A 57671-nucleotide genomic window follows, 5' to 3' on the forward strand; every position below is an offset into this window, starting at 1 on the left:
TCCGGCGGTCCGTCCGCTGCCGGAGGCGCCGCTTCCCCTCCTGGAAGCGTCTCCTGCCGCGGTGTCGCCCCCTTTGGAGCGAGAGCCTGTGCGACTGCCGCGCTTACCCTTCTCCTCCGGCTCACCGGCAAACCGCGAAGCGTCCGCTTTCTTCTGTACGCGTACCTTCTCAATAATCGAGATCGTAAATTTCTTTACGTTCTCCATAAATTTCTCGCTAGTCGCTTCTCCCTTGGAAATTTGGTACAATCGGCGTTCCCACTGACCTGTCATTTCGGGAGAAGTTAACAGTTCTACTCCCGCATGTCTGATTAATTCGATGGCGGTGCGGCCCTTCTGCGTGACCGTGATCCGCTTGCCCTGCATCGTGATATATCCAACGCTTTTCAGCCGCTCGATCGTGGCGGCCCGGGTCGCCGGCGTTCCAAGCCCCGCATCCTTCATCGCTTCGCGGAGCTCATCATTCTCAAGCTGCTTGCCAGCGCTCTCCATAGCCTTGAGCAGCGTGCCTTCGGTATAAGGCTTCGGGGGCTGAGTGGCTTTCTCCTTCGCCTCTGCTTCCTTGCATAACACCGGCTTATCGCGGTCAACAGAGAACGGCTCACTGACCTCTTCCTCCGGGTCTTCCTCTTCATCCTTCTTCTTGCCGCGCTTTGGGGATTTGCTATCATCACCCGGCAAGCACACTTTCCAGCCCAAGGACAGCAGTTCCTTCACATTCGTCTTGAACAATTCCTTCTCAACTTCCGTCATTACCGTGTGCTGCTTGTATTCCGCCGCCGGATAGAAATGCGACAGAAAGCGGCGGACGACAAGGTCATAAATATTCCCCTCTTCCTTGCTAAGCGTTCCCGGCCTTCTTAACGTCGGCAGAATGGCATGGTGATCCTCCACACGAGTAGGATTGCAGACCGACTTGTTATTCACATGCACCAGCTTCTGGTTCCCGCCCTCGGCCAATTCCTTATAGTCTGTAGATTTCAGCATATGCAGCGTTTTGTGCATGCCTTCGATATTTTGTTCGGTGACATAATTGGAGTTCGTACGCGGGTATGTAATCAGCTTATGACGTTCGTATAAAGCCTGGGCCAAATCAAGCGTCTTCTTGGCCGAATAACCAAACTTTGCGTTCGCATCCCGTTGAAGCAGTGTCAGGTCATACAGCTTATAAGGATATTCCTTCGTCTCCTTAACCTCATATTCCACGACCTGGCCTTGCTTGCCGCGCACCTTATCCGCTAGAGACCGCGCCTTCTCCGCGTCTGTCAATCGATCTCCCTGCCAGGTTCCGATATAGCAACGCTCGTCCTGTTCAAATTCGGCTTTGATCTCGTAATACGTCAAGGAATCAAAGCTCTCGATTTCCTTCTGACGATCATAAATCAACGCGAGTACAGGCGTCTGCACCCGGCCGACCGAGAGCAGCGTATTATGCTTCGTCGTAAAGGCGCGCGAGGCATTCATGCCGACGAGCCAGTCGGCCTCACTTCTCGCCCGCGCCGCCTTCGTCAGATTCGCGAACTCTTCGCTGCTCCGCAGCTCGGCAAAGCCCTTGGCGATGCTCTCCGAGGTCAAGTCAGAGATCCATAGCCGCTTGACAGGCTGCATCAGCTTAAGCCGCTGCTGAATCAAAGCGAAGATATATTGTCCTTCGCGCCCGGCGTCACAGGCATTTACAACCGCATCACAACGCTTGGCCAGCTCGCCGATCGTCTTCAATTGATCCTTTGTCTTCGGATTCGGTACAATCTTGAATTGCTCTGGCATGATCGGCAGATCATAGAAATTCCATTTTTTATACTTATCATCATAAGCATCAGGCTCTGCCAAACCAAGCAAGTGTCCGATCGCCCAGGTAATGATATATTGCTCTCCTTCCAGATAAGAGCGATTATTCTTCGCCCGCGGTTCAATCACCGCAGCGATCGTTCGTCCCATATCGGGTTTCTCCGCAATTACGAGCGTTTTCATTGTTTCAAGCGCCCCTCTTTCCTAGCATTCCAGTTCCACAGATAAAAAGGGCCGCGCTCCGCGCAGCCCTGTAGCTAACCTCTATTATAGCATATTTTCACATATTTCGCTCCAAGTTTTCGGCTAACGATACTACAGATCGTTATTCCCTCAGGATTCGCGGCCTCTAAAATCTAGCGATACCCCAATCGTTATTAGCAGAAAATTCGGTCGTTAAGCCCTTCATTCATCGCAATAACGATACCCAGCTTCGTTAAAATTCCCAGCAGCGTATTTAAGCTAAAAATAGCGATACCACGTTTCGTTAGGTAAATGCGATGTTATCGTTAGTCAAACCTTCTCCTCAAGATAGGGTACCGTCCCCAGTCAGGAACTTATTGACCTCCCGCGCCGCCTCGCGGCCTTCCTGGATAGCCCACACGACCAGACTTTGCCCGCGGCGCATATCCCCGGCGGCAAACACCTTGTCAACATTCGTGTTATATTTGCCGTAACGCGCTTTGACATTGCTGCGGCGGTCTCTCTCAAGCCCCAGCTCATCGATCATCGTCGCCTCCGGTCCATCAAATCCGATAGCAACGAGCGCCAGCTGGGCCGGGAAGACCCGTTCCGTCCCGGGTACAGGCTTATAGGTTTTACGGCCTTCCTCATCGACTGTACGTTTGATTTGAACGGTGTGCAGCTCCTTCAAATTTCCTTGCTCATCGCCGACAAAGCGGGTAGTCATGATGGAAAATTCCCGCGGATCCTGCCCGTAAAGCGCTTTGGCCTCTTCCTGTGCATAATCAAGCGTATAGACATTCGGGAATTGCGGCCACGGATTGGCAAGCAGATCCCGCTCCAGCGGCGCCTTGGCATGCGTGCCAAATTGCGTGATGCTGCGGCAGCCATGGCGTAGAGCTGTAGCGACGCAGTCTGAGCCCGTGTCTCCACCGCCAATGACGATTATATCCTTGCCCGCCGCCGAGGTATATTGTCCATCCTGCAGCCCGGAGTCGAGGTAGCTCTTGATCGTGCCGTTCAGGAAAGGCATGGCGTAATGCACGCCCTGTAAATGGCTGCCTTCAATCTCGAACTTGCGCGGTTTCGTCGCCCCACCGCATAATACAACCGCATCATATTGATCTATCAGCTGCTGTGTCATAATATCCTTGCCAATTTCCGTATTCGTAACGAACTTCACGCCTTCGGCAGCGAGAAGATCAACGCGGCGCTGTACGATCTGCTTATCCAGCTTCATTGCGGGGATGCCGTACATCAATAGACCGCCAATCCGGTCCGCACGTTCATATACAGTCACTTCATGTCCTGCCTTGTTCAATTGCGCTGCGCAGGCCAGCCCTGCCGGACCTGAGCCAACAACCGCAACCTTATGACCCGTACGATAAGCCGGCGGCTCCGCTACAATCCAACCTTCCTCGAAGCCTTTGTCAACAATCGCTTGTTCAATCGTCTTGATCGTTACCGGCTGGCCAATCAGCCCTACTGTACAAGAACCTTCACAAGGAGCCGGACAGACCCGGCCTGTAAACTCCGGAAAATTATTCGTCTTGTGCAAGCGCTCCAGCGCTTCTCTCCACAAGCCGCGGTAGACGAGATGATTCCATTCCGGAATCAAGTTGTGCAGCGGACAGCCCGAGGTGCCGCCGATCATCTCGATCCCTGTATGACAATAGGGAGTTCCGCAATCCATACAGCGCGCTCCCTGTGTCTGCAATTCCTGTTCAGTCAGATGCTTGTGAAATTCCTGCCAATCATGAACCCGTTCCAGCGGACTGCGGTCCCCCGGTAGCTGACGGGTATACTCCATAAATCCAGTTGGTGTAGACATCTTATTTCCCCCATCCGTTGCCAACGAGAGCAGACAAGCCGGATCGACTGATCCGGCTTGTCTATGCAGCGCATTACGAAATGCAACCGCCAGCGAACCCTCCCGTTATCGTGTAACTTGATGTTAGCACCCCGGGGGAACGTTATTAATGGATTAATAAAATGATATTTTGCACTATTATGCAGACGTATGACGCCTGACATAGGTCAAAAACCGGTAATGATAAGGGTTCTTCTCATCACGAATTCCTTCGCTTTCCTGCTCCAGCTGGAACTCGGACCAATCGATCGCCGGGAAAAAAGTATCTCCGGCAATGTCCTCATCAATCTTCGTCACCAGCAAGCGGTCCGCGTAAGGAAGCAACAGTTGGAAAATCCCGGCCCCGCCAACTACCATTAACTCTTCGCCATCCGCCAGAGCCAACGCCTCTTCAACCGTATGTACGATCTCCGCACCTTCAGCGTGATAGGAGCGATCATTCGTCATAACGATATTACGACGGTTCGGCAACGGACGGCTGCGCATCGACTCCCAGGTTTTGCGCCCCATCAGTACGGTCTTCCCCGTCGTTTGTGCTTTGAAGAAGGCCATATCCGCCGGCAAACGCCATGGCAAATCATTATCCCGGCCAATCACGCCGTCCCTGGCCATCGCCCAAATAAATGTTATTCCCATATTTCGCATCCTCCTTTCCGGAATCCGTTCAACAAATAGCCGCTCTACAGGCAGGCCTATCATTAGCTAGCTTCTATACCGCAACAGTGGCTTTAATGCCAGGATGATGCTGGTAGCCAACAAATTCGAAATCCTCATAGACATAATCAAAGATAGAATCCGGCTTGCGCTTAATTACAAGCTGCGGCAAAGGATAAGGCTCCCGTTCCAATTGGGTCTTCACCTGTTCCAGATGGCTCTTGTAAATATGAACGTCTCCCCCCGACCAGATGAATTCGCCAACTTCCAGGCCGCATTGCTGGGCAACCATATGCGTAAGCAGTGAATAGCTGGCGATGTTAAATGGCAAACCGAGGAAAGTATCGACAGAGCGCATCGTCAGCATACAAGACAGCTTCCCGTCAGCTACATAGAACTGGAATACGAAGTGACAAGGCGGCAGCTTCATCTCATCGATTTCAGCTACATTCCAGGCGCTGACCAAGTGACGGCGCGAATCCGGATTGTTCTTGATCGACTCGATCACGTCTGCAATCTGGTCGATTCTTCTTCCGTCCGGAGTTGGCCAGGATCGCCATTGCGAGCCATAAACCGGGCCCAGATCACCGTTCTCATCCGCCCATTCGTCCCAAATGCGAACCCCGTTCTCTTTCAAATATCTAATGTTGGTGTCCCCGCTGAGGAACCAGAGCAGTTCATGTACTACCGATTTCAAATGAATCCGCTTCGTCGTTATCAGCGGGAATCCTGCGCTGAGATCAAAGCGCAACTGTCTGCCGAATACCGAATAAGTCCCCGTGCCTGTCCGATCTTCTTTTTCCGTCCCATGATCCATTACATCCTGTAGTAAATCCAAATAATTTCTCATTAAGCGCACACCTCAAATACTCGTTTTATAACATATCTTTTTTATTATAACAGACTGCAATTTTACATGTAGCAAAATTTGATCCTGCTCCGGCATTAAAATACGAGCTCAAAATCCGCTATGCTGATGAATTTCTATATCACAAGATAACCTGCCTTTAAATCCGTTTCAAACAACCTTGAATACCTCGTTGGAGGTTTTCTTATCAAAAGCGAATATGGCGGATTGTAATCAGCTTGCGATCAAGCGCCTTCCGGAAGCGGCTTCTCGCATCAGGCAGCAGCGTAACACCGCTAACCGCAGCAATCCGTTCGACCACCTCATCCGCTGTCAATCCATCGGTATCGACATGTTCAGCGAATATCTCTGCACCAAGACTGGCCAGACAGCGGTCTATCTGCTGGATCGGCCACGAGTTCGCCCTCTCCCCTCGTCCTTTAAGACGCTTAGCCAAGGTTTCCCTGGAAGCCAGCAAAGTCACATGACAAATATCCGCCCCGTCAGCCCGTAATCGTTCGACGATCTCGGCAAAATAGTCCCGATTCGTAATTGTCATCGGCACGATAACGGTTCCGCTATACGCCTCACTCAGATGCTTCAGCATGGCATAATTCATATCCCGCCACATCGGATAATCCTGAAAATCCCCTTTATGTATGGACCTCGGCAATTGCTTCCTGATGAAGTAGCCAACATGCTCTGGATCATACACGACAGAATCAGGAATTCGCCTTTGCAGCTCAAATGCCGCGGTCGTCTTGCCTGAGCCAAAGGCTCCATTAATCCAAATAATCATATACTCACCACCCGTCTGACTTGGACCTCTATAAAAAGACGAAGCCTGAGCGATAAAGGTTACTCCCCCAGGCCCAGGCATCTTGACTTCAATGAACTATTTTATTAGTGGAAAAATCCTGCAATCCCTGCTACCAGTACGATAATCGCAAAGATCATACGGTAGATAGCGAATACCTTCATCGGCTTCTTCTGCAAGTAGGAAATAAATTTCCTGATCACCGCCAGCGCAACGATAAAGGATACGACAAAGCCGATAATAAGGGAAGTAATCTCTGTCCCAGTCAGGCTTGTCAGTCCGCCGATCTTCACAATTTTCAGCAAGCTCATGCCAACCATAACCGGAATCGCCAGGAAGAACGAGAACTCCGCAGCTGCTACTGTAGACAGCCCTGCAACCCAGCCGCCAATGATCGTCGAAGCGGAACGGGACATCCCCGGGATGATCGCCAGACATTGGAAAGCGCCGATAATAATCGCTTGCTTGACCGTTACATTCAGTTCATCCCCGCCTATTCCCGGAGCACTGTTGTTCCGGAACCTGGATTCGGCATACATCATCCAAATCCCGCCGAAGAATAACGTAACAGCTACGACAACCGGTGTAAACAGGTACTTATCAGACAGGTCGTTCAGCAAAACACCAAATACACCGCCGGGAATACAGGCGATCGCCAGCATAAGCCAGAACCTGAACCCGGAACGTTCAAACCCCACTTTCTTGGGAAAAAAGTTCACCAGCGTGTCCTTGATTTTGGTCCAATACAGGACAACCACGGCCAGAATGGCCCCAAGCTGAATTACATAAGTATACATCTCTACAAAGGAAGGGGTTGTCCCCTCAAAACCTAACAGGTTCTCGAAGATGACGAGATGGCCTGTGGAGGAAACCGGCAAGAACTCGGTAATCCCTTCTACGATCCCTAAAATAATTGATTTCAAAAAGTTCAAAATATTGTCCATTTTCCTGCCTTATCTCCTTTTCAAAGCGTTCATTCTTATCTCCTTAAAATTTGGCCCGTTTCAACTTTACCAGTTCATTATATAAGAAATCAAGCACAGCTTGTTAAGTTTCAATCCATTGAAGCAAGCTAAACCGTTTGTTATTACTCCCTATTTATATGCACGCTTGTACTTAAAAATGTAGATTTGACTTATATATCACTATATCGTAATATTACGATATAACGAAATAGGTCGAGGTGAAATCCTTGTGGACAACAATTTTAAAGCTAATAACCAGGCCGCGGAAATATTGAAGGCCTTGGCCCATCCGGTTCGGCTCTGTATTATCCGGGGACTTATGGATAAACAGCGGTGTAATGTTTCTTATATGCAGGAATGCCTGGATCTGCCGCAATCGACGGTATCGCAGCATTTGCAGAAATTACGCAGCGCCGGGATCGTAGAGGCTGAGCGCAACGGACTGGAGATCCATTATCGAATTGTGGATGAGAAGATTAGAAAGCTGATTACAGCATTATTTGAGGAGGAACAAGCATGAGCAGAAAAGTATTAATCGTAGGTGGTGTCGCCGGGGGCGCGACCGCGGCAGCACGGCTGCGGAGACTGGATGAAGAAGCGCATATCGTCATGTTCGAGAGGGATGCCTACATCTCCTTCGCCAACTGCGGACTTCCCTATTATATTGGCGACTCCATCAAGGAGCGGTCCAAGCTGCTGGTGCAGACGCCGGAAGCCATGTACCGGCGCTTTAATATCGATATTCGTACCGAAAGCGAGGTTATGGAGCTTCGTCCGGACAACAAGACCGTACTTGTCCGCAGCAAGGAGCGCGGCGAATATGAGGAGAGCTATGATGCAGTGATCCTCTCCCCGGGCGCAAAGCCCATCCGCCCGGACCTGCCTGGCATCGAGAGCCCACGAATCCATACGCTGCGGAATATCCCGGATACGGATCGGATCAAAGCCCGTGTCGTCGAAGAGAAAGTGCAGTCGGCAATCGTCATCGGGGGCGGCTTCATCGGTGTAGAGATGGCTGAAAATCTGCGCGATATCGGTCTTGATGTTACTTTAATTGAAGGCGGACCGCAAATTTTAGCTCCCTTTGATTCTGAAATGTCGGCTGTGCTGGCCAAAGAGTTGGAAGAGCGTGGTGTGCGTCTGCTGATGTCGCAGACTGTAGCCTCATTCCGGGAGACAGACGATCGGATCCAGGTACAAACCGCTGACGGAAGCTCATTATCTGGCGAGATTGTCATTCTTGCCATTGGGGTTACCCCGGATACCGGCTTTTTGAAGAATAGCGGGCTGGAACTCGGACCGCGGGGCCATATCATCGTGAACGATCATCTGGAGACCAATCTGGATCAAGTGTATGCAGTAGGCGATGCGGTTGAAGTTGTCGATTTCGTTAATGGAAACAAGACAGCGATCCCGCTGGCAGGGCCGGCCAACAAGCAAGGGCGGATCGCTGCGGACAATGTGTATGGTCTTAAGACAACCTATAAAGGCTCACAGGGCACTTCCATTATCAAAGTATTTGGTTTAACTGGGGCAGCAACGGGCAATAACGAGAAAACCTTGCAGCGATTGGGATTACCCTACCACGTATCCTATGTTCATCCCAATTCCCATGCCGCTTACTATCCGGGAGCAACTCCGCTATCCTTAAAGCTGCTGTTTGATGATCAAGGCACTGTGCTTGGCGCTCAAGCCGTTGGTTATGATGGTGTTGACAAGCGGATCGATGATATTGCTACCGTGATTCGTTTTCACGGCAATGTTGCGGATCTAACCGAGTTGGAGCTGGCTTATGCGCCGCCGTACTCTTCCGCAAAAGACCCGGTAAATATGGCCGGCTACACCGCTGAGAATATTTTGAGCGGAAGAACACAAGTGTTCACGGCACAGCAGCTTGCACAGCGAGATACGGTAAATACCATCCTGGTCGACGTTCGTTCCGAGCTTGAGCATGCGAATGGGCATATTCCTGACTCCTTGAACATTCCAGTCGATGAGATGCGCAGCCGGCTTGATGAACTGGATGCATCCAAGGAGATCTGGGTGTACTGCCAAGTGGGATTAAGAGGGTACACGGCATCGCGGATTTTGCAGCAAAAAGGCTTCAAGGTGCGCAACCTGTCCGGCGGCTACAAAACCTATCAAATGGCAAACTATAAGCCCGGCGGAGCAGCTGCACCCCCTGCGGGGCAACCGGTTAATAAAGTAAACTTGCAGCAGGAACGCACTGCGGCCAAGGGACAGATCGCCTCCACGGCTGAACCAATGATTCAAGCTGCTGCTGAGCTGGACGCATGCGGATTATGCTGCCCCGGACCGCTCGTTCAGCTTAGGATGAAGATGGATGAGCTAAGCAGCGGCGACATCTTGCATGTTACGGCAACAGATGCCGGTTTCTACGAGGATGTTCAGGCCTGGGTCAAAATGTCCGGCAACCAGCTTAGACAAGTTAGCAAAAATCCGAACGGTACAATTGAAGCCTATGTAGAAAAAGGAGCTCCCTTGACTGAGGCGACCTCTATCGCTGCGGCGCAAGCAACCGCTGAAGGAAGTTCGATGATCGTCTTTAGCGGCGATCTGGATAAAGCGATCGCTTCTTTTATCATCGCTAATGGTGCGGCGGCCAGCGGCAAGAAAGTGACGATGTTCTTCACCTTCTGGGGACTGAATATCATCCGCAAGCCAGAGAAGGTTGCTGTCTCCAAAAATACGATCGGACGCATGTTCGGAGCGATGATGCCGCGCGGCAGCAAGAAGCTGTCCCTATCCAGAATGAACATGATGGGTATGGGCGCGAAGATGATCCGCTCGGTGATGAACAACAATAATGTCTCCTCCCTGGAAGAGCTGATTCAATCGGCGATCCGGCAAGGCGTGGAGATCGTCGCTTGCCAAATGTCGATGGACGTCATGGGCATCAAGCACGAGGAGCTGATCGACGGCGTTAAGGTCGCCGGAGTCGGCTACTATCTCGGCAAAGCCGATCAATCAGGCATTAATTTATTCATTTAAAATGAAGCAGAGGCTATCCTTCGTCACCATGACGAGAGATAGCCTCTCTATTTTATCCGAATACAATCCTATATCCGTCCGATCCTGCACATATATGTTCTTGAAGGTCATCCTATTACTATGTGTTGCTTCAATCGGACCCTTAATAATATTGGCCCCGTTCGCGCGTAATTGCTGCTCTAAAACATCAAATTGCTCATAATCAACATGAACAAATATATCCCAGGCCAGACCAGGTCCTTCCCCATCCGTTGGATAATCGCTTCGCCGCTGCTTGATTCGGAACGATATCGCCGGGTCTCAATACCATTGACGGGCGGCGATGAAATCTTTGACCGGAATAAAAATGCCGCTGATCTTACCCGCTACGCTGCTCATCTTGTATCCTCTTTTCCCTAGAGTCACATCCAAAGCTCGACGTTCATTTCACCGAAACATTATTTCTGCTCGCGCGTAATTATTCCAAAGGAGTTGAATCCGTTGAATTTTCTGATAGGGATAATATGTATCATAATCGGTGTACTCAATTTAGCGAAGCCGGAGTTCGCCTGGTATTTAAAAGAAGGCTGGAAAGTAGACGGAGATTCCGAACCCAGCGATACTTATCTAACGCTCACCCGGATCAGCGGTGGAGTAGCAATTTTCGTAGGTATCCTCGTCTTTTTTGTTGGAATAAGCTAGCGTTCGATTCCGCTCGCGCTATTTCTCATCAGGGTGGGCGAATGTCGTGTGCACTCTGGGTTATCATCCATAGACTATAGTTGAGAACCATTCCTGTAAGGAGGGTAGCTATGGATTATCAACAAATTTGCTGGAACTGCATGAATAAATATGTCGGCATCGCAACGAAAGACGGACAGAACTATGACGGCTTCATCGCCCATGTCGACAACGACTTCGTCACCCTCGCCATTCCAACCGATGAGGTCATGGCAGGGATGCCGGCAAACAAGCGACAGTTCGGTTTTCATCCCGGCTTCTTTCCGCGACGCCGCTTCTTCCGCAGGCGGATACCGTTTTATGCGATTAATGATCTATTTCTGCTTCCCTTCTTCCTGTAGGTCAACCGGCCGGCCTGCTTAAGGGGTATGGAATTTTCATATCCCTTCTTGTTATTTCAACGGCAAGGCGCACAGGCAAGCGATGGAGCCATTCTTCGCGTAAAAGCTCCCCTCACCGCTGGCAGCCGATTAACGCAGCGGCTTCTTCAAAGAGTATAATTCCTCCTCGATCGACACCAGCTTCTGCTCAACAGCCTGACGAGCATCGTCGATCGCCTTGTTATACACATAGGGAGCAAGCTCTTTGAGCATAAAATCGAGCAATTGCTCCGCAGCGATATCACCGATGCTCTCGGACCGTTCCATTTCAAAATATTCCTTCACACTCTCCACAATCTCTTGCTTTTGTTCCTTCGGCAGCTTAATAGGTATCATCGTATTTTGTCCTCCATACTGGTTTTATCTTGATGTGCTGAACTGATTTGCTACTGCTCTCACTCTTTCAATTAATGATGCATCAATTGAATGATTAATTTCTCTGCCTCCGTATAATTCCCCGCAGGTCCGAACACATAACCATCTATATTGTAACGTTCATTAATATCTTTGGACATAAACCAAATGAGATCAACAGATTTTGATACGTATACCGTACCTATCGTTTCAAGCTCTTTGTCAGGATGATGGGGATTCAAAAGGGTATAAAAATAGTAATCCCCGTTATACTCCAGCTTCACCTCATATTGCAGATCATGATCGACCGTCAGCTTCCCGATCAGTTTATCTTTTCCAGTCAGACTAGGGTAGGCCGTTCCCTCGATAGCGATCGTGGTATGCTGCTCAAACTTCTTATCCGTCGAATAAATCAGCGCAGGCAGCTCTTTATGAATTTTTGCGGGTCTCAAGTACATCATGAGAAGCATGGCGAGCACTATGATGCAACCGGATACGATTAACTTCCAAACTTTCATTTATCACATTCACCTGCCTGCAAACCTGGTGTTTATAAATCACAACTCAAATTTCTCTTTAATGGTCTTAGCCGCTTCATTTGCGCTGAGATTCGTATTGTTCATGCGAAAATAATTACTCTTTTGAATTTCTCCGGCGTAAGAATTCAATCTGTAATTCTCCATTGTGCTGATCAAGTCCTGCTCCGAGCGAGCAATATCTCTCTTTGTTGGTTTATGCTGCAGCCGATGCGGTGTCTTATTGCGCTCCAGTCGTTCCTCCAGCTCGGCCTCCAACTCAACATAATAAATCTCGGCTCCGCGAGCTTCGAACTTCTTGCTAAGTCGATCGATATATTCCCAATCGCCAGCAAGATCAAAAGCCCACACATAAGTAAAGATTAATCCCGGCAAATCGCTTTTGGACACCTCTTCAAAAATTTCTTCGCGGAACAAGTTCACCAGTCTTTTTCCCGTTTCGCTGCCATAGCTAAAAAAAGGCGTTACCAGTTCGATCGTCATATGGTTATGGAACAACCGCAGATCGGTTATTTTCTCAAGCTCCTGGCCAACCGTCATTTTGCCGACGGCTTGCGGCCCAAACAAAATGATCAGCTTCATCAGACACCCCACCTCCACATTATTCCAAGAAATATAACAAGATTGGAGGCTGCGGTCAACCATTTTTGCAGCATTCGCATAATAAAAAAGACCGGTGCTTGTGAACAAGAACCCGTCTTAGTCTGTATCTGACAGATTAATACTTTACATCGGCATATTCCGACTTCGTCTCCAACTGTCTCTTGGCGAACGGACATAACCCGAATAGCTTGATCTGATGGCGTCTGGCATAATCGGCCACATGGGACATCAAATCCTCCGCCAGCCCTTGTCCGCGATACTTATCATCCACGTACGTGTGATCGATAATATAGAGTGTCTCGCCGGATATGCTATAGGTCATTTCAGCAATAGTCTCCCCGTGAACCTCGATATAAAATTGATGCTCCTGCACATGGTGCTGAACCTTGCTCATGAATCTCACTCCTCCTCGATCTCGTTATCGGCTGGCCTGGTATGCCACTTGTAGGTCAGCGCTCCACTGGGACAAATATCAATATGAGCCGTAATCTTATCGGCTGAGGTGCCTGAAGTGTTCACCCATGGACGCTTCTTGAGATCAAATACCTCCGGCATCCCCTTCACACATATTCCGGAATGAATACATTTCTCCGCATCAAAATATACTTCGATTTCTTCTCCTTGGTACACTTTCTGACTCATGATGAACCCAACCTTCCTATTGAAAAATACCAGACTGCGGCCGTATTATAGTTCATAATATAATAGCTCTCAGTATAAATATAGTTACTTAATAAAGTATAGATGCATAAATTAAGTTTGTCTATGATTTGCATTATGGCAGCAGCTCGCATCGGCGCCCTTGCTACATGCCTGGAGAGCTTGCTTGCCCCTCCGTCTTCTCAACCCTGGCCCGGTTCATTACAACAATACCGATAATTACGAGCACAATCGCGGAGATCTTCAGCAGGTTAATAGGTTCTCCGAAGACAGCGATTCCAATCACTACCGACAAAGCCGTTCCTACTCCGCTCCAGGTCGCATAGGCGGTCGAGAGGGAAATATGCTTCAAGGAAAAGTTAAGCGATGTGAAGGAGATCAAATAACCTACGGCAACGCCGAGACTGGGTCCAAGCAAAGTGAACCCTTCCGATAACTTCAGCATCGTCGTGGCAAAACCTTCAAAGAGGATCGCCAACGTTAAATATAGAATACCGGACATATCCATGCCTCCCTTTACTTCGCTGCATTTAACAAGACAATGCCAGCGATGAGGATGCCCATACCGACCCAGGCTTGACGATTCATTTTCTCTTTGAATATCCACATTCCGGCCAGAACAGTCAGGACCGTTCCGATGCCGCTCCAGGTTGCATATACGAATCCTAATGGCAGAAACTTCAACGCTTGTGACATCAGCCAAAATGCCAGCCCGTATCCCGCAATGACACCGGTGATCGGAGCCCATTTGGCAAAGCCGTTCGACAGCTTCAGCATTGTCGCAGCGAAAACTTCCATTACAATCGCTAGACCTAGCATCAAGTAGCTCATAAGTCCTTCTCCTTATCGATGAATTCTAACAGAAAATGAATAACTCTTCGCCCTTCCTCCTGGCTGAGCGGGTCACTATTGAACAACCAGGAGTAGAGAAACCCGTCCGCAACCAAGCGAATGATCATACCAGCCTCGAACGAAAGCCCCTCCTTCACCATCTCGGTGCGGAACCTTTGATAGTCTTCATCCCAGAGCTGGATCAGCTCCATATTGGTGGCGATCGCCGCCAACATGCTGGAGCTTGCATTATAAGGGCCGCGGCCTTCTAATTGTCGCAGCGTTGCTAGCAAATATGACTTTGTATAGCTGCCCGTCTCCTCCAGCTCCTGCTGCAGCAATTCACGGAACTCGCGAATGGTCTCCTCATTTAATCCCTGGATCAGCTCATCCTTGCTCGAAAAATGATATAGCAGGCCGCCCTTGCTGACGCCCGCTCTAGCGGCCACCTCATCCAGAGTTAAACGGCTGATGCCCTGCTCCACTATAATTGCAGAAGCAGCTTCAAGCAGAAGCGAACGCTTCGATTTCGCCATGATCATAACCTCCATATCTGCTCTAGACGCACAATTTCACTATACCGTCCAGACGGTTTTATTTTAACAAAAAGAAACGGTCTATTCAATACTGCATACAGACCCGGTCCAAAATAACAGAAGAGCGAGCCTCACGGCCCGCCCTTACCCCATATCTTCACTCTCTGCCTCGATCGCTTCCTCATCTTCCTCACTCTCGCTGCGCACTCCGCCCGGGGGTTCAAGCACAAGCTTCACCTGCTTATTCACGCTGTCTTCCAAGACCGACTGTGAGACGACAAAGCCTTCTCCCTCAAAGGTAACATAAATATTCAGCACGGATAACAATTCCAGCGCATCGCGAAGCGAATGGCCCTTGAGATCGGGAATTTGGATATGGTCTACGGCCTCCGTCAGAAGATATATTTGCTGTCCCTTCACCAATAAGCTTCCCGGTTTCGGAAATTGCGAGACAAGCTCCTTCCCGTTCCCCAGTAAGGCATAAGGGATGTCCGTATCGCGAAGCTCGGTTAATGCCTGCTGTAAAGTTAGTTTGCTTAAATCGGGAGTCCTAAGCATTGCTGTTTTCTCGCCAAACCCATCGTCCCCAGGCTCTGTAATGGTCTTCCGCACGCCCATATACTGGAGCATCTGGTTCATAATTTTCTTGAATATCGGGGCTGCTGCCTTGCCCCCGCCCAGATCCGAGTCCATTGGTTCATCGATCAGAACCAGCATCACGACCTTAGGGTCATCGACCGGCGCATATCCGATAAAAGACACGACCTGCTTGGTATAATCGTATTGCCCCTTGAAAGGCTTAACGGCTGTACCCGTCTTGCCGGCAACGCGGTAGCCATCAATATAAGCTCGACGCCCGGTTCCGTATTCACTGTTAGATACAACCTGCTCCAGATATTCCCCGACCTCCTTGGCTTTGTCCGCGGAGATCACTTGACGAACAGGCTCTGGCTGAGTCTTGGTGACTTCTCCAGATTGGGGATCGGTGATCGATTTAATGATATGAGGCTTAAGCAGCATGCCCCCGTTGGCCACAGCGCCTACTGCTGCCAGCTGTTGCAGGGGTGTAACCATCAGTTTGCCATGCCCGTATGACATAGTGGCATATTCGGATGGCTGTTCCGGGCTTACTACACCCGCCGCTTCACCAGGCAGTTCGATGCCTGTCTTCTGCCCGAATCCGAAATGATCCACATACTGCTTCAATCGCTCTGGTCCGAGCATTTCATAGCCGAGCTTAACGAAGGCCACATTACTCGAGCGCATAACTCCTTCCAGATAGTCGATCTCCCCCCAGCCCAAACGCTTAATATCATGCAAGGTTTGACCTGGCACCCGGATGCTTCCCGACATATATCTGGCCTTCGGATCGAATAAATCCTCTTGTACCGCCCCTGCTAAGGTGACGATCTTGAAGGTCGAACCTGGCTCATACACCGACTTGATCGCATGATTGTAGAAATTGCCCAGATCATCCTCCAGCCAGTATTCATTCGGATTATAGGTAGGCAGATTTGCCATGCCCAATATTTCCATCGTCTTCGGATCTGCGGCAATTACGGTCATGCTAATCGGCTTCAGCTCATCGAAAGCTTCCTTCATCGCTTCTTCAATATAATATTGGATCGTATGGTCGATCGTCAGTTCGATATTCATGCCGTTTTTGGCTGGATTGAATATCTCATCCGCCCTTGTAACCGTAATTCCCCGGCCATCGCTTTTATATTCAAAAGAGCCGTCCTGCCCCTTTAATTCCTCGTCGTATAATGACTCCAGACCGGATATGGCAATCCCGTCACGATCCACATAACCCAGCACATGGGCAGCCAGACTCTTCCAAGGATAAAAACGTTTCTGCTCCTTGGTCAGGTAGATGCCTACATCATCCAGCCCATGCTTGTCCTTCAGCTTCCGGGCCAAGAGCTCGACTTGATCCCTCAGAGCCTGATCGATCCTGTAGCCTTCATAACGCACCTCGCGCTGTACATAGAAGCTGCCCTCTTTATTTTTCGCATTTACTAGCTTGATGAGGTCGGCTTTGTTCTTGCCAAGCGCCTCACTAAGACCTTCAGCCACTTCCTCCTGCAAGCCCAGACTATGAATCAGCTTCGGATTCACGGATACCGTATAAGCAGGGGCCATCATCGCCAGAACCTCGCCGTTGCGATCCGTAATCGTCCCCCGGGTTGCGTACAGGGTTTGCTTTCTGGACCATTGCTGCTCCGCATACGCCGTCCAGAATTCCGTCTCCATCACCTGTAACCAGAATACCCTTATCATCAATACGACAAAGAAAAAGGTGATACATCCGCCTATTACTAATGTCCGTAATCTTAATCTTCTAATCATGGGTAACCTCGCGATATAAGATTATTAGATAGAGTCTTGTTAGAATACATTATATTTCATAACATTCCAGAATCAAACAAGTTATTCATGTTTCATGAATTAAGAGTAGGCGACGGCATATTACAGATATAGTCAACATGTTGACTTATCATTATCAATGAGGTATTCTAATATAGTCAACATGGTTACTAATTTTTAAAGGAGCCTCTTATGGATATCAACCGCTTATTGCAGGAGCTGCATTTCATGCAGCAGAGCTATGCCACATTATTTTCGGTAGTTAATAAGGTCCAAATACGGGGAGATGAGACGCTGGAAATATTAACTTCGCGGCAGCATATGGCGCTGATTGCTATCGCCCACTTACCTGTCGTAGATACCACATTAATGAATATCGCCAAAAAGCTGGGTACCTCTAAGCAGACGGCGAACAAGCTAATTACAAGCTTAGCGAACAAGGGTTATGTTCAGACGGTACCAAACCCATCGGATAAACGCTCTATCAATGTTGAAATTACACCTAAAGGTAAACAAGCGTTAATTGCCTGCTCCGAGAGGTCCACTTACTTTCTGGCGGATATGTTCCATGACTTCACCTCAGACGAAATTGAATCCTTCTGGAGGTTATTGCAGAAATTATATCGCTTTGATGGTGAGGAACTGGATGGATTTGAGCAGAATGCGAATCTGGAAACCGATAAGACGGCCCCGTTGATTACAGCCGACGCTCTGGAAAGGGTGTTATCTGAATTCGCCAGACGGCGATATGGAGGAATGAATCATGAATAAAATCTATATGAATAGAACGCCTCAGCAAAAAGTAAAAGAAGCCGCGAATCAAATTAAGGAAAAAACGGATTATGCAAGCAGTAAAGTCCAAGAAGCTGCTTCAAAAACAAAAAATCTCATTCGGAAGAAACCCAGCAGCGTTGATTATTATGTATCTATCACCATCGCACTGCTGCTCATCGTCTCTTCATACTTAACCGCCGTCCATTGGCTGTTTTGGCTTGGCGCAGTAAGTATAACTTGCAGCATGCTTCAGCTTATTTTCAGCAAAAAAAAGGCAAGACCCTAATGGTCTTGCCTTAACAATAAGCTTAGGAGAAATCCTGCTATAGGATTTTGAGTTGATGAATGGTTAAAACCTTGCCTTAACGAGAAACCATATGAATTGGATGGCCTTCTACAAGTTCAGCCGTTTCCATAACGATCTCACCAAGGGTTGGGTGAGCATGAACTGTCAAAGAGATATCCTCAAGCGTTGCACCCATTTCAACCGCAAGACCAAGCTCAGCGATGAGGTTGGAAGCTTCGATGCCGACGATTTGTGCGCCCAGTACAACGTTGTTCTCTTCATTAGCTACAATCTTGATGAAGCCATCAGGAGCATTTACGGAAGTTGCACGTCCGTTAGCGGCAAACGGGAATTTGCCGGCTTTAACCTTGAAGCCTTTTTCCTTAGCTTCTTTTTCGGTGTAGCCCACGCTTGCGCATTCAGGATCCGAGAATACGACAGCCGGCATGCCTTTGTAGTCAATGACAGATGGCAAGCCAGAGATAGCTTCCGCAGCCACTTTACCTTCGTACGAAGCTTTATGAGCCAGTGCAAGACCCGGAACGATGTCGCCGATCGCGAATACTTTAGGATTGCTTACACTGCGACCTTGATGGTCTACTTTCACCATACCGCGATCCGTTAATTCGATGTTAGCCAGATCAAGACCAAGATCGCCATCGGTATTAGGACGACGGCCCACTGTGACAAGCAGGTAGTCTGCGGTAACTTCTTTGGCTTCACCATTCACAGAGTATTTAACCGTAACACTCTTATCCGTTTGCTCAGCACCTTCAGCCATAGCATTCGTTACAATTTCAATGCCTGTCTTCTCCATGCCCTTCGCCACGAGACGAGTCATATCCTTATCAAGGCCAGGAAGGATTGCATCCGTGCCTTCAATGATCGTTACCTTCGTACCGAACTTCGAGAACATTTGACCCAGCTCGGCACCGATAACGCCGCCGCCGATAACGACAAGGCTGCCAGGGATTTCTTGCAGGTTCAAAGCTTCTGTCGAGGACAGGATACGTCCGCCGAATGGGAATGGCTTCAATTCGATTGGACGGGAGCCTGTTGCCAGGATACAGTGCTTGAAGCGATAGCGCAAAGATTCATGATCGTTAAATGCGCGAGCTTCCGAATCATTGATAAACATGATTTCGCCTTTGAACACTTCGACCTTGTTGCCTTTGAGCAGACCCGTAACGCCTTGAGTCATTTTGTTAACAACGCTGTTCTTGAATTCCTGTGTCTTGGCGAAGTCTACGGTTACATTCTCAGCAGTTACACCAAATACGTCAGCATGCTTAGCGGACTCATAAGAGTGAGCAGCCGCGATCAGCGCTTTGGAAGGAATACAGCCGCGGTTCAAGCACACACCGCCGAGTTCCGATTTATCAGCGATGATGACCTTTTGGCCGAGCTGGGCGGCACGAATTGCCGCCACATATCCACCGGGACCAGCACCTACAACTAGTGTATCGATATCGATTGAAGCGTCTCCTACTACCATGTTGTTACACCTCCATAACAAGCAGCTCAGGGTTGCCAAGCAGTTGTTTGATGTAGTTCATAAAGTTTTGAGCTGTTGCACCGTCGATCAGACGATGGTCGAAGCTGAGAGACAGAGCCATTACCGGAGCAACAACGATCTCTCCGTTCTTGACAACCGGCTTCTCTGTAATACGGCCTGTACCCAGAATAGCAACTTCAGGGTAGTTGATGATTGGAGTGAAGAACATACCGCCGGCGGAGCCGATATTTGTGATCGAGATCGTGCTGCCCTTCATTTCCGCAGCGGACAATTTGCCTTCACGACCGCGAGTTGCCAGATCAGTAATAGCTTCAGCGATCATCCAGATGCTCTTGCGATCAGCTTCCTTGATTACAGGAACGATCAAGCCGTTGTCTGTATCGGTAGCAATACCGATGTCATAGTGTTTCTTATATACAATTTCATTGTTGGCTTCATCAATTGTAGCGTTCAGAGCCGGGAATTTACGGGAAGCTGCAACAAGTGCCTTCACGATAAATGGCAGGTAAGTAACCTTGATGCCCTTCTTCTCAGCTACTGGCTTCATACGTTTGCGGAATTCAACCAGATCCGTTACGTCCACTTCGTCCATAATTGTAACGTGCGGAGCTGTGTAAGCCGATTTAACCATCGCATTAGCGATCGCCTTACGAATCCCCTTGAATGGAACGCGTTCTTCTTCGCCAGCCGGAGTTGATACTGCCGCTGCTGCAGGGGCTGCCGCTTCGGCTGCTTGACCCGCATCTGCGGAAGCTGCTGGTGCTGCCGGAGCTGCGCCACCGTTCTTGAACGCTTCAACGTCTTCGCGAGTGATCTTGCCAGCTTTGCCTGTGCCCGTGACTTGCGTGATATCAATGCCTTGCTCACGAGCGAATTTGCGTACGCTTGGAGTTGCCAACACTTCACGGTTAGGTGCTGCCGGAGCTTCTGCTGCTGCCGGAGCTGCCGCAGGGGCTGGTGCTGCTTCAGCCGCTGGCGCCGGAGCTGGTGCCGCTTCTTCTTCAGCCGGAGTATCTTGCTCAGGAATATCGCCAGTTGCATCGATAATAGCAACCACTTGACCTACGCGGAAAATAGCGCCGTCCGTACCGAACACTTCTTGAACCGTTCCTTCTACCGGACAAGGAACTTCAACGACAGCCTTGTCGTTTTGTACTTCCATGATAATGTCTTCGTCAGTTACTTTGTCGCCAGGCTTGATGTGCATTTTAATAATTTCGCCTTCATGCAACCCTTCACCAAGCTCTGGGAACCGATATTCAAATTTTGCCACCTGGAGGACCTCCTATAACTTACGTTTTAATTAAAATTCGAGTACTTTATGAACACCTTCGATAATACGGGCAGGTGTTGGAAGCCATTGATCTTCGATTTGAGCGAACGGATATACAGTATCCGGAGCAGATACGCGAAGCACAGGAGCTTCCAAATGCAGAATAGCATGCTCATTGATTTGAGCGATGACTTCTGCAGCGATACCAGCGGATTTTTGAGCTTCCTGAACAATGATAACGCGGTTCGTCTTCTTCACAGAAGCAAGAATCGTATCGATATCGAGCGGTACCAAGGTACGCAGATCAATCACTTCAGCTTTGATGCCGTTCTTCTCAAGCTCTTCAGCAGCTTTAACCGCTGTATGAACCATCAAGCCATAAGAAAGAATCGTTACATCGGAGCCTTCACGAACTACATTAGCCTTGCCAAGCTCTACTGTGTATTCACCTTCAGGAACTTCATCACGGAACGCATGGTACAGGTTCAAATGCTCCATGAAGAAAACCGGATCATTGTCACGGATCGCCGAGATCAGCAAACCTTTGGCATCATAAGGATTCGAAGGAATGACCAATTTAATACCTGGAGTTTGTGCGATCAGGCCTTCAAGGGAGTCTGTGTGCAGCTCTGCTGCTTTTACCCCACCGCCAAAAGGAGTGCGGAACACGATCGGCGAATGATAACGGCCGCCGGAACGGTAACGCATACGTGCAGCTTGAACAAGAATTTGGTCAAGCGCTTCAAAGATAAAACCTACGAATTGAATCTCCGCGATCGGGCGGAAGCCTTGAACGCCAAGGCCTACCGCCATACCGCCGATAGCCGATTCAGCAAGCGGAGTATCGATCACACGCTGATCTCCGAATTCTTGCTGCAAACCTTCTGTTACACGGAATACGCCGCCGGCATGGCCAACGTCTTCGCCGAAAATAAGTACGTTTGGATCCCGTTTCATCTCTACGCGCATCGCATCGCGAATTGCTTCTTTCATATTCATTTGTGCCATTGCTTCATTTCCTCCTCACTAGAACTAGAACAACCAATCAGCTTTTATCCCTTGCGGGTAATATTAATTATTTTTGAAACTCAGCCTTCTGAGCTTCCAAATGTTTAGGAGTTGTCTCGAACATGCTGTCGATCAAGCCGGAAACTGTCATCTTCTCGGTTTGTTCAGCTTTCTTGATTTGCTCATTTACTTTAGCCTTAGCTTCATCCTTGACACGAGCTGTATCTTCATCAGTCCAAAGGCCCTTCTTCTCCAAATACTTAGCAAGACGAGCAATTGGATCTTTCTCGTTCCATTGCCCTTCTTCTTCCTTCGTACGATATTTGGAAGTATCGTCAGACAAGGAGTGCGGACGGAAACGGTAAGTAACGGCTTCGATCAGCGTTGCTCCCTCTCCATTGCGAGCGCGATCGGCAGCTTCACGTACAGCGCTAATTACAGCAAATACGTCCATACCGTCAACTTTGATACCGCGGATGCCTGCAGCAACCGCTTTGTGAGCGATCGACTTAGCTGCGGTTTGCTTAGCGAAAGGAGTTGTAATAGCATAGCCGTTATTTTGCACAAAGAAAATAACCGGAAGATTGAATACTCCAGCATAGTTCAGCGCTTCATAGAAGTCGCCTTCGGAAGAACCGCCGTCACCCGTATAAGTGATAGCTACATGCTTCTGCTGCTTCAATTTGAAGCCCATCGCAATACCCATTGCATGAAGCACTTGAGCACCGATGATGATTTGCGGCATTAATACATTTACGCCCTCAGGAATTTGTCCACCATGTTGATGTCCACGGGAATACAAAAAGGCTTGATAAAGAGGAAGTCCGTGCCATACAAGCTGCGGCATGTCGCGGTAGCCAGGGCAGACGAAATCTTCCTTCTCCAGTGCGAATTCACTACCTACCATTGTAGCTTCTTGACCGGAAACAGGCGCATAGAAGCCCAGGCGTCCTTGACGGCCCAGGTTTACTGCACGATCGTCCCAAGTACGGGTAAATACCATGCGATACATAAGTTCTTTCAATTGATCATCGGTTAAGTCAGGAGCTTTTGCTTTGTTTATAATTTCACCGTCAGGCGACAACACGGACAAAGCTTCGACGTCCTCCGTATATACTTCATAAGGAATCTTGCTCATTTTTTTCACCTCGACAAAAGATTTGAATATCATTGATCTCTGTTATAGAATTATTATACAACTGTTTTAGTCGTTAAGTCAAAGGAAATGCGCTTAAATAACTAAAATAATTATTTTTGTTTGTATAACAGCTTAATCAAATTTATGTAACAGAAATCAAGATTTGCGGATGTATGTAACACTTGTCCTAATGGTTATGTTAACTTAAATACATCTGCAAAGCAAAAGGAGTGTACCTGCAAAATGACAGATTCGCGCTATCTGAAACGAACCATTATTAAAGAAGAAATCGATAGTAAGCATCTGGGAGAGAAACGGTCTCTGCGGATCTACCTGCCCCCTGGCTATAATGAAGTGATCAGTTATCCGGTGGTTTACTGCCAGGATGGCGAAGAGTTTTTTAACTTCGGACGCATAGCCACAACCGCAAATCAGCTGATTTTAGATGAAGATGTGGATCCGTTTATTATCGTTGGCGTAGAAGTAGACACCTCCGTTCGTACCGCGGAATATTCTCCGGAAGGAGATCGGTTTGAGGCTTATACCGCATGCTTTATTGAAGAAATTATTCCCTTTGTAGAACGCAATTATCCCGTTCGCCGTACAGCACAAGAGCGCATTCTCGCTGGAGACTCGCTCGGCGGTTCTGTATCTTTACATATCGCTATGAAAAACCGCACACTGTTTTCCAAAATCATCAGCATGTCCGGAGCATACTATGAACCATCCTTGAAATTGATTGCCGCCGAACAGGATTTATCCTATCTTTCCCTATATATGATTATCGGTTTACAAGAAGACAAGTTTACCAATTCATTTGGAACCTATAATTTCGTGGAGTTGAATCGCGAAGCGAAGAAGCTGCTTGAAGAACGAGGCGCCAAGGTGAAATATTTCGAGAAGGATGGCCAGCATTTATGGGGATTTTGGCAGAAAGAGCTGCCTGAGGCATTGATGTATTTTCTAAAATAATAAGCGATATAAAATAAGAGCGGGCCGCGGGGGATCAACCCTTGCAGCTCGCTCTGTCTTTATTGAGTTTCATTTCTATACTTTATAATAGTACATTATGCTACATTTGCGCCTTCGTCTGATCGTTCTTGTTATCCTGATTCACCGGAGGATTATTTGCTACAGTTCCATACTTCAGCGAACGGCGCGGCAGCTTCCATTTATAATAGACGGACAGCATCCGGAAGGAGACCACCAGGATAAATAACACCAGCAAGCTTACGGTCGACTTGGCAATGCCAAGCCCGATGACAAGTCCAGCGACAATAGACCAGACTGCATAAATCTCCTCCCGCAATACAAGCGGCTTGCGTCCGGCCAGCAGATCGCGGATAATCCCGCCTCCGATCCCTGTTAGCATCGCGGCGACAACCACGGCCAGAATCGAATGCTTCATACCTGTCGCATAGAGCGCTCCTTGAATAGCAAATGCCGCCAGTCCGATGGCATCGAACCAGGCCTCTGTCTTCTTCCAGTGGTGAATCCACGATAAAGGCAGGATAAACGCGATAACAATCGATATAATTGCCAGTAGAAGAAGTCCTCCCTGGGACCATAACATGGTAACCGGGACACCGATGACGATATTGCGGACGATTCCTCCGCCAAAAGCCGTAACTAAACCTAATACAAGTACTCCAAGAATGTCGTACTCCTCTTCCATCGCCACATAAGCGCCAGACAACGCAAAGGCAACCGTGCCTATAACGCTGAATATTTCAAATAGTTCCATGCCCCGTACGTCACTGCCCTTCCTTCACGTCTCATCTCATTGCTTAATCCATTGTAGACTCGCTTCCATTAATTGTGCAAGGGATAAATTTAACTTATACTGAACAAAGGCGCAAAGCGTGATATAGAAAGGAAGAGTAGGGATGGCAGCACAACGTGTACTTATTTTTGCCGGAGGATCGATCGATCCCTCTTTTATAGAAGAAATCCATTCAGATGATCTGATCATTGGTGCGGACCGGGGAGCTTTATTCCTCATCGATCATGGTATCAGGCCCCATTACTCTGTCGGCGACTTCGATTCTGTAAGTCCGATTGAATTGGAGAACATCACTGGACACAGTGAGCAAATGCTGGCTTGCGATGCAATTAACAAAGATCTGACCGATACGGAGCTTGCCTTCGATATCGCCGTAGAGCAGCGGCCGGAACAGATTGTCCTGTTCGGTGTTACCGGTTCGAGACTCGACCATACACTGGCTAATATTCACCTGTTAGTTAAAGGCCTGGAGCACCATATTCCATGCGCCATTCGGGATCACAACAATTATGTAACCTTAACCGATTCAACTATTGCAATTCAGGACCAGGGCTTCACCTATGTCTCTTTATTGCCCGTCACTCCCGAGGTAACAGGCATTGATTTGACAGGCTTTCAATATCCATTACATAATGCCACATTAATAATGGGTCAATCCCTCGCTGTAAGCAACCGCCTGGAAGACAAGACAGGAACGATTTCCGTTGCCAGCGGCCTGTTATTGATTATTCAAAGTAAAGACTGAAATGCAATTAATACAAAATTGTAACTTTTGAAAATCGGATATGCTATTGCATAAAAACCTTGGAGGACCAAGGTTTTTTCATTGTTTTCAAGACTATGAATCTGTCAAGAAATTAATATTTTGTAACTTTAATCATATTTTAATAATCGCCCTCAAATCCTTGGTGTATCCAGTTTAAGCAACCCCATTCCAATTATTAGGGGATTAAAGTTCTGTTATAGTTTATCTCGAGCCGGTTAACTAGATTCGGTTAACCCAAACTACTAAATCTATTTATAGTCATTTGGAGGTAACTACAACATGAAAATGAACAGCATATCCAAAAAACTTTTGGCTGTCGGCCTTGCATCTACAATCGGATTTGGCGGATTCATGGTCACAGGCGTTGACGCCGCTTCGGCATCGTCTTCGAATACAACGGCTGAAGCTACCGCAGCATCCAAGGGAACGCAAGTCGTCAACTATGGCAAGACCTTTATGGGAACCCCTTATAAATTCGGCGCTTCTACTTCTACTACAAAAGTATTCGACTGCTCTTCCTTCATGAAGCATATTTTCAAAAAATATGGCGTAACTCTGCCACGCACCTCTGCTGCTCAAGCCAAGGTCGGCAAAGCCGTATCCAAGAGCAACCTGAAGGCCGGAGACCTTGTATTCTTCTCCAGCGGAAGCCGCGCTACCGGCAAGAACGTTACTCATGTCGCCGTTTATATGGGCAACGGTAAAATCCTGCACACTTACGGCAAACCAGGCGTAACGATCTCCGATCTGAACTCCGGCAACTGGAAGAAGACTTATCTGAAAGCGCGTCGTGTACTTTAGTACTCAATAACAATATCAAGTTTAGTTAGTGCCTTATCAATCTTGCAATTTCTTATAACTGATCACCCAAACCTTGCATAAACCCTAACAATATCACCCTAACAATAACCGAGGGCTGCTCCCGCTGTGCCATATGGCCAGGGAGCAGCCCTCATTGTATCATATAACCCGTTCCTCTCACGGTATGGATCAATTTACGCGGCCGGCCCTTGTCGATCTTCTTGCGCAAATGTCTAATATACACGTCAACTACATTCGTGCCGGTAGCAAAATCATAGCCCCATACCTCCTGCAGGATCGCCTCTCTTTGGCAGACCTCACCTACTCTTTTGAGCAAATGCCTCAGCAGTTCATACTCTTTCGGTGTCAGCCGAATCAATTCACCTGCCCGGAACACTTTGCGGCTCTTCAACTCCATTCGCAAATCCTCGAAGGACAGCTCATCTGAATGACCATCCATTATGCGGCGAAATAATCGGATTAGGCTGACGATTCGCGCATTAAGCTCTTCGATGGCTATATTTTCGCTGACAACCTCATTCGCGCCATATTGGAATGCCATTACGGTATCCGCTGTCTTCGGCGAGCGCTGCAGGACGATAACCGGAAATGCCGGTTCATCACCTAGTCTGGTCATCATCTTGAGAACAAAAGGCAGCTCACCCGCAATTAAGATCACCTCTGCCGCCTCTCCGACGATTTCCCGATCCAGTTGCTCCGAATCAAAGACTAATTGAACCTTGAATCCTGCTCCCTTCAGGTCATTTTGCCACTTCATTCCCCCATGATTATCCTCTGAGATCAATAGCAAGCTAGCCTTCATATTGTCCCCTGCCTTCCGAACCATCCACCTTATTAAATAAGAGGCTGTTCTGTTCGCCTTGAATCATAACGTATTATTAAAGTGGTCAAAAAATAAACAAACCATTCCCGTATAAGTCAGGAATGGCCATTAAAATGAAAACTTATGTTATCAGTCCTTAACCGAAATAACGGTCATAGATAGTTTTGGCTTCAGCCGGTTCTTTTGTCCCGTGAATAAGCGCCCTTCCATCTGCAAACAAGACAATTCTATGTTCCCCGACAGAAAAGGACAGCAGATAAGGATTCAATTCAACCAATCCTTCATCGAGTCTTCCCAATTTCTGTGCCAGTTCAGGCAAATCCACTTTCCTGGGCTGCGCAGGACGGATCTGAACAGTATCTCTGCCGCACAACACCTCTGTCTTTCTTGTGCCGGCAGCAGATAAATACGGATAATTCGCCGCTTCACCGCAAGAAGCACAGTCGCTGCGCCGGGCCGAATCCACTTTGATCGCCAGCTGCTCATTCTTCCACAGATCAAAGGTCAGCAGCGTTCGGCGCAAAGCGTCCTCCTGACCGGTCAGGAGCTTGATAGCTTCTGTAGCCTGGTGCGCAATGACAATTTGCACCGCAGAAGGGATAACGCCAACCGTATCACATGTATCTCCTCCGATCGGTACCATCTCAAGCAGGCAGTTCAGACATGGAGTCGCCCCCGGGAGGATTGTATAGGTCATCCCATAGCTGCCGACACAGGCGCCGTAAATCCACGGAATACGGTATTTCTGCGAGATATCATTGATGAGCAGCCGGATATCGAAGTTATCCGTCGCATCCAGAATGAGCTGAACACCGGGAAGCAGCCCCTCCAGCTCTTCCTTCGTAACATCAAGCACATGCGCTTCGATCTGCACCTCGGAATTGATGGCGGAAAGCCGCTCCTTCACCGCTACGGCCTTCGGTTTGCGGGAAGCAGCGTCCTCCTCAGTGAACAGCTGCTGGCGCTGAAGATTGCTCCATTCGACATAATCGCGATCCGCTATCACCAGATGGCCGATCCCGGAGCGGGCCAACGACTCGGCCAGGCCCGTCCCAAGCGCTCCCGCTCCAATAATGAGTACCTTGGAATGAAGGAGCTTCTGCTGACCCTCTATTCCTATAGGCCGGAACAGCTTCTGCCTCGAATACCGATCCTCCACCGGAACTCCCCCTTTTTCCCGGATTCCTGCGAATCCGCTCTATCATGATCTCTAACGAAACTCCGGGACGTTATTTCCACTGAGCAGCGATGCACAGAAATCTAGCGGAACTATGGAGCGTGTTCCGCAAAATAGCGGCGCACAGAAACCTAACGAAACTACAGAACGTTATTTCCGCAAAAACAGCGGTGTGTAAATTCTAACGAAACACTATATCGCTATTCGAGCAAAATCACGGCTTTTTTCCTTCAACTTGCCGCAATAACGTTACCCAGTTTCGTTACATTTTTTATCAGCCCTTTTGGGCCTAATTAGCGATACCACGTTTCGTTAGAGAGACTTTAGCAAGAAGTCCAACGGAACTACCGATCGATACTCCCAACAAACAGGCGTCACACAGAATATAGCGAGATTACAGTCGATACTCCTACCAAACAGCGGCGCACAGAAACCTAACGAAACTACAGAACGTTATTTCCGCAAAAACAGCGGTGTGTAAATTCTAACGAAACACTATATCGCTATTCGAGCAAAATCACGGCTTTTTCCCTTCAACTTGCCGCAATAACGTTTCCCAGTTTCGTTACATGTTTTATCAGCCCTTTTGGGCCTAATTAGCGATACCACGTTTCGTTAGAGAGACTTTAAGCAAGAAATCCAACGGAACAACGGAACTACCGATCGATACTCCCAACAAACAGACGTCGCACAGAAACCCAAAGAAGCTACAGTCGATACTCCTACCAAACAGCGGCGCACAGAAACCTAACGAAACTACAGTCGATATTCCCACCAAACAGCGGCTCACAGAAACCTAACGAAACTACAGAACGTTATTTCCGCAAAAACAGCGGTGTGTAAATTCTAACGAAACACTATATCGCTATTCGAGCAAAATCACGGCTTTTTTCCTTCAACTTGCCGCAATAACGTTACCCAGTTTCGTTACATTTTTTATCAGCCCTTTTGGGCCTAATTAGCGATACCACGTTTCGTTAGAGAGACTAAGCAAGAAATCCAACGGAACAACGGAATTACCGATCGATACTCCCAACAAACAGGCGGCGCACAGAAACCCAAAGAAACTACAGTCGATATTCCTACCAAACAGCGGCGCACAGAAACCCAAAGAAACTACAGTCGATATTCCCACCAAACAGCGGCGCACAGAAACCTAACGAAACTACAGAACGTTATTTCCGCAAAAACAGCGGTGTGTAAATTCTAACGAAACACTATATCGCTATTCGAGCAAAATCACGGCTTTTTCCCTTCAACTTGCCGCAATAACGTTTCCCAGTTTCGTTACATTTTTTATCAGCCCTTTTGGGCCTAATTAGCGATACCACGTTTCGTTAGAGAAGACTTACTTGTTAGACCACGCTTCAACGTCCCATACCTTCGTAACCCAATCTTCGTAGAAGTCAGGTTCGTGAGAAACGAGCAACACGGTGCCCTTGAATTCCTGGAGCGCGCGCTTCAATTCTTCCTTGGCTACAACGTCCAGGTGGTTCGTCGGTTCGTCGAACAGAATCCAGTTCGTCTCGCGCATCATCAGCTTGCAGAGCCGTACTTTGGCTTGCTCGCCACCGCTCAGCGCCCGGAGTTGCCTTGTAATATGATCATTCTTCAGACCGCAGCGGGCCAGATGCGCACGCACCTCATGCTGGTTCAGATGCGGAAACTCGTTCCACACATCATCAATAGGCGTTGAATTGCCGGGACGCACCTCTTGTTCAAAATAAGCCGGGAACAGAAAATCCCCTTGATATGTCTTTCCGCTAACTGGCGGAATCACACCTAAAATCGTCTTAAGCAGGGTTGATTTCCCTACCCCGTTACAGCCGACGATAGCGATTTTTTCTCCGCGTTCAATCGTCATCGACATTTTGGGCAGCAGCGGATGACTATAGCCGATTTCAAAGTCTATGCCTTCAAATACCGTCTTCCCACTGGCCCTGGATTCCTTAAAGTTAAAGGTAGGCTTAGCCGCTTCCTCCGGCTTGTCGATCCGTTCCAGACGATCAAGCTGCTTCTCACGGCTCTTGGCCCGTCCAGAAGTCGAATATCTAGCTTTGTTGCGCTGGATGAAATCTTCCTGTTTTTTAATAAATTCCTGCTGCTTCTCATACGCATCTATATGTTGATTTTTGCTGATGTCCGCCATATCCAGGAATTTGCTATAGTTCGCAGTATAGCGAGTCAGCTTGGCAAACTCCAGATGATAGATGACATTGACCACCTGGTTCATAAACTCGGTATCATGCGAGATTAGAATGAAGGCATACGGGTAATTCTGCAAATAGTTAGTAAGCCACTGAATATGCTCTACATCCAGATAGTTCGTAGGTTCGTCAAGCAGCAACACATTAGGTTTCTCCAGCAGCAGCTTGGCAAGCAGCACCTTGGTACGCTGACCCCCGCTTAGCGCAGATACATCGCGATCCAAACCGATCGCCGATAGACCAAGCCCGTTAGCCATCTCTTCAACCTTCACATCGATCAGATAGAAATCACCGATTTCAAGCTGCTCCTGAATATCTCCCATCTGCAGGAGCAGCTCTTCCAGCTCCTCTGGAGTGGCTTCACCCATTTTCTCGGTGATCTCCATCATTTCCTTCTCCAATTCAAGCAACGGCAGAAAAGCATCCTTCAGCACATCACGCACAGTCTTTCCTGGCGTTAATTTGGAATGCTGATCCAGGTAACCATAGCGAACCTTCGGCGTCCATTCCACCTTGCCCGAATCCCTCAATTGCTGTCCGGTCAAGATGTTCATTAATGTAGACTTTCCAACTCCGTTCGCCCCGACCAGACCTACATGCTCTCCGGCTAGCAGACGAAAGGATACATCCTTAAATAATGTGCGATCCCCAAAATTATGAGATACATTCTCGACTGTCAATAAGCTCATAGAAACTGAATAACCCCTTTATCATATAATTCATTATTATTTAATCCGTTGTTGTCCGTAGACAGTGTTGCCCGAAAATATCCTCTTTAAATATCCTCATCATCGCTCCGTCCGATTGCGGACATTCAAGAATTTATTGTAGCATAACAAACGATCGTTCGTAACCTAGCAATTCATGCAATGTTATATCGAAATAACCAGACCGAAAACAGTCTGCATCAGGCATGCTTCAACCGTTGGATGAACCGCTTAATGATCGGATTGGTCTGATTCTGAGTCGAACTTACCCAGCCATAATATACCGGATAGTGATTCTCCAGCTCAATCGGCACAATATTCTCAGGCAGCTCTTGATGTTTGAACGAGTAATCCAGACCGACTGTCAACGCCAGACCACCTAACACAGCCTTCTGAATCGCCGGAACATTGTTGGAAATGAACAAAACATCAAGCTCCCCGAACTTGGCCACGAACTCTGTGATGTAGGATCTGATATATTCGTCGTCGTATAACACGAGCGTATATTTCAGCAATTCCCGGGGATGAATGGACTTGCGCAAAGCCAACGGAGAATCAGCTCGAACCCCAACAACCATTTTACCCGTAAAGGTTCGTTCGAAACGCAGTGTTTTAGTGTGATTGATCTGCTTCTCATTCAACGCGATAAATCCGATATCGATCTGATTATTGTGCAGTTCATCAAGAATATCTTTCGGTCCCTTCTCAATGATCTGTATTTTCACATCCGGATAATCGATTTTGAAATCCGCGATCAACTCCATTAACAAGTGCATGGGTCCAGGGATGGTCCCGATGAACAACTCCCCGCTTAATCGCTCGCTATAATTGCCCGCTTCCTCCTTCAGACGCTTCACAAGATTCATGATTTCGCCCGCAATCTCGATCAATGCCTGCCCCTCAGCCGTTGGAACCGCCCCGATTCCGCGGGAGCGATGGAACAATACAACATCCAGTTCAGACTCAAGCATAGAAATGGATTGACTGACAGCAGACAAAGTAACATGCGCATGCTGCGCCGTTTTAGTTAGCGATTTCGTCTTGGCCACATCTACGATATACTCTAGCTGCTCCAGATTCATTTACAACCCGCCTCTCACAATTTGTGGTAGTCAGAAAGCCCTTTTGGGGGTAGGGAAATCCTAGCTTTTTGAATAGTAATTATTAAGTAATATTTAATTGCAGATAAATATATATAAATTTTATTAAACAATGACATTTGTTACAATGAGCTCGAAGATAAATTACAACTTCAAGAAAGGTGGAGTTTTCATATGGATACTAAGAGAGTTGCAGTTATTACAGGTAGTGCAAGTGGAATCGGCAAATCAACCGCATTGAAGTTCGCCGCTGAAGGAGACCGCGTTGTCGTTGCTGACTTTAATGAACAAGCCGGACAAGCAGTCGTCGATCAGATCAAGACAAATGGCGGAGAAGCTATTTTCGTAAAAACCGATGTATCGAAATATGAAGATGTCGAAGCTCTAGTTGACCAAGCCGTTAAAACCTATGGCCGGATTGACATAATGTTCAATAACGCCGGGATTGGCCGTCTGACCCCCGTTCTGGACCAGAAGCTGGAAGACTATCATGCTGTCATTAATGTAAACCAGCATGGGGTAGCCCATGGGATTATCGCCGCTGGCAAGAAAATGAGAGAAATGGGAATCCACGGTGTCATTATCAATACCGCCTCTGTATTTGGATTTCTGGCTTCTCCAGGTACCTTCGCCTATCATGCCAGCAAGGGCGCCGTCATTATGATGACGAAATCTGCAGCTCTTGAACTCGCTCCTCATGGCATCCGCGTTGTTGCTGTAGCCCCAGGGGCCGTAGATACACCTATCATCCAAGGCTATAAGGATCAAGGCCTGGTTGATGCAATGAAGTCCAAAGTAATGGGCAATAAGCTGACTATGCCTGAACAAATCGCGGATACGGTATACCTCCTCTCCACACCAAACGCAAGCGCTATTAACGGCAGCGTCGTTATGGCCGATGAAGGATATGCTTCCTTTAAATAACATAGCATACTACGCAAACAGGCGCACACTCTTATCCGAGTGGCGCCTGTTCTATTATCGCCTGCAAATCGCTTCATAATAACCTCGTGCAGCCGCTTCCTGTTTGCGGGCAAACACCTCTTCAGTATTGTAGGGAAGCTCACACTTTGCGAAATAATAATATTTGATCCCCGTTGTTGGATCGACTCCGCCTTCAAGCCTTTCCGTTTTTCGCAGCCTGCCGCCGCCAAGGGCAAAGTTATTATAGTAATGATTCCCTATAGGAATCCCCTGCAGAAAAGCAATAACTCCGACATCGTCCAATGTATTATTCCATTCCTCCTTGGGGATTGTCGGCAGCGTAAAGGTGTAGGTAAAGCCTAATCTGGCGGTAAATTCATTATGCACAGCGATCACTTGCTGCAAATCCTCTTCGATCTGACGTACGATGGTGGAACGTCTTACTTGCTCGAATACTTCCGCATCCTGCAGCAGCGGAATCGCAGTTGCAGGAGCAAGATCTTCCAACCATCCCCGCATCTCCTCGCCAGTAGTGGAAGAAATAACCCGAATATAAGAATCCAAGCTAAACGCGGCGCTGTTCCCAGCGCTATCCGTGTATACATAGGGCCTCTTCGGGTGCCAGCGATGTTCCAGCCTGGGCTCTCCATTTGCACTGTTGAATTCATCCAGCGCATAAATCCAATAGCCATCATAATCGATGACTACGACCGCGGGAATATATTTCATTAATGCGGCCTGAACCAGCGAATCGTCTGCTATGCCAAAATTGATTGCAAGCGACTGTAGAAGGATGGACAAGGCCAGTTCTTTATCCGTCCGCATATACTTATCCGAACTGTAGCCCACCTCGAATTGCTGCAGCTCATTACGGTTCAACACGCTTCCCGCATCCTGTACCGCCGTGCGAAGCGCAGTGGTATAGCGGAGCTGCAGGCGGTTGACCTCCTGCAAATCCATGGAATTTAGAGATAAAGCCTCAAGAAATGGACCAACGATGAGCACGAAGATGATGGCCCAATCAGTAATCTTCATTCAGAACCATCCCTCCATAATATAGCGTCTGCGCACCTTTGCCAGCTGCGGAAGAGGTCAGCAGGAATCCGACCAGCACCTGGTATGGGGATTTCGACCGCTTCGTCAGAGCAACCGAGAAGAAATCGCCTGTTTCCAGCTTGTACAGCCTGTCGGTCTCATCCATTGCCCCTGAGTCAGGAAATAACCGACCAAGCAGTTCTTCCGTATAGTATGAATCATAGATTACACTGAATTGTTCCTGGAACGTATCCCCATCCGCTGGGTCATCATATTCAGGATGATATTTCTTATGTTTGTGCTCCAGCTCCACCTCATAGACCTGACCGGAGACAGCCAACTCACGCACGAAGTCTTCGTACATGACGGCGGACAAGTAACCTTTATTTCGCACAGCATCTGTAAACTGAACCATCGCATTGTAAGCGGTCAGTACTGCCATATTTTCTGCACGCTCGGCAGCCTGAACGGCCGGGAAAAGTACAATAAGGGCAACTGCAAGCAACGCCGCGACTATTTTGGACAGTGGATTACTCACGGAGCAACGCCTCCTGGAACACATTGAAAAGAAAGATTACGTAGTTGGCCCAGTTCATCATATTCGGCATCACAGTAATAACTGTGATCCTGCTTGATGACAGTCAGCAGTAAAATATCATCCGTTCTTGATATGGAGGTTCCTTCGACCTGAAGACCTAGTCCATCATCCAGCCAATCTGCCAGACCATATAATATCTGTGCTCCAGTGTATATGTTTTGCTTTCGTTGCGTTTGATCCGTCCAGGTCTGTGTATTTACACTGACCTTCTGATTCTGTATAAAGGGAACCACCCCTTCCAATACCAGGGCTTGTTGCTCACTGTGATCCAAAGTATATATAAGCGCGGCCATGCAAATTACAGTGGAACAGAGCAGCCACATCATATCTTTGAGCGTACGGAACATTAAGGGGTTACTGTCGTCTGCGTAAAGATCAAGCCGCGCACAACATTGGATTGATCCTTGACAACCCGGGCCTTGAATTTACCGCTTGGGTTCACATATTCATTTAATTTCTCATTCCACGAGTTGCTAATGTCTGCATTGCTCCTATTGATGACAGAACCATAATCATCTGCGTTGCCGATAATATTCAGAGTATGGCCGTACCATTCCCCTTGGTGGTTCTTGCCGGTAAGCACCTGAATTCCAAATTGGTCGCGTTCCTTAAATTTACGAAGCGCATTCGTAACCTGTGAACCGCTAACCGTTGTATCATCGTACACTGTAAAAGAGGCCTGGGACAGCTCAGTCTGAATGTCGGAGAAATTGTTCTGCGCCGTCTTTGTCGCCTCTTGCGCCGAGACGAACAAGACAACAACTATTGTAATTAATGCAATCGTCAGGAAGATTCCTGCCGCTACCTTTAATGCGGATGAAGCGTTATTCATACTTTTATTCCTCCTAATAAGTTATAGATATCGTTACAAAAGTGCGATTTTCAGCACCGGGAAGGTTGGGTGACGCCAGAGTCTGAGAAGCAGAGCTGCACGTTTTCGCAGAACCCGTCTTCGGAAGCAAAGGCTTGTAGTTGGTTCGGTAAGCACTTGAGATGTTTCCAGTGGAAGAACGACTTCGGAAACATTTGCTTAGGACCAAATGAATTCAAGATCCGATGCCGAATTACTTCTTGATTTGCTTCATGTTAGATATAGAATTTATACGTTATCAGCCAATTCCCATATCGATAGGAAACCTGCCTTAGAATCGCGGCCGGCGGTCGGCGGTCGCCCATCTATGAATAGAGCAGGCGGACTTTTCGAACTAGCTTCATAAATTTTGAATTTGTTGAAAGTAGACATCCATCTGCTTGAAGCTCATCCAAATGAGTGGAACGACCAAATAAGCAAAAATCAGTGAGTACATCGGTGCAAAACCGATCATCCGGCCCATTTCGGCCTTCCTATCCAAATCCTTTTCATATTCCAGCCGTCTTCGCTCAAACTGAAAGCCCATCTCGCTCTGTAGATCATCAAACGCTTTTCGAACCGGTATTTTCTCCTCCGCCTGAATCAAGTGCTCGATTAAACGCTGGAACTCTTCCAAGGCGGTCTCATCCTTTAATCCCAGAAGAGCCTCCTGAGCTCCTGCACTGTAATGAGCCAGGCATTTCTCGATCGGAGCTCTAAAAATAAGGGCATAGCTGTATAGCCATTCCAATATTGCTTCCACCGAGATCCGTTCGAACTGTCTTAAGATCATAATCATCGTCTGGAACTGATACACCTCATGTCTCATATCTGTCAGCCTTAATCTGCGCTGGAATCGAAGCGTCCAGATCGGACTGTAATATCCGAGCAAAGGTAATATGAAGGTAAGCATGACCTCCCACCACTTCCAATATTCAGCCTGATAGCGAGCCAGCTTGTCCATAATGCGCTGCGCAATCGCAGTCGTCTTGCCTTCATCCAGCTTCAAACCGAGCTCCTTTGCTGCCGAAGTCACGATTTGAGCGATTGCTTCATCATTCGCTGCCACAGACATTCCTGGACTCCGCAGCACCTGCCGATCCAACTCGGCCATCTCTCTGGCATCCTTCGCTTCTTCTTTCGAGAGGGAGCCGAGAAATACGTAGCTTGTCGGCGGCTCAGCGATAATCCATTCCCGGCTCTTCCAATGCGTCCAGCTAATCGAACAGCCTATAACGAGCAGACATCCAACAAAAATAGCAGTTCGCCTAACCTGCAGCAATTCAACGCGCAGAGTCTGATTCGTATCCTTAAGCAAATCGGCGATGCGGTCATAACGCACTGAGCCAGGTAGCGGACAGAACCAGCTTACGATCATTCTTGCTATCTTCCAGCGATAAGCCTTCGCCTCCCAGGAGGAAACATCCGAGCCGGCGCGATAGGCTGTAGCTTCCTCGCTTTTTAATTTCTGCAGAAGGATATAGCTCAGCAGTATAATAATGAATAGACCGATATGAATAGAGATGCCGAGCTTGCTCAAATAAAACTGGTCCATCAGGGGAAAGTTCCGCCGTGCCCAAAGCTCAATGGGCTTCGTGAAGAATATAGGAGCTAATGCAATCAGGCTGAGCCCCTTTAGTAAATAATCAAGCTTGCTCCGACGCATCAGCTCTAGTTGAATCTCCCCGGTCAGGCTGGAAATCCCGCGCAAATAAAGCGATCCCTGCTGTGCATCCTTGCGGTCTCCATATTCCATGATCAGCCGGGAGATCGAAGCAAATCCTTTCAGGAAGCGAGTCGGCGCCGTCTCATAATAACGGTCAAGCTCTTTATCCGGTTCAGCCGAAGTCAGAGCTTCATAAATCCGTTCCCCATGTCTGACGATTTCCTCACTCAAGCTATCATTCGCTTCATCGATCGCATCCGCTACCATTTCATGAGCATGGTAGGCATGTCTAACCGCAGTGAACCACCGCAGCATTTGCAGCAGCAGCTTCTTTTCCAGCCTTGCTACATAAGCTTCAAGCATCAGCCCATGAATAACGGCAACGGTAATGATGACAGTGAGGAAGAACAACATGTTCGGATGCATCAGAGTCAAAGCGATAATTCCCGTCCCGGATATACCCAGCAGCAAATATACGAGCTTCATCACCTGCCGCCTTAATTCAAATTCATCCGACGTCTGCAGCAATGAAATACGGCCGCGAACCTTAAGCACATATAACCGCAAAGGCGGTATTTTCATCGATATGGCATAGGATCGCAACAGCAAAGTCGCCACAACTGTCTTCAATCCGCTTAAGAACCCTGACGGCGCAGCCGCTTTCACTCCGAGCTCTCCTGCCTTCTTCTCCTCACGCCTGCGAATCTCAAAAGCGATCAAATAGATGCCGCCAAATAATAGAAATGATATAAACGCGACCCACAACAAGACCGATTTAAGCTCCAATCTGCTCCCCCCAATACTGAGACAGAAATTGCTCGAAGCGGCGGGCGTCTTCCGGCATCATTTCACGCTGCATTTCATTACGGCAACGATCTGTAATCGGTTGAACAGCGCGGTATCCGCCATCGATATATTCAACTATCGTCCTCGCCTGATAGGTTCGCTCCCCGGTATCTATATCAGCCCCACCGTCACTCCGGCGGCTGCACTCAGTAATTCTTTCAATATAGCGATGGCCATGAATATCTCTGCGCAAATGGATGTCAAAGTCGATAACCCCGGCGACCTGTAGTTCGGCAACCCGTTCATCCCGAAAGACTCCTGTCTTCAACAATGAGTTCCTTAATGAATCGATCAGGTCAGCGAAGGTCTTGGCATGATGCGTGAACACGGTAAAAAGACTGGCTACCTGTGCCATTTGAATCATCCAGGATGCAACCTCATCCGATGCGACTTCGCCAAGAATATGCACCGTCCCGTCCGTCTTCTTCTGCAAGTCGAGGCCAGCCTGTCCGCTTACATATTCGGTCTCCCGGAAGCTGAGTATATTTCGGGCGCTATACAGCTTTCGCAGATTCAACTCGAAGGACATTTCCTGGACCCGCAGTGTGTAAGACGCATAAATGTGTTTAACCAGCGCCATTAACAGCGTCGTTTTGCCTGAGCCCTGTGATCCCGTAATTGAAGTAATTCGACTCCCCTTCATTAAATATTTCAGAAGCTGAATAGGTATATCTGCACCATAGCCCTGTATTAATTGCTCAAGCGCCGCTCCTTGGGTATCGAATTTACGGACGAAGAAAGCCCATGTCTCTGCAAACGGAGGCCGGACCACGACAACCCGGGAACCATCCTTCATATCATTCACTTTAAATCCGCTGGCCTCCGACAATTGACCCGGCAAATTGTATTTATATATATTTTGGCAGATCCTCCTGAGCTCAAACTCGCTGCCGAAGGATAAGAAAGGAAGCCTGATGCTCTTGCCTTTATAAAAGATCCACACGCTCTCCCATACCCGGGAGACTTCCCGCCCATCTTCGTCCAATGGAACACCGGGAACCGTCCCAATTCCGGCTCCGTTTACTTCATCCTGTTCACAACCCCACTGAACCGATTCGGATATTCCACTTACTCCGCCGCTTACTCCATCAATTCGCTGCTCTAGTATACTGTCGATAACAGAAAAACCTTTATACGACTGATAGACCCGCTGAACAACGAGATCCAGCTTCTCTTCAAAGCTAAGCTGTCGGTATTCCCTGCCGAAGCAGTAATCCATTTCCTCGACGCTGATTTCGTACATATATCCCTTCTCTTCTTCATTCATCCGCTTCGGTTCGTCGAGTTCATATTGCTCAATCAGCACCGACAGCGCATCGTCACCGTATCTTTGGCGATAAAGATAGAAAATGATCTCGAACCGATCCTGATGAGTCAGCCTGACGGGCTGTTGAAAAGGAATAATTTGCTCAATGCTCTCCTCCGTAACCCCGTATCCTTCAAGCAGCAAATCGCGGATATAGGTTTGAACGAATCGCTTGTCGCTACGGTCCCCATAAGTACACCCCCGCAACGCTTGGCGCAACTCTGTTCTCGCTTTTACTTTACGGAGCCAAGCCTCCTCACCCATCCCCCACTGATTAATCTTGTTGCGGCTTAATTCATGCAGTTGAAACTTCACATAAGCAATAAGATCGGGAATGCTATAGCGTTCATGGGTTACCCGGCTCGCAAAGGTTTGTTCAGACACCGCCCTGGCCTTAAGCCAGACAAGCAGGAGCGCAAGCAGCATGATCAAGCCTATTCCAATTCCGTTCGCAAGTCGATCCATGGCTAGGCCCCCTTGTCGTCAGATAAGGATATCAGGGGCATATATGTGTCTGACGCAGCGGCCATTGCGCCACCAATCTGCTGAAAAGCTTCCAGCAGGGTCCCGCGCCTTGCCCTCATTCGGCCAAGCAGCTGTATCCGGCGGAAATACCGGAGCAGGTCATGCTCATTCCAAGCATCTGCGAACCCGGTATCATAAGCGATGCCGTACAGCGGAATTTCACAGCCGTAATACCGTTTGATATTTGCAATATTCCATTTGGCCTGACGATCGTAATGGCGGAGAATGATACCTTTTACCTTGTTCTTCGCTGCCTCAGAGCAAGAACGGTAATATGCAAAAAACGGATCCAGTTCGGTTCGATTCTGCTGCAGCACAGGCAACAGCAGCGCCGCCTCCGTTTCGGCAACAGGCAGTGTTATGCTGCTGCGATGCAGGAACACAAGTTCATACACCTCCTCTGCAGCCCCATATAACTGCTGCAGCACAGCGGCTGTCTGCTTGCCCAGCCCTCCCCTTGTACCGGGAATGAGGTCAAGACGGCTGTTAATCAGCGGTCTAGTATAATCCGCTAAGTTATATCGCGATAGGCGCCGATTCATAAGCAGCCGCAGCAGGGCTTCCGTCCCGGTCTCTGTAATCTCTGAGCCATCTCTAACGGCTGTTTCGTCATAGACCGGAAAGCCACGCTCTATTCCCTGACCTGGCTCATCTTCATTAATGATCAGTATGCGACGTCTCTGGTAGAGCGAAGCAGCAATGGCGATGGCAGCGGCAATATCCGCAGCACCGTTATAACTGTAATCCCAAACAACAATTCGGCTCATATGGCCCTCCTTCTTGCACTGCGCATAGCCCTGTTTGCCTCGCTTCTGGTCCATCCGGTCAGCTGTAAGATTAGAGAGATCAGGGCTCTTCTATAAGAGCGGGTGATTTTGTCGATATGAAGCTTATGCTCATGCCCGTTCTCATAATGGATGGCCGTATTAAACTCACTCCAGGCAATGCACGCAACGTCTGTATTCCACTCTATCGGCAAATCCTCGGCCAGACCCATCATGTAATTTGCGGTTAAGTAACTCTCCACCGTTCTTATCAGAACAGGATGAACAAAAACCCCCGCAAGTTCAGGGTCCGAGCTAAGCCACTGTCTGAACCAGTCCGCACTTCGTTCCACCTCATAGTAATCAAAGGTGGTCACCCATAGGATCTGATCCACTTGTGAGCGGAGTCCTGCCTGTGGCTGATCCAGCTCAAAATCATACAGTACAAAGTCGTAGCTCTCGTCCCCAGTATAGATGGCTTCCGGTAATTCCGCTCCCGCTTCCGAAGCTTGCATCTCTCGATTTGTGATATCAAAGCCGCAGAACTCGATTCGTGGTAAAGTGCCCTCTCTATTACGGGCAAGATATTGATATTTGCTCCCGGCCGTTCGATCTACAAGCAACACACGCTGTCCGGCCGCAGTGAGCAGCTTGCAAATGTAGAGAATAAGCTCCCGCTTATCACTCACACCGGCAAATAACCAACGTTTCATCCGATTCCCTCCCAATAAACCTGGACATCTCATCAACTCACCCGATTACCGGCTATTCCTTCCCAGCATCAAGCGCAAATGAATCGCTTCCCTCTCGTGAGCTACGAACAGATGCTGCTGAAGATTTCTGATTGATAAATTCAGCCGCATGCTGCGACGTCACCGAAGCCAAGTCTCCTTCCAACCCTGCTCTTATCGAAGCTGTTAGCGCATGTTCCGCCAAATCTATGATGTTCGGATCCTTGCGGATCACCTGAAGCACGGCGTCGCTCGGCGGATAGGTCGGTATGGCTTCCCGCTGCAAATATGGCTCCACATACTTAAGCGCATAAATGGAGGCCTTATGCAAATAAGCATCTACGATCCCGCTGGACAACAGCAGAATCTCCTCCTCATTGAGGATCGAGTTCACTACGCCTGGAGCGAGCGATTCAACCCGTTTCTTGGACAGCAGGATGTAATCCTGTCCGGTCGGGAACTGAATCCGAATATCGACGACATCCTTCTGCTTCAGTTCACCCGGCAGCTGAATAAAACCCATCTCACGATAACGAAGATCGTCAGCAACGGCCCCTTCCTCAAACAACAAAGAGCCGGTAAGCAGCGTATTGGGGGCGACCGTAATTTTGGGGCTCTTGCCGACGATATCTTCGGAGGCATGTAACCAATCGCCCGGAACGCTGTTCACGGGTAGAACAATCGACGCCAGATCCTGCCTTGCAATGCGTTCGCCAGCCGGGATTTCCCGCAATAAAGTCCAGCCGGCGACAACGTCACCGGAAGCCTGCTTTAAGGCAGATATCTCACCCTCATACTGCTTCATGAGAGATGTCCGCATTTGCTCCAATCGGCTGGAAGCATGGACAGCATACCCTGTGAAGGCAACCCCGACGATGCCTGCACCAACCAAGCCCGCATAAATCAATTGCCTTGTTCGTTTCCTAATCACTAGATTCTCACCTCCTCTTGATTACTTCTTGCCCGACAACCAGAATCCGCGTTTGACTGGGCGGATGCCTTGAGGCAACACTTCACTGCATGCCTGCAGCAATGCCATCTCCATCGCCTGTCCAGGAACAAATGGATTACTTACGGCTGGCAGTGCAAAGACGAGCTTCGTATTCAATAATTTCTGCAGCCTGTTAACGTCTGGTCCCCCCGCAAACGGAAGGCAGTATACCGGGGATCGTTTGATCTGACCAGAAGCATCGGCGGAGAACAGTTCCATTTCATCTATCCTCCAAGCAACTGCTGAACCTACCAAAATCGCCAAATCCGCCCTGATAAATTCCTCAAGCAGATCCTTGCGCCTGCTGGAACCCAGATCACAAATAATATAGGTATAGTCCTCCGCAAACAGATCAAGCATCTCAACCCGCGAGCTGGCCCTTAGATAATCAACGCCTTCAATCCGAGAGCGTCGATGGGGAAGCTGTCTGGAATGTCCCCCCTCCACCCCCAGCCTGTGAAAAATCCGTTCGAACGCCGTTGCCCGGGAGTCCAGCTCAAGTACAGCGACCCTTCTCGAATATCTGGCCAACGAATGAGCAAGTGAAACCGCTGTATGCGTCGTTCCGACCCCCGGACCCGCTCCCATCACCGCTATTACAATTGAACGGCCAGAAGCAGCCGCCCCAGCTCCCCCCACCCGCACTCCTCCCCTGACTCCAGCACTTCCAGCTTGCGAACGTTCGAGCAGCTTGCTTAACGCAGCGCCCGCTTCCTGCGCTGTCTGGAAACGCTCTTCCGGGAGGCTGTGCAGCAATTTCTCAATCGCAGGAGCAAGCTGAGAAAATCCACGCTTGGCAAGCAGGGTCATGGCCTCTGACGTGCATTCCGTATATTTGCAATGAGTGCCCAAATATAGCAGTATCGCACCTAAAGAATACAAGTCCGCCCTTCCATCACTCTGCCGGCCCCCGTATTGCTCCGGAGCTGCGAATCCAATCGTCCCCAGCTTGATCGTATCCTCAAGTCCATCGGGCTTAAATTTGCGGGCGATGCCGAAATCTACAAAGCGGATCTCCCCCTTCCCATCGATCAACAAATTTGAAGGCTTCAGATCGCGATGAATAATCGGCGGCTTGCGACTGTGCAAATAATGCAAGCCTTCGCAAATCTGCACTCCAATCCCGATCAGCATTTCCGGCTTGAAGCCTCGGCCCAGCCTCTGCACATGCTGGTCCAGATGAACCCCAGCGATGTAGTCCATGACAAGATAAGAACGGCCTTCCGAATCACTGGACCAGAAGTCAACGATCCGCGGCAGGCGATGGTGATTCATCGCGATCAGAAGGGCTGCTTCTTCCTCCAATTGCAGCTCTCTTGGCATATGGGCCGCCATCTCCTTGATTGCCCAAAGCTTCCCTGAAAGCTTCAAATCCGCAGCCAGATAAACGTGGCTCATGCCGCCCTGTCCGATCAAACGCTCGATCCGGTATCGTCCCGCTATTACATCTCCTTCAGCAAGCAACGCCATATGCGGCAAGCAATAACCTCCTTTGCAACACAAAAAGGGAAAGCAATCACGTTCAGCTCAGATTAACCGAGACTAAACGGGATGCTTTCCCTATTGTTATTAATGTATAATTTTGGAATCAGTATAGCACATACTTGCGAGAAATCAAACTCTTTTTTTGCAGAAAGTCCAAAAAGTCCGAAATTGATCCCAAAGTAATACTGAGAGCTTATTCGAAATCAAATCTTGAATTCAGCCTGACCTAAGCAGATGCTTGCAATGTCATCCTTTGGAAATACCTCAGGTGTTCACGAACCCAAACGAACGCTCCGCTCCTCATGCGCTAGCTTCATTCAACCTTGTCGGTGCTAAAAACCGGTCTTGTAAACTCGTACACCAAAAAATTCACGGCATTAATATTTAATCATATACAGAGTGATTTCATCACGATTATGGAACAGCTGTTTAGCACGCTGGACTTGCATTTGCGCCGCCTCAAACAGGGATATCACTTCCTGAATAAGCGCCATGGGCTTCTTGCTCATCAGCTTGACAGTAACCACTGCCGTTCCGCCCGGAACAAGCGCATACAGCAGATCAATGACCATTTTGGCGGTCTGCTTCGGATTCCAGCTCATGTCGCATACGAGCAAATCGAACTCTCCATCGCGAAATTTAACGCTGTCTGCATTTTTACGGATATGAGTCAGCTGCGGTGAAGCCAATATCGATGGATGCATTTTTGCCGGATCAACCGCCGTTACCTTGAGACCTCGCTCCAACAGGAACGAAGACCAGCCCCCTGGAGCTGCCCCGATATCAAGCGCTTCATGAAAAGCTGAAAAGTTAATATCGAAAACCGCTTCTGCTTCCAGCAGCTTGAACTTCGCCCGTGAAATCTGCCCTTCCTCGCGCTGGAAGCGAATCGCTCCGCCATTCCAGTCCGATAAATTCTGCTGCGGCGTTGAGATTCCCGCCAGGACCTGATCCTTGCTGATGAATACAGATATGATCCAATCCGCATCCCTCACCACAAACTCAGCTCCAAGTTCATCCAATCGCGTCTGAAGCATGTCTTTGAGCGACACCGCACTCCCCTGCCATAATGCACTCTCGGCTTTCCGGGGCTGAATAGCGACCTTTGCTCCTGTTAACCGCTCATCCTCTAAAAGGTATTGAACAAGATCATTTTCCCAGGCTTGGTCTGAATTCTCTTCGTTCATCATCCATTGCCAGCCTACCGGAAACATATGACGCAAAAATAACGGCTGCACGGCTGCAAACTGGCGCTCAATTTGTTGTGGCTCTTGGGGCAGAGTGACCAGCAGAACTTCTCCTGGGACAAGTACAGCACTCTTAACCGAACCAAATAATCTGCGCAGCTCCTCTTGTGCATACGGAGCGAATCCATGATTCGCTGTACACACATATCGCGCCGATGTGATGGTCTGCGCCTCATCTGTATTATCTATATGAATATTCAAGTTGTGCAACCTCTCTTACTTTCCAGCACGCTGTTCTTCCTGACGCGCAATAGCATCCAGTCGCTCGAACGGAATCGGGCAGTTATGCAGCACGACGTGCTCCGGTTTATTTTGATATAAAATTTCGTACATGCTCTTCTTACCGCACATGCTTGAAGTGTGTAAATAGATTTCACGGGGATACAGGCCTTCCCTGGCAATCGCAACCGCCACTTCGGTACCTGTTTTCTCGTCCGGGCCCATATCATGGTCCAGCGATAAAATATCAACTTCAGTCAATCGCAGCAGCTCAATGCACTCCTCCACCGAGCGAGCTAATGTAAACCCTTTTGGACATCGTCGAAAATCGTCCATATATACATGAATCACGTTATTCTTCCTTTCCGCTGTTATTCCAGCACTAACTCTCGGCCCACCGCCTTATCAGCTCCATATCCTCTCTATACGTTCCATCCGCTCCAGTAGCGGTCTCTAAAATAAACGGTACATGCCGGATGGCATCCATCTGCAGCAACCGTCTGAAACCTGATTCTCCTATAAATCCTTGCCCGACTCTGGCATGGCGGTCCTTCCGAGAATGAAGCGGGTACCTGGAATCATTCAGATGAACGACCGAGAGAGCTTCCCAGTATCCAAGCCGCTGAGCCTTAGCCGCAAATTCATCATCTTTCTCCCCCATCCACATTCCCGCAGCAAAGGCGTGACAGGTATCAAGACAGAACCCAATCTGCTCGGGAGAATCACATAGCTTGCGAATCTGAACCATCTCTTCCAGCGTCATTCCCATGTCCCCATGGTCCCCCGCCTGGTTCTCGATGAGCAGCTTGGCCTGGCCTGGCCAATTTGCAAGCACTTTATTTATACATTGTATAATATTTTGATAATTTTGTAAGGGGTTTCCAGCCTTATTTGTGCCAAAATGAACTACTATTCCGATAGAACCGCAGGCTTCAGCGATCTCCAGATCGTTCCGCAGCGATTCCGCCACCCTTTGAAATAGTCCGTCTCCGTTGCCCGGGTCAGCCGCCAAATTGCTCGGGTAGGGCGTGTGGGCCACGGACACAATATGATTTGTGAGACAAAGCTGGCGGCAAGCCTCAGCATCTCGTGCATCGAAAGACTTGACCGACAGACCCCTTGGATTTTTGGGAAAATACTGAAAAGCCCCTGCTCCCATCTGCAGCGCTGTCTTTGCAGCACCGGAGTATCCGTAACGAATGCTGAAATGTCCGCCTACTTTAATCTCATCGATCATGCTGACAACCCGGGCTGTAGAACACTTTACGCCCGCCCATTTCTGTCTTTACGATCTGATCTCCGCAGCGGGAACAAGTCTCCCCGCCCCGATCGTATACCTCACAGATATCATTGGAACCGCCTGTCAAGGTATCCCCCTTAAATACGGGCATTTCCATATAACCTCCGGCTTCAGTCGCCTTAACCAACACCTCACACATCGCATGGTACAGACGCGAGAAATCTGCTGTATCAAAGTTTTGCAGCTTGGCTGACGGCCGCAGTCCAGCCGCAAATGCGATTTCATCCGCATAACAGTTACCGATCCCCGCGATAATATCCTGATTCACCAAAGCGGTCTTCAGACTGCTGCGACGATGCTGTAGAAGGCTGATAAATTTCTCTTCGTTCATTCTCCGTCCGAGTGGCTCCGGTCCCAGATGAGCCAGCGCTTCTTCCGCTTCCTTGGCACTGAGGATATGTAGATACCCCAGCCTTAATCCCATGAAATATAGCACAAGGTCAGGGCCGAAGGTAATCTCTATCTGGGTAGTCCGCTTCGGACGATCCTCGAATGAGCCCAGATACATCAGTCCGCCAAGCATCAGATGCAGCAGCAGACGACGTCCGTTGTCCAGATGGAACAAGAGATGTTTCCCGCGCCGCTCCACAAACACGACTTGTCTGCCCAGCAGCCCGGAGCGGAAAGCCTCCGCCTCTACGTTAATCGATTTCTCACGGTTAACCGTCACGGCAGTGATCGATAAGTCTAAGATATGCTGTGATAGTTGTACTTTATAATTTTCCATTTCCGGCAGTTCCGGCATGGCTCATCTTCCCTTCATTCTTATGTTTAGAGGTGGTTCAGAGAATCCACTTGTGACTACAAGGTCAAATCGGTAGGCCTCCTCGACAGCGAATCTTGAATTCGCTTTGGCCCTTAAAAGCCCCTTCCGCACACCAACTTGCGAACCTCATCGAGGTCACCACAGATCACATCGGGCTGAATCCCTGTTCCGGCAACATACTGTTCCAGATTTTGCTCTGTGGTTACACCAGTCAGCACCAGTATCGTACCGCAGCCGGCATTGACCCCGGCCGATATATCTGTCAGCATATTATCGCCAATGACTGCGACCTCTTTATTGCGGAGGCCCAGCCGATCGATTGCGAATTTCATCAAAATTCCCGACGGCTTGCCGATCACGATCGGTTCGACACCCGATGCCGCCTTAATCGCCGCAGCGATAGTACCTGCTCCTGGCATCAGTCCATCCTGTGCTGGCAACTGCAGGTCGGGATTAGTCAGCACATAACGCGCACCGCTCGCGATCGTCCGAGCCGCCTTCGTTAATTTCTCATATGTAAAAGAACGATCAATTCCCTGAATCACTACATCAGGATGCTGCTCATCACACGTGATTCCCGCTTCACGCAAAGCCTCCAGCAATCCATTCTCTCCAATCGGGGCTACTTTACTGCCCGGGTATTGCTCAGCTACGTACTGTGCCGCAGCTACGGCCGAAGTGCATACATGTTCTTCGTCGGCAGGGATTCCCAATTGCTGTAAATGAGCTGCAACTTCTGCCGGTGTCCGTGAAGAATTGTTCGTTACGAACAGATAAGGGATATCAGCAGCCTGGAGATCTGATATCAATCGATCCGCTCCAAGTATCATACGGTTTCCATGATATAAAGTTCCATCTAAATCTATAAGATAAGCCTTCCAGCCGGCTGTTAATTTGCTCATCGTTTTACCCTCCTCTGTATCAAATATCATTGTACATGGAAAACAAAAGGACAAGCAAATTTCCGAACAATTCGCTGTCAAAATAAACAGTAAATGGGATGTACCCCTGTCAAACTACCGTGTTATCCCGTCTGGCCGCGTCGAACAAAATCGAAGTGGAACTATCCCGTTTCCCGGATTTAGCAAACTTTGCAATCGCCTGTCAAATCCTGCGCTTTCCCGGAAAATAATTCATCAAGGCTATTATTTCCCACCCTGTTCTTCCTCACCAGCTCGTGCTACCGGGTACGTCACATGCTCTCTTGCCAGTTCGGTATTTGCGAAGGTATGCTTCGCTTCAACAAGCAAACGGTGGAGCTGTTCCTCGGATTTATACCTTGAACTGAAATGCGTAAGATAGAGCTGCTTTGCGCCTGCGGCTTTCGCCGCTTTAGCAGCCTGCTTTGCGGTGCTATGATGATAATCATGGGCTGTCTGCGCCAATTCATCGAGAAAAGTGGATTCATGAACCAAAACATCGGCTCCCTCTGACAGACGGATCACAGCCTGACAAGGGCGCGTATCTCCAAGGATCGTGACGATTCTGCCTTGCTTAGGTTTGCCCAGCACTTCATCCGGCGTTATGATAACACCATCTGGGGCCTCCACGCTTTCCCCCCGTTTCAGCTTGCCATATAGCGGACCTGGCTTGATCCCGTGACTGGCAAGTATTACAGAATCAAGCTTGCCCGGGAGGTCCCTCTCGATGACCCGATAGCCATAGCTTGCAATCCGGTGGTCCAGCAGTTCGGACTCGATGCAAAAGGTCTCATCCTCAAAGATTGTCCCACCTTCATGTTCAACGATATCAAGTCGATAGTCGATTCTTGATTCGCTAATATTCAGGGAGGTCGTTATATATTGCTTTAGCCCCGGCGGACCATATAGGGTCAACGGTGTATTTCCTCCCTGATAGGCCCTGCTCGAGACCAGCCCTGGCAGCCCGAACAGATGATCACCATGAAGATGCGTAATGAAGATCTTCTCCAACTTGCTAAGCTTGAGGGGCGAGCGAAGTATTTGATGCTGGGTCCCCTCTCCGCAATCAAATAACCAGAAGCTGCGCCGTTCATCAAACAGGCGGAGCGCCAGCGATGTTACATTGCGCTCCAATGACGGAACCCCGGCATTTGTGCCCATGAAATATAATTCCATGAATCTAACCTCCTTAAGGCTTATAGCCCTTCAAATTGCCCGAGAACCCTCCGTAAACCGGAGGGTTCTCGCTATTCAATCTAGGCTTTATCTACATTAAAGTATTGAGCCTGAGGATGCGCAAATACCATGGCAGAGACGGAAGCCTCCGGCTCCATCATAAATCCTTCCGTCAGCTCAACGCCGATATCCTCCGGCTTCATCAGCTCGAATAACGGGCCTTGATCCTCCAGATTCGGACATGCCGGATATCCAAAGGAGACTCTTATACCTTGATATCTGGCTCCATGGCGCTGCTTCATCGTCATATCCTGAGGATCCGGGAAGCCCCAAATATCGCGCATAATATGATGCACCCGTTCGGCAAGAGCTTCAGCCGTCTCCAAAGCAACGGCCTGCAGCGCATGCGACCGCAAGTAATCTCCGCTGTCCTTCCATTTCTCTGACAATTCACGGACACCTTGTCCAGCCGTAACGACGAGGAAACCTACATAATCCATCATACCACTATCCACAGGCTTGAGAAAATCCGCCAGGCATAAATACGGTTCAACCTGTTGTCTTGGGAAGCTGAAGGTTTTGAGAACTTTACTGTGATCTTCCGGAGCGTACACGATAATATCATTGCCTGATGATTGTGCCGGGAAGAAGCGATACATTGCATTCGCCCGAATAATACCGTCACGGGCGGCATGTGCCAGTATCTCGTCCACCGTCTCTTTCAATTGAACGGCCTTCGGATCGTTCTTGGCGAGCAGCTGCTCCACCGAGCCCCGCAATCCCAAATGATGGCCTAAGAGCATTTGCATGTTAATATACGGAATAATGTGCTGAATCGGATAATCTCTTAAAATATGACGTTCCAGATCAGGCGGCTGATATACCGGCACATCCAGCGATATTTTTGAGCGTTCAACCCGGGTTAGCTGTGGCAGCGGAGCCTTCTCGGCGACCTTGGAATCCGCTTCTTTCTCCACTTCCATGTCCAGCCGCATCTTCTCACGCTGTTCCTTATCCATCAGCTTATTGGCCAGATCGAGCCCATCCATCGCATCCTTGGCATAAACGACAAGTCCATTATACTCGGGACGAATCCTTGTCCTTGTGAATTTGCGTGTCAGCGCCGCTCCGCCAACCATGATCGGCACATCGATTCCTGCTCCGCGCAGATCTTGAGCGGTAGCAACCATCTGCTGCGCCGACTTAACGAGCAGACCGGATAGCCCGATCGCATCGGCTTTCTCCTCGCGGTAAGCTTCAATAATACGCTCCGGTGGTACTTTTATGCCCAAATTCACGATTTTGTAACCGTTATTGGAGAGAATGATTTCCACCAGGTTTTTACCGATATCATGCACATCGCCCTTCACGGTAGCCAGCAGGATCTTGCCTTTGACAGATGTCTCATTCTTCTCCATAAAGTCCTCCAGGAAGGCTACGGACGCCTTCATGACCTCAGCACTCTGCAGCACCTCCGCCACGATAAGCTCGTTGTTGTTGAATAGCCGTCCGACCTCTTCCATGCCTGCCATCAGCGGACCGTTGATGACCTCAAGCGCGCTGTAGCGATTCAACGCTTCCTCCAGATCGGGAATCAGTCCTTCTTTTGTGCCTTCTACTACGTAAGAAGCGAGCCGCTCCTCGAGAGAAAGATTTATCGCCTTCTCCTTCTTCTCTACCTTCTTGTTACGGAAAGCAGCAACAAACGCAGCCAAAGTCTCGTCATTCGTATTATAGATCAGCTCTTCAGCTAATTTACGTTCTTCCTCCGGAATGGAAGCATAACGTTCCAGCTTCTCGGTATTCACAATCGCATAATCGAGCCCTGCCTTCGTACATTCATACAGAAAGACGGAGTTTAGCACCTCACGTCCCGCTTCCGGCAAGCCGAAGGAGACGTTGCTGATTCCAAGCACGGTATGACAAGCTGGCAGCTCCTGCTTAATTAGACGAATGCCTTCGATCGTCTCCTTAGCTGAGCCTATATATTGCTCATCTCCTGTTCCGACCGGAAACACCAATGGATCAAATATAATATCCTCCGCGGAAAGGCCATACTTGCCCACGAGCAAATCATGCGAACGCTTGGCCACTGCCAGTTTGCCCTCCCTCGTGATCGCTTGTCCTTGCTCATCGATCGTACCAACAACAACCGCTGCCCCATATTTGTGAATCAGCGGAGTTACGTTCTCGAATTTTTCTTCGCCATCTTCAAGATTAATGGAGTTAATTATCGACTTGCCCTGACAGTATGTCAGAGCGAGATCCAGCACCTTGGAATCCGTCGTATCGATCATCAGCGGCACCTTCACCTTCTTGGCTACAAGCTCCAAGAAAAGCTGTATATCCTGGGCTTCATCGCGATCCGGGTCCTGGACGCAGACATCGATGACCTGAGCTCCATTCTTCACTTGAGCACGGGCGATCTCCGACGCCTCCTCATATTTGCCCTCGACGATAAGGCGTTTGAACTTGCGCGATCCGAGGACGTTCGTTCTCTCTCCAATCATATACGGACGGTTGTCCGCTTCAACATAAACGGGATCTATACCGGATAATGCCGGCGGATGCTCGCCGCGAATCGCTCTCGGTTCATAGCGGCTCATCTTATCCGCCATAGCAGCAATATGAGCCGGGGTCGTCCCACAGCAGCCACCTGCGATGTTCAGCCAGCCTTGCTCAGCAAAACCTGCCAGCTTCTGGGCCAGCGAATCCGGTGATTCGTGATAATTACCATTCTCATCAGGCAGCCCGGCATTTGGATAGCAGCTTATCGCCGTTCTGGCCATATCGGATAAAGTTCTGATATGATCACGCATGAATTCGGGTCCTGTTGCACAGTTGAGTCCAATCGAGATCGGCTTCAAATGCTCCAGCGAGATATAGAAGGCTTCGATATTCTGTCCAGCCAGGGTCGTTCCCATCGGCTCAATCGTACCAGATATCATCAGCGGCAGTCTGATTCCGGACTTCTCATAAGCTCGGGTAATTCCGATGCTTCCCGCCTTTACATTTAACGTATCCTGTGATGTCTCAAGCAGCAGTACATCGACGCCCGCCTCGATGAGTGCCAGCGCTTGTTCTTCATAACTGTCTATCAGTTCGTCAAAAGTTACTCCACCTGTAACCGACAATGTCTTTGTCGTGGGGCCAAGCGCACCAACAACATAACGCGGATGATCCGACGTGCTATATTTATCAGCCGCAGCAATCGCCAGACGCGCAGCCGCCAGGTTAATCTCGCGCGCTTGGTCCTGCAGCCCGTATTCGGCAAGGACTATGGAGGTGGCGCCAAATGTATTTGTCTCAATTAGATCGGCTCCCGCTTCCAAGTATTGCTCATGAATGTTCTGAATCACATCCGGACGGGTGAGCACAAGCATTTCATTACAACCGTCCAGGTCTTCCCCGCCAAAATCGGCCGGTGACAGGTCCTTCTGCTGAATCATGGTGCCCATAGCCCCATCGAGGATTAATATTCGTTCTTTCATTCTGGACTCTAGACTTGGTTTACTCATGTTCAATCCCTCCCGCAAAACGTTAAGTTTTAGTGTATCAGAAGTCTGCCATTAAGAAAAGATGCAATTGCAAATCGGAAAGTGCGCGCCATGACTGACCTTAGCACTGAATTTGAAGCGTTGACTCAAACGCGGCCATCCCATCACAGCAGATATTTAACTCTATGAAAAGTCACTTAATGAACAGGTAATCGCATCAAGCTAATGAGAATTGGAAACACGAATAAATTTCGTAAGGAGATTAAAAACGTTCGTAATTCTCTGCGTTTTGCTTGAATGAGTAAAACGCGGTCCTCTCCCTCTGCAATCGTTCTGTGCCGAACTAATATGGCCCTCTATTCGCTAAGGAATGAGGGGCTTCGCCTTTACAAATATGCAACACAATGAAGACATAAAAAAACTGCCCCTCGTAATGAAGAGCAGTCTTTAAATACAACATTTTGCATCCTTAGCTTTACTCATGAACTGTAAATTTCTCCGATGGCATCGAATGCTGATCTCTGGCCGTAACATGGGAGATCACTTGATAGTTGCCCGCCTCTTTAAAGGTCTTCTCCAGCACGTAGGTTCCCTCTCCAGCGCTCTTAACGGTGACTTTACTATGCTGTTCCTCGGGATCCCCGTCCTTCCAGATCTCAAACATAACCTCTTTCGCGTCATCTACCGTCTTCCCTTGTTGCGTAACCTTGGCCTCAAAACGAACCTTCTCGCCTGATTGAATCTCCGTCGGATTCACTTGAAGTTCCACCTGAATGGGTTCCATAGCCATGTTGTCTGCATGATTGTCGGATTTTTTATCTCCACAACCACTAATCACAATGAGAACAAGTGCGAATAACAGAACACTCCAGCCTCTTCTCCGCATGCTATCTTCCTTTCCTCATGAATCTTAACAACGAGATCTTTTAAGCTAATTCGTCCATAATCTGGTGCAATTGGGACAGGTGAGAAATTTCATAATTCGGCACAATCTCATCATTACGGGTCTTCTCATCCCGATTGATCCAAACGGCTTTAATGCCAACGCTAAGCGCTCCGCGAATATCGGTCGTGAGCTTGTCCCCAACCATTAAGGTTTCTTCGGGCTCTGTTCCTAATTGCTCAAGCGCATGCCTGAAAATCGTGGAATCCGGTTTGCCTTTGCCAAAGCTGCCGGAGATAATGATCTTATCGAAGTAACCGGATAGTTCCGGCACTCCATCCAGCTTCTCTTGCTGCAGGGCAGGGCAGCCATTCGTTAATAGAAGCAGCTTAACCTTCCCTTTGAGCTCCTGCAAAATTTGGAACGTCTCTTCATATACATAAGCACGTCCCCGGCGTTCTGCAGCAAAGCCTTCCGCAAGCTCGGCAGCTAATTCTTCATTAGCGATGCCTAGGGCAAGCAAGCCGCGATGCCAGGATTCCTTGCGATAGATCGGTGCCAGCTCTTCAAGCTGACGGAACTCCGGCTGTTCCCCAGCAGAGAAGTTAGCCCAAAGCCCTTCAAATGGATTGATCCCGATCATTTTCGTAAAAGAAAATGTCTCATAGGATTCATACAATTCCCTAGCTTCCCTGCGGACAGCTGCTTCCAGTTCTGTCGGGTTGCAGCCTGTTACTGCTTCAGCCTTGCGACAGGTCTCCTCGAAAGCCTCTTTTACGCTCCGGTCATCCCAGAGCAATGTATCATCCAAATCAAAGCATACCGCTTTTATGGTCACTTCGACCACTCCTCCCTCTCCCATGCCAAAATCATCACTTGCTATGCGCTCTCCGGAAATTTCTTATTCTCTCTCAAACGGAACATGATGAGTATGTGCGAACTGCTCCAGGCGGTCTCCCATAGCTGCCGTATCAAACTGATTGCGGGTACGATAGAATACCCAGTTCGCATCCTTGATCTTGGGCACGATCATAATCTTCTTGCGGCTCACTTTGATTTTGCTAATGTTGCCCGCTTCCAGAATACGATCGCGGTTGTACTTGGTTGTATATACCCAGTTCTTGTTAATCCGTAGGTAGGGTCTTCTCATGAACAAAGTGAAGGCAAGCAGTAAGTACAGCCCAATCGTCAGCCAATAGAGCCAGGTACTCATATCTGCTGAATTACCGATCATTCCAACGGTTGAATACAACAAGGCGATGAACACTAACACGCCCGGCAGGATGATATTTCGCCCCCGGAAAATGTCGCCCTCCCCTCTTGCACCCAGCGATCTCCGCGGATCGGATGCCTTGCCTGTCGTGATCGTAGGCCCTTTCCCTTTTTGGTTCAGTCTTTTTTGATTGCGTTCTACTTTTCTGTCAAATGAACCCATACTTTGTCCTCCTCATATTAATAGCGCTATCAACATGATAAGCCTACGCCTTGTCCAGCCCATCAAGCCCCGTACATGTCGCAAGCCACATGTTATGTATAGCCAGCCCCAAGGGGCCGGCTTATTCATCGACGATTTCGATTTGTTCTAATCTTTGACGGAAATTCGCCCGGAAATTCTCGAGATATCTCTCGCGTAGCTTCGCTCTCTCCAGAATCTCTTCTTCGGTTAATCCAACAGATTTATGTTTGCGGGCCAATTCATTGATTCGCGCAACAACAGATTCTATATCCATAATTCCCTCCCCAAGTCGTTAATCTTTTATGATTACAGCTCTCATCCTCATAATATAGAAAAGGTTCAGATGCAAGCCGCATTTACTACTCATGCAAAGCAACAATTATTCATACTCTGACATGAGAAAAAGAGCTTGTCAAGGCAGTGCCGCCTTTAGTGCAAGCTCTCTTCATTATATAGTAATTTTCCTTCATCGTAAAACAGTATCGACATTCATTTCGCGGACTTGTCAGAACGAACCTACAGCAGCTCAATTAGGGAGAACCAGCACTTCTCCGGCTTGTATCGAACTTACATGCTTTCCATTAACACGTCTAATTGAATCTATATATTTTCTAATGTCTTTGCCTTGGGGTTTATGCTCGGAAGCAATCTCCCATAACGTATCACCCGGCATCACAATAACTGTCTCCAACGGTTTCTTATCCGCATTATCATTTGATGAGGCAAAAGCCGAGACTACTCCTGTACAGGTTAACAATAGCAGTACTAGCACCAGCATCGTTCTCTTAGCGGTTCTAGAAAGATGGGCACTCCGGCTCCCTGACGAAATAGCAGATTTATGAACTGGCTCCGTATAAATACTCTTATAAGTGCTATATTTAAGCATTTTCCTCACTCCAAACAAGTGTTCTTATTACTGAAATTAATATAACACGAACATTTGTTTGATTCAATACTTTTTCGAACATTCGTTCTCTATTTTTTTTGCAGCATTTTACGGCTTCTATTCGGCAGATAGTTATAAAACGGGATTAAAAACGCATATGTTAGAACTTATGTTTGTACGAACGGCAGTTCTATGTTATAATTTTTCCAAACGTTACTAAGTGGAGTTGATTGGTTATGTCTAAGGTGTCCAGCCGCCAGCAAGCAATCTTGGAATTTATTCGCAGCGAAGTACGAACGAAAGGATATCCGCCCTCCGTCCGTGAAATTGGAGAAGCCGTTGGACTAGCCTCCAGCTCTACGGTACACGGACATCTGGATCGTCTGGAGAAGAAAGGATTCATTCGACGCGACCCTACCAAACCGAGAGCTATTGAGCTGCTTGGCGAGGAATCCGAAAGCGCCGGCCTGTTCGCCCATTCGGTGGCACGCGTTCCTGTCGTCGGCAAAGTAACAGCAGGCGTGCCGATCACGGCAACCGAGAATATAGAGGATTACTTTCCGCTGCCTAATCATTATGCGAACGATGGCGAGATTTTCATGTTATCCGTTGTCGGCGAGAGCATGATTGAAGCCGGAATTCATAATGGCGATTATGTTATCGTAAGACAACAGCAGACCGCGAATAACGGCGATATCGTCGTAGCGATGACTGAGGAAGATGAAGCAACGGTCAAGACCTTCTACAAGGAAAAGGATCATATCCGTCTTCAACCGGAGAATTCGACCATGGAGCCCCTGCGTTTGAAGCATGTAAGCATCCTCGGCAAAGTCATCGGCCTCTTCCGGGATTTTCATTAATCTTCATGTAATACAATGGATTGTGCCTGTCTGAACAAATCCCCATCGAGCGGGAAAATAGAAGCGATCCGTCAAAATTGACAGCAAGCGCCTAGTATCAACGGTTTATGCTGCAACGATGACATAAGGCATCCCATCAGGGATGCCTTTTTATGTTGTCATTTTTTACGATTCGTCTTTTAACGCAAAGTCCGCTTCTAACTCGTTGAATAAATTTTATTTTGTAACTGGGCCGCT

The 57671-nt window shown here is 48.5% G+C and carries 58 protein-coding genes; 12 read left to right on the forward strand and 46 right to left on the reverse strand.

The features are described 5' to 3' along the window. The 6 genes from BN1360_RS19440 to BN1360_RS19465 all read right to left on the reverse strand — a co-directional run. Positions 1-1971, reverse strand: a 1971-nt coding sequence (locus tag BN1360_RS19440; protein ID WP_068781526.1) for a DNA topoisomerase 3, incomplete at its 3' end; no start/stop codon positions are given. A 343-nt stretch (positions 1972-2314) separates the two neighbouring features. Further along, complete coding sequence (locus BN1360_RS19445) at positions 2315-3802, reverse strand: glutamate synthase subunit beta (protein ID WP_068781527.1); 1488 nt, start codon at positions 3800-3802, stop codon at positions 2315-2317. A gap of 177 nt (positions 3803-3979) precedes the next feature. Further along, positions 3980-4477, reverse strand: coding sequence for a dihydrofolate reductase (locus tag BN1360_RS19450; RefSeq protein WP_068781528.1), 498 nt, complete (start codon positions 4475-4477; stop codon positions 3980-3982). A gap of 73 nt (positions 4478-4550) precedes the next feature. Further along, positions 4551-5345, reverse strand: a complete 795-nt coding sequence (thyA, locus tag BN1360_RS19455; protein WP_068781529.1) for a thymidylate synthase — start codon at positions 5343-5345, stop codon at positions 4551-4553. A gap of 205 nt (positions 5346-5550) precedes the next feature. Then, positions 5551-6141: an AAA family ATPase gene (locus BN1360_RS19460; protein ID WP_068781530.1), complete on the reverse strand. Its 591-nt coding sequence runs from the start codon at positions 6139-6141 to the stop codon at positions 5551-5553. Between the two features lie 104 nt (positions 6142-6245). Further along, a complete protein-coding gene (locus tag BN1360_RS19465) occupies positions 6246-7103 on the reverse strand; it encodes an undecaprenyl-diphosphate phosphatase (RefSeq protein WP_068781531.1) in 858 nt (285 codons plus the stop codon). Between the two features lie 250 nt (positions 7104-7353). Here BN1360_RS19465 and BN1360_RS19470 point away from each other — a divergent pair, with 250 nt between their 5' ends. The 5 genes from BN1360_RS19470 to BN1360_RS19490 all read left to right on the forward strand — a co-directional run bounded on the left by BN1360_RS19470 (position 7354) and on the right by BN1360_RS19490 (position 11197). Continuing rightward, positions 7354-7644, forward strand: coding sequence for an ArsR/SmtB family transcription factor (locus BN1360_RS19470; protein ID WP_068781532.1), 291 nt, complete (start codon positions 7354-7356; stop codon positions 7642-7644). Further along, positions 7641-10136, forward strand: a complete 2496-nt coding sequence (locus tag BN1360_RS19475) for a DsrE/DsrF/DrsH-like family protein (RefSeq protein ID WP_068781533.1) — start codon at positions 7641-7643, stop codon at positions 10134-10136. The genes BN1360_RS19470 and BN1360_RS19475 overlap by 4 nt, the downstream gene beginning before the upstream one ends. Before the next feature lie 207 nt (positions 10137-10343). Further along, entirely contained in the window at positions 10344-10535 is a 192-nt protein-coding gene (locus BN1360_RS19480; RefSeq protein WP_195714282.1) for a hypothetical protein, read from the forward strand. Between the two features lie 81 nt (positions 10536-10616). Further along, a complete protein-coding gene (locus BN1360_RS19485) occupies positions 10617-10817 on the forward strand; it encodes a DUF6199 family natural product biosynthesis protein (RefSeq protein ID WP_068781534.1) in 201 nt (66 codons plus the stop codon). Positions 10818-10927: 110 nt separating this feature from the next. Continuing rightward, positions 10928-11197, forward strand: a complete 270-nt coding sequence (locus tag BN1360_RS19490; protein WP_068781535.1) for a phosphatidylinositol kinase — start codon at positions 10928-10930, stop codon at positions 11195-11197. 129 nt (positions 11198-11326) lie between these two features. On the opposite strand, the gene BN1360_RS19495 is transcribed toward BN1360_RS19490, so the two are convergent. The 9 genes from BN1360_RS19495 to BN1360_RS19535 all read right to left on the reverse strand — a co-directional run bounded on the left by BN1360_RS19495 (position 11327) and on the right by BN1360_RS19535 (position 17009). Next, complete coding sequence (locus BN1360_RS19495; protein ID WP_068781536.1) at positions 11327-11572, reverse strand: DUF2164 domain-containing protein; 246 nt, start codon at positions 11570-11572, stop codon at positions 11327-11329. A gap of 71 nt (positions 11573-11643) precedes the next feature. Next, positions 11644-12108 carry a hypothetical protein gene (locus BN1360_RS19500; RefSeq protein WP_068781537.1) on the reverse strand — a complete coding sequence of 155 codons (465 nt, stop codon included), beginning with the start codon at positions 12106-12108 and terminating at the stop codon, positions 11644-11646. Between the two features lie 39 nt (positions 12109-12147). Beyond that, the gene (locus BN1360_RS19505; RefSeq protein WP_068781538.1) at positions 12148-12708 is read right to left on the reverse strand and encodes a DEAD/DEAH box helicase family protein; all 561 of its coding nucleotides are present in this window, start codon (positions 12706-12708) and stop codon (positions 12148-12150) included. A gap of 136 nt (positions 12709-12844) precedes the next feature. Beyond that, entirely contained in the window at positions 12845-13123 is a 279-nt protein-coding gene (locus BN1360_RS19510; protein ID WP_068781539.1) for a GNAT family N-acetyltransferase, read from the reverse strand. Between the two features lie 5 nt (positions 13124-13128). Then, complete coding sequence (locus BN1360_RS19515) at positions 13129-13371, reverse strand: (4Fe-4S)-binding protein (protein WP_195714283.1); 243 nt, start codon at positions 13369-13371, stop codon at positions 13129-13131. Positions 13372-13534: 163 nt separating this feature from the next. After that, complete coding sequence (locus tag BN1360_RS19520; protein WP_068781541.1) at positions 13535-13891, reverse strand: DMT family transporter; 357 nt, start codon at positions 13889-13891, stop codon at positions 13535-13537. A gap of 14 nt (positions 13892-13905) precedes the next feature. After that, positions 13906-14220 carry a DMT family transporter gene (locus BN1360_RS19525; protein WP_068781542.1) on the reverse strand — a complete coding sequence of 105 codons (315 nt, stop codon included), beginning with the start codon at positions 14218-14220 and terminating at the stop codon, positions 13906-13908. Beyond that, positions 14217-14756, reverse strand: coding sequence for a TetR/AcrR family transcriptional regulator (locus BN1360_RS19530; RefSeq protein ID WP_068781543.1), 540 nt, complete (start codon positions 14754-14756; stop codon positions 14217-14219). The genes BN1360_RS19525 and BN1360_RS19530 overlap by 4 nt, the downstream gene beginning before the upstream one ends. A 144-nt stretch (positions 14757-14900) precedes the next feature. Then, the gene (locus BN1360_RS19535; RefSeq protein WP_229521055.1) at positions 14901-17009 is read right to left on the reverse strand and encodes a penicillin-binding protein; all 2109 of its coding nucleotides are present in this window, start codon (positions 17007-17009) and stop codon (positions 14901-14903) included. A gap of 306 nt (positions 17010-17315) precedes the next feature. Between BN1360_RS19535 and BN1360_RS19540 the strand changes: the two genes are divergently transcribed. Then, positions 17316-17894, forward strand: a complete 579-nt coding sequence (locus BN1360_RS19540; RefSeq protein ID WP_068781545.1) for a MarR family winged helix-turn-helix transcriptional regulator — start codon at positions 17316-17318, stop codon at positions 17892-17894. Then, positions 17887-18183: a hypothetical protein gene (locus BN1360_RS19545; RefSeq protein ID WP_068781546.1), complete on the forward strand. Its 297-nt coding sequence runs from the start codon at positions 17887-17889 to the stop codon at positions 18181-18183. The genes BN1360_RS19540 and BN1360_RS19545 overlap by 8 nt, the downstream gene beginning before the upstream one ends. A 76-nt stretch (positions 18184-18259) precedes the next feature. Here the strand turns inward: BN1360_RS19545 and lpdA are convergent, their stop codons facing one another. From lpdA to pdhA, 4 genes are all read right to left on the reverse strand, one after another. Then, complete coding sequence (gene lpdA / locus BN1360_RS19550; protein WP_068781547.1) at positions 18260-19678, reverse strand: dihydrolipoyl dehydrogenase; 1419 nt, start codon at positions 19676-19678, stop codon at positions 18260-18262. 4 nt (positions 19679-19682) lie between these two features. Continuing rightward, positions 19683-20972 carry a dihydrolipoamide acetyltransferase family protein gene (locus tag BN1360_RS19555; protein ID WP_068781548.1) on the reverse strand — a complete coding sequence of 430 codons (1290 nt, stop codon included), beginning with the start codon at positions 20970-20972 and terminating at the stop codon, positions 19683-19685. 30 nt (positions 20973-21002) lie between these two features. Further along, on the reverse strand, positions 21003-21980 hold the full coding sequence (locus tag BN1360_RS19560; RefSeq protein WP_068781549.1) for an alpha-ketoacid dehydrogenase subunit beta: 978 nt from the start codon (positions 21978-21980) through the stop codon (positions 21003-21005). 67 nt (positions 21981-22047) lie between these two features. Continuing rightward, the gene (gene pdhA, locus BN1360_RS19565) at positions 22048-23118 is read right to left on the reverse strand and encodes a pyruvate dehydrogenase (acetyl-transferring) E1 component subunit alpha (protein ID WP_068781550.1); all 1071 of its coding nucleotides are present in this window, start codon (positions 23116-23118) and stop codon (positions 22048-22050) included. 243 nt (positions 23119-23361) lie between these two features. Between pdhA and BN1360_RS19570 the strand changes: the two genes are divergently transcribed. Continuing rightward, the gene (locus BN1360_RS19570) at positions 23362-24090 is read left to right on the forward strand and encodes an alpha/beta hydrolase (RefSeq protein WP_068781551.1); all 729 of its coding nucleotides are present in this window, start codon (positions 23362-23364) and stop codon (positions 24088-24090) included. 100 nt (positions 24091-24190) lie between these two features. Here BN1360_RS19570 and BN1360_RS19575 read toward each other — a convergent pair whose 3' ends face one another. Beyond that, positions 24191-24862 carry a trimeric intracellular cation channel family protein gene (locus BN1360_RS19575; protein WP_068781552.1) on the reverse strand — a complete coding sequence of 224 codons (672 nt, stop codon included), beginning with the start codon at positions 24860-24862 and terminating at the stop codon, positions 24191-24193. Between the two features lie 142 nt (positions 24863-25004). Between BN1360_RS19575 and BN1360_RS19580 the strand changes: the two genes are divergently transcribed. Both BN1360_RS19580 and BN1360_RS19585 read left to right on the forward strand, forming a co-directional pair. Beyond that, the gene (locus BN1360_RS19580; protein WP_068781553.1) at positions 25005-25646 is read left to right on the forward strand and encodes a thiamine diphosphokinase; all 642 of its coding nucleotides are present in this window, start codon (positions 25005-25007) and stop codon (positions 25644-25646) included. 300 nt (positions 25647-25946) lie between these two features. Further along, positions 25947-26468, forward strand: coding sequence for a C40 family peptidase (locus BN1360_RS19585; protein ID WP_068781554.1), 522 nt, complete (start codon positions 25947-25949; stop codon positions 26466-26468). Positions 26469-26619: 151 nt separating this feature from the next. Here BN1360_RS19585 and BN1360_RS19590 read toward each other — a convergent pair whose 3' ends face one another. From BN1360_RS19590 to BN1360_RS19605, 4 genes are all read right to left on the reverse strand, one after another. Further along, on the reverse strand, positions 26620-27291 hold the full coding sequence (locus BN1360_RS19590) for a winged helix-turn-helix domain-containing protein (RefSeq protein ID WP_068781590.1): 672 nt from the start codon (positions 27289-27291) through the stop codon (positions 26620-26622). Between the two features lie 157 nt (positions 27292-27448). Next, entirely contained in the window at positions 27449-28471 is a 1023-nt protein-coding gene (locus BN1360_RS19595; RefSeq protein WP_229521056.1) for a MoeB/ThiF family adenylyltransferase, read from the reverse strand. Positions 28472-29837: 1366 nt separating this feature from the next. After that, positions 29838-31385, reverse strand: a complete 1548-nt coding sequence (locus tag BN1360_RS19600) for an ABC-F family ATP-binding cassette domain-containing protein (RefSeq protein WP_068781556.1) — start codon at positions 31383-31385, stop codon at positions 29838-29840. Positions 31386-31603: 218 nt separating this feature from the next. Then, on the reverse strand, positions 31604-32485 hold the full coding sequence (locus tag BN1360_RS19605) for a LysR family transcriptional regulator (protein WP_068781557.1): 882 nt from the start codon (positions 32483-32485) through the stop codon (positions 31604-31606). 192 nt (positions 32486-32677) lie between these two features. Here BN1360_RS19605 and BN1360_RS19610 point away from each other — a divergent pair, with 192 nt between their 5' ends. Next, positions 32678-33427 (forward strand): SDR family NAD(P)-dependent oxidoreductase, encoded by a 750-nt coding sequence (locus tag BN1360_RS19610; protein ID WP_068781558.1) that lies wholly within the window; start codon positions 32678-32680, stop codon positions 33425-33427. Positions 33428-33481: 54 nt separating this feature from the next. On the opposite strand, the gene BN1360_RS19615 is transcribed toward BN1360_RS19610, so the two are convergent. The 22 genes from BN1360_RS19615 to BN1360_RS19720 all read right to left on the reverse strand — a co-directional run bounded on the left by BN1360_RS19615 (position 33482) and on the right by BN1360_RS19720 (position 56466). After that, entirely contained in the window at positions 33482-34462 is a 981-nt protein-coding gene (locus BN1360_RS19615) for a F0F1-type ATP synthase (RefSeq protein WP_068781559.1), read from the reverse strand. Continuing rightward, the gene (locus BN1360_RS19620) at positions 34449-35000 is read right to left on the reverse strand and encodes a DUF2059 domain-containing protein (RefSeq protein ID WP_068781560.1); all 552 of its coding nucleotides are present in this window, start codon (positions 34998-35000) and stop codon (positions 34449-34451) included. The genes BN1360_RS19615 and BN1360_RS19620 overlap by 14 nt, the downstream gene beginning before the upstream one ends. Further along, positions 34997-35407, reverse strand: coding sequence for a hypothetical protein (locus tag BN1360_RS19625; RefSeq protein ID WP_068781561.1), 411 nt, complete (start codon positions 35405-35407; stop codon positions 34997-34999). The genes BN1360_RS19620 and BN1360_RS19625 overlap by 4 nt, the downstream gene beginning before the upstream one ends. Then, a complete protein-coding gene (locus BN1360_RS19630) occupies positions 35407-35892 on the reverse strand; it encodes an ABC transporter permease (RefSeq protein WP_068781562.1) in 486 nt (161 codons plus the stop codon). The genes BN1360_RS19625 and BN1360_RS19630 overlap by 1 nt, the downstream gene beginning before the upstream one ends. Positions 35893-36271: 379 nt before the next feature. Then, entirely contained in the window at positions 36272-38362 is a 2091-nt protein-coding gene (locus tag BN1360_RS19635) for a hypothetical protein (RefSeq protein ID WP_068781563.1), read from the reverse strand. Further along, positions 38352-40193 (reverse strand): ATPase, T2SS/T4P/T4SS family, encoded by a 1842-nt coding sequence (locus BN1360_RS19640; RefSeq protein ID WP_068781564.1) that lies wholly within the window; start codon positions 40191-40193, stop codon positions 38352-38354. Before BN1360_RS19640 ends, BN1360_RS19635 begins: the two co-directional genes overlap by 11 nt. Before the next feature lie 2 nt (positions 40194-40195). Continuing rightward, positions 40196-41020, reverse strand: coding sequence for a hypothetical protein (locus BN1360_RS19645; RefSeq protein ID WP_068781565.1), 825 nt, complete (start codon positions 41018-41020; stop codon positions 40196-40198). Next, the gene (locus BN1360_RS19650; protein WP_068781566.1) at positions 41017-41730 is read right to left on the reverse strand and encodes a hypothetical protein; all 714 of its coding nucleotides are present in this window, start codon (positions 41728-41730) and stop codon (positions 41017-41019) included. The genes BN1360_RS19645 and BN1360_RS19650 overlap by 4 nt, the downstream gene beginning before the upstream one ends. A gap of 52 nt (positions 41731-41782) precedes the next feature. Then, positions 41783-42679 carry an SAF domain-containing protein gene (locus BN1360_RS19655; RefSeq protein ID WP_068781567.1) on the reverse strand — a complete coding sequence of 299 codons (897 nt, stop codon included), beginning with the start codon at positions 42677-42679 and terminating at the stop codon, positions 41783-41785. Between the two features lie 21 nt (positions 42680-42700). Further along, positions 42701-44209, reverse strand: a complete 1509-nt coding sequence (locus BN1360_RS19660) for a serine/threonine-protein kinase (RefSeq protein ID WP_069188387.1) — start codon at positions 44207-44209, stop codon at positions 42701-42703. 392 nt (positions 44210-44601) lie between these two features. Continuing rightward, a complete protein-coding gene (locus BN1360_RS19665) occupies positions 44602-45672 on the reverse strand; it encodes an SAM-dependent methyltransferase (protein ID WP_229521057.1) in 1071 nt (356 codons plus the stop codon). 15 nt (positions 45673-45687) lie between these two features. After that, complete coding sequence (locus tag BN1360_RS19670) at positions 45688-46026, reverse strand: cyclic-phosphate processing receiver domain-containing protein (RefSeq protein WP_218653101.1); 339 nt, start codon at positions 46024-46026, stop codon at positions 45688-45690. A 46-nt stretch (positions 46027-46072) separates the two neighbouring features. After that, positions 46073-46927 (reverse strand): deoxyribonuclease IV, encoded by an 855-nt coding sequence (locus BN1360_RS19675; protein WP_068781570.1) that lies wholly within the window; start codon positions 46925-46927, stop codon positions 46073-46075. Then, entirely contained in the window at positions 46917-47735 is an 819-nt protein-coding gene (locus BN1360_RS19680) for an Fpg/Nei family DNA glycosylase (RefSeq protein WP_068781571.1), read from the reverse strand. The genes BN1360_RS19675 and BN1360_RS19680 overlap by 11 nt, the downstream gene beginning before the upstream one ends. A gap of 113 nt (positions 47736-47848) precedes the next feature. Beyond that, entirely contained in the window at positions 47849-48658 is an 810-nt protein-coding gene (locus BN1360_RS19685) for a TIGR01457 family HAD-type hydrolase (protein WP_068781572.1), read from the reverse strand. Positions 48659-48901: 243 nt separating this feature from the next. Beyond that, positions 48902-49852, reverse strand: coding sequence for a ribonuclease Z (rnz, locus tag BN1360_RS19690; protein ID WP_068781573.1), 951 nt, complete (start codon positions 49850-49852; stop codon positions 48902-48904). Positions 49853-49932: 80 nt separating this feature from the next. Next, the gene (gene metH / locus BN1360_RS19695; RefSeq protein WP_068781574.1) at positions 49933-53370 is read right to left on the reverse strand and encodes a methionine synthase; all 3438 of its coding nucleotides are present in this window, start codon (positions 53368-53370) and stop codon (positions 49933-49935) included. A 454-nt stretch (positions 53371-53824) separates the two neighbouring features. Further along, positions 53825-54235, reverse strand: a complete 411-nt coding sequence (locus tag BN1360_RS19700) for a FixH family protein (protein ID WP_068781575.1) — start codon at positions 54233-54235, stop codon at positions 53825-53827. A 40-nt stretch (positions 54236-54275) separates the two neighbouring features. Then, a complete protein-coding gene (locus BN1360_RS19705; RefSeq protein ID WP_195714284.1) occupies positions 54276-55070 on the reverse strand; it encodes an HAD family hydrolase in 795 nt (264 codons plus the stop codon). A 63-nt stretch (positions 55071-55133) separates the two neighbouring features. Beyond that, positions 55134-55667 carry a hypothetical protein gene (locus BN1360_RS19710; RefSeq protein WP_068781577.1) on the reverse strand — a complete coding sequence of 178 codons (534 nt, stop codon included), beginning with the start codon at positions 55665-55667 and terminating at the stop codon, positions 55134-55136. A gap of 121 nt (positions 55668-55788) precedes the next feature. Further along, positions 55789-55962, reverse strand: a complete 174-nt coding sequence (locus tag BN1360_RS19715; protein ID WP_082790141.1) for a DUF896 domain-containing protein — start codon at positions 55960-55962, stop codon at positions 55789-55791. A 252-nt stretch (positions 55963-56214) separates the two neighbouring features. Beyond that, complete coding sequence (locus BN1360_RS19720; RefSeq protein ID WP_229521058.1) at positions 56215-56466, reverse strand: LysM peptidoglycan-binding domain-containing protein; 252 nt, start codon at positions 56464-56466, stop codon at positions 56215-56217. Positions 56467-56810: 344 nt separating this feature from the next. On the opposite strand from BN1360_RS19720, the gene lexA reads away from it, so the two are divergent. Beyond that, positions 56811-57434 (forward strand): transcriptional repressor LexA, encoded by a 624-nt coding sequence (lexA, locus tag BN1360_RS19725; RefSeq protein WP_068781579.1) that lies wholly within the window; start codon positions 56811-56813, stop codon positions 57432-57434. The last annotated feature ends 237 nt before the right edge of the window (positions 57435-57671 follow it).

Origin of the sequence: Paenibacillus sp. GM2 (genome assembly GCF_900069005.2) — a bacterium.
Taxonomy (GTDB): domain Bacteria; phylum Bacillota; class Bacilli; order Paenibacillales; family Paenibacillaceae; genus Fontibacillus.

What these genes read in the sequence shown, in the direction of transcription:
- BN1360_RS19445 (WP_068781527.1), bottom strand. Translation starts at nt 3,802, where the DNA reads ATGTCTACACCAACTGGATTTATGGAGTATACCCGTCAGCTACCGGGG.
- BN1360_RS19450 (WP_068781528.1), bottom strand. Translation starts at nt 4,477, where the DNA reads ATGGGAATAACATTTATTTGGGCGATGGCCAGGGACGGCGTGATTGGC.
- thyA (WP_068781529.1), bottom strand. Translation starts at nt 5,345, where the DNA reads ATGAGAAATTATTTGGATTTACTACAGGATGTAATGGATCATGGGACG.
- BN1360_RS19460 (WP_068781530.1), bottom strand. Translation starts at nt 6,141, where the DNA reads ATGATTATTTGGATTAATGGAGCCTTTGGCTCAGGCAAGACGACCGCG.
- BN1360_RS19465 (WP_068781531.1), bottom strand. Translation starts at nt 7,103, where the DNA reads ATGGACAATATTTTGAACTTTTTGAAATCAATTATTTTAGGGATCGTA.
- BN1360_RS19475 (WP_068781533.1), top strand. Translation starts at nt 7,641, where the DNA reads ATGAGCAGAAAAGTATTAATCGTAGGTGGTGTCGCCGGGGGCGCGACC.
- BN1360_RS19480 (WP_195714282.1), top strand. Translation starts at nt 10,344, where the DNA reads ATGAACAAATATATCCCAGGCCAGACCAGGTCCTTCCCCATCCGTTGG.
- BN1360_RS19490 (WP_068781535.1), top strand. Translation starts at nt 10,928, where the DNA reads ATGGATTATCAACAAATTTGCTGGAACTGCATGAATAAATATGTCGGC.
- BN1360_RS19495 (WP_068781536.1), bottom strand. Translation starts at nt 11,572, where the DNA reads ATGATACCTATTAAGCTGCCGAAGGAACAAAAGCAAGAGATTGTGGAG.
- BN1360_RS19500 (WP_068781537.1), bottom strand. Translation starts at nt 12,108, where the DNA reads ATGAAAGTTTGGAAGTTAATCGTATCCGGTTGCATCATAGTGCTCGCC.
- BN1360_RS19505 (WP_068781538.1), bottom strand. Translation starts at nt 12,708, where the DNA reads ATGAAGCTGATCATTTTGTTTGGGCCGCAAGCCGTCGGCAAAATGACG.
- BN1360_RS19510 (WP_068781539.1), bottom strand. Translation starts at nt 13,123, where the DNA reads ATGAGCAAGGTTCAGCACCATGTGCAGGAGCATCAATTTTATATCGAG.
- BN1360_RS19515 (WP_195714283.1), bottom strand. Translation starts at nt 13,371, where the DNA reads ATGAGTCAGAAAGTGTACCAAGGAGAAGAAATCGAAGTATATTTTGAT.
- BN1360_RS19520 (WP_068781541.1), bottom strand. Translation starts at nt 13,891, where the DNA reads ATGTCCGGTATTCTATATTTAACGTTGGCGATCCTCTTTGAAGGTTTT.
- BN1360_RS19525 (WP_068781542.1), bottom strand. Translation starts at nt 14,220, where the DNA reads ATGAGCTACTTGATGCTAGGTCTAGCGATTGTAATGGAAGTTTTCGCT.
- BN1360_RS19530 (WP_068781543.1), bottom strand. Translation starts at nt 14,756, where the DNA reads ATGGCGAAATCGAAGCGTTCGCTTCTGCTTGAAGCTGCTTCTGCAATT.
- BN1360_RS19535 (WP_229521055.1), bottom strand. Translation starts at nt 17,009, where the DNA reads ATGGAGACGGAATTCTGGACGGCGTATGCGGAGCAGCAATGGTCCAGA.
- BN1360_RS19540 (WP_068781545.1), top strand. Translation starts at nt 17,316, where the DNA reads ATGGATATCAACCGCTTATTGCAGGAGCTGCATTTCATGCAGCAGAGC.
- BN1360_RS19545 (WP_068781546.1), top strand. Translation starts at nt 17,887, where the DNA reads ATGAATAAAATCTATATGAATAGAACGCCTCAGCAAAAAGTAAAAGAA.
- lpdA (WP_068781547.1), bottom strand. Translation starts at nt 19,678, where the DNA reads ATGGTAGTAGGAGACGCTTCAATCGATATCGATACACTAGTTGTAGGT.
- BN1360_RS19560 (WP_068781549.1), bottom strand. Translation starts at nt 21,980, where the DNA reads ATGGCACAAATGAATATGAAAGAAGCAATTCGCGATGCGATGCGCGTA.
- pdhA (WP_068781550.1), bottom strand. Translation starts at nt 23,118, where the DNA reads ATGAGCAAGATTCCTTATGAAGTATATACGGAGGACGTCGAAGCTTTG.
- BN1360_RS19570 (WP_068781551.1), top strand. Translation starts at nt 23,362, where the DNA reads ATGACAGATTCGCGCTATCTGAAACGAACCATTATTAAAGAAGAAATC.
- BN1360_RS19575 (WP_068781552.1), bottom strand. Translation starts at nt 24,862, where the DNA reads ATGGAACTATTTGAAATATTCAGCGTTATAGGCACGGTTGCCTTTGCG.
- BN1360_RS19580 (WP_068781553.1), top strand. Translation starts at nt 25,005, where the DNA reads ATGGCAGCACAACGTGTACTTATTTTTGCCGGAGGATCGATCGATCCC.
- BN1360_RS19585 (WP_068781554.1), top strand. Translation starts at nt 25,947, where the DNA reads ATGAAAATGAACAGCATATCCAAAAAACTTTTGGCTGTCGGCCTTGCA.
- BN1360_RS19590 (WP_068781590.1), bottom strand. Translation starts at nt 27,291, where the DNA reads ATGAAGGCTAGCTTGCTATTGATCTCAGAGGATAATCATGGGGGAATG.
- BN1360_RS19600 (WP_068781556.1), bottom strand. Translation starts at nt 31,385, where the DNA reads ATGAGCTTATTGACAGTCGAGAATGTATCTCATAATTTTGGGGATCGC.
- BN1360_RS19605 (WP_068781557.1), bottom strand. Translation starts at nt 32,485, where the DNA reads ATGAATCTGGAGCAGCTAGAGTATATCGTAGATGTGGCCAAGACGAAA.
- BN1360_RS19610 (WP_068781558.1), top strand. Translation starts at nt 32,678, where the DNA reads ATGGATACTAAGAGAGTTGCAGTTATTACAGGTAGTGCAAGTGGAATC.
- BN1360_RS19615 (WP_068781559.1), bottom strand. Translation starts at nt 34,462, where the DNA reads ATGAAGATTACTGATTGGGCCATCATCTTCGTGCTCATCGTTGGTCCA.
- BN1360_RS19625 (WP_068781561.1), bottom strand. Translation starts at nt 35,407, where the DNA reads ATGTTCCGTACGCTCAAAGATATGATGTGGCTGCTCTGTTCCACTGTA.
- BN1360_RS19630 (WP_068781562.1), bottom strand. Translation starts at nt 35,892, where the DNA reads ATGAATAACGCTTCATCCGCATTAAAGGTAGCGGCAGGAATCTTCCTG.
- BN1360_RS19640 (WP_068781564.1), bottom strand. Translation starts at nt 40,193, where the DNA reads ATGGATCGACTTGCGAACGGAATTGGAATAGGCTTGATCATGCTGCTT.
- BN1360_RS19645 (WP_068781565.1), bottom strand. Translation starts at nt 41,020, where the DNA reads ATGAGCCGAATTGTTGTTTGGGATTACAGTTATAACGGTGCTGCGGAT.
- BN1360_RS19650 (WP_068781566.1), bottom strand. Translation starts at nt 41,730, where the DNA reads ATGAAACGTTGGTTATTTGCCGGTGTGAGTGATAAGCGGGAGCTTATT.
- BN1360_RS19660 (WP_069188387.1), bottom strand. Translation starts at nt 44,209, where the DNA reads ATGGCGTTGCTTGCTGAAGGAGATGTAATAGCGGGACGATACCGGATC.
- BN1360_RS19670 (WP_218653101.1), bottom strand. Translation starts at nt 46,026, where the DNA reads ATGGACGATTTTCGACGATGTCCAAAAGGGTTTACATTAGCTCGCTCG.
- BN1360_RS19675 (WP_068781570.1), bottom strand. Translation starts at nt 46,927, where the DNA reads ATGATCGATGAGATTAAAGTAGGCGGACATTTCAGCATTCGTTACGGA.
- BN1360_RS19680 (WP_068781571.1), bottom strand. Translation starts at nt 47,735, where the DNA reads ATGCCGGAACTGCCGGAAATGGAAAATTATAAAGTACAACTATCACAG.
- BN1360_RS19685 (WP_068781572.1), bottom strand. Translation starts at nt 48,658, where the DNA reads ATGAGCAAATTAACAGCCGGCTGGAAGGCTTATCTTATAGATTTAGAT.
- rnz (WP_068781573.1), bottom strand. Translation starts at nt 49,852, where the DNA reads ATGGAATTATATTTCATGGGCACAAATGCCGGGGTTCCGTCATTGGAG.
- metH (WP_068781574.1), bottom strand. Translation starts at nt 53,370, where the DNA reads ATGAGTAAACCAAGTCTAGAGTCCAGAATGAAAGAACGAATATTAATC.
- BN1360_RS19700 (WP_068781575.1), bottom strand. Translation starts at nt 54,235, where the DNA reads ATGCGGAGAAGAGGCTGGAGTGTTCTGTTATTCGCACTTGTTCTCATT.
- BN1360_RS19710 (WP_068781577.1), bottom strand. Translation starts at nt 55,667, where the DNA reads ATGGGTTCATTTGACAGAAAAGTAGAACGCAATCAAAAAAGACTGAAC.
- BN1360_RS19715 (WP_082790141.1), bottom strand. Translation starts at nt 55,962, where the DNA reads ATGGATATAGAATCTGTTGTTGCGCGAATCAATGAATTGGCCCGCAAA.
- BN1360_RS19720 (WP_229521058.1), bottom strand. Translation starts at nt 56,466, where the DNA reads ATGCTGGTGCTAGTACTGCTATTGTTAACCTGTACAGGAGTAGTCTCG.
- lexA (WP_068781579.1), top strand. Translation starts at nt 56,811, where the DNA reads ATGTCTAAGGTGTCCAGCCGCCAGCAAGCAATCTTGGAATTTATTCGC.